This window comes from Lysobacter korlensis (genome assembly GCF_042434515.1).
The window spans coordinates 115,033-168,540 of sequence record NZ_JBHLTG010000007.1; the positions used below are offsets into that span (position 1 = coordinate 115,033).

63 protein-coding genes (1 of these 63 only partly in view) are annotated in these 53,508 nt (G+C 69.1%); 37 read left to right on the forward strand and 26 right to left on the reverse strand.

From position 1 onward, the window contains the following. The 3 genes in view from ACFFGH_RS25335 to ACFFGH_RS25345 are tightly spaced (at most 55 nt apart) and all read left to right on the forward strand, a layout consistent with a single transcriptional unit that may run on beyond the window. Positions 1–1,504, forward strand: the 3' portion of a protein-coding gene (locus ACFFGH_RS25335) for a multicopper oxidase family protein (protein WP_386673536.1). Its footprint begins 431 nt before the window's first position; the window shows 1,504 of its 1,935 coding nt (coding positions 432–1,935); its start codon lies off the left edge, out of view; its stop codon occupies positions 1,502–1,504. A gap of 55 nt (positions 1,505–1,559) precedes the next feature. Continuing rightward, positions 1,560–2,057, forward strand: a complete 498-nt coding sequence (locus tag ACFFGH_RS25340; RefSeq protein WP_386673538.1) for an SRPBCC domain-containing protein — start codon at positions 1,560–1,562, stop codon at positions 2,055–2,057. 5 nt (positions 2,058–2,062) lie between these two features. After that, positions 2,063–2,761 (forward strand): ion transporter, encoded by a 699-nt coding sequence (locus ACFFGH_RS25345; protein ID WP_386673540.1) that lies wholly within the window; start codon positions 2,063–2,065, stop codon positions 2,759–2,761. Here ACFFGH_RS25345 and ACFFGH_RS25350 read toward each other — a convergent pair. Continuing rightward, entirely contained in the window at positions 2,755–3,810 is a 1,056-nt protein-coding gene (locus ACFFGH_RS25350) for an LOG family protein (protein ID WP_386673541.1), read from the reverse strand. The genes ACFFGH_RS25345 and ACFFGH_RS25350 overlap by 7 nt on opposite strands. An 84-nt stretch (positions 3,811–3,894) precedes the next feature. Next, positions 3,895–4,185, reverse strand: a complete 291-nt coding sequence (locus ACFFGH_RS25355; protein ID WP_386673543.1) for a hypothetical protein — start codon at positions 4,183–4,185, stop codon at positions 3,895–3,897. A 177-nt stretch (positions 4,186–4,362) separates the two neighbouring features. Between ACFFGH_RS25355 and ACFFGH_RS25360 the strand changes: the two genes are divergently transcribed. Beyond that, on the forward strand, positions 4,363–4,842 hold the full coding sequence (locus ACFFGH_RS25360; protein ID WP_386673545.1) for a MarR family winged helix-turn-helix transcriptional regulator: 480 nt from the start codon (positions 4,363–4,365) through the stop codon (positions 4,840–4,842). A 24-nt stretch (positions 4,843–4,866) separates the two neighbouring features. Here the strand turns inward: ACFFGH_RS25360 and ACFFGH_RS25365 are convergent, their stop codons facing one another. Further along, positions 4,867–5,373 carry a DUF2231 domain-containing protein gene (locus ACFFGH_RS25365; protein WP_386673547.1) on the reverse strand — a complete coding sequence of 169 codons (507 nt, stop codon included), beginning with the start codon at positions 5,371–5,373 and terminating at the stop codon, positions 4,867–4,869. Positions 5,374–5,544: 171 nt separating this feature from the next. Next, on the reverse strand, positions 5,545–6,450 hold the full coding sequence (locus ACFFGH_RS25370) for an alpha/beta fold hydrolase (protein ID WP_386673549.1): 906 nt from the start codon (positions 6,448–6,450) through the stop codon (positions 5,545–5,547). A gap of 50 nt (positions 6,451–6,500) precedes the next feature. On the opposite strand from ACFFGH_RS25370, the gene ACFFGH_RS25375 reads away from it, so the two are divergent. The 9 genes from ACFFGH_RS25375 to ACFFGH_RS25415 all read left to right on the forward strand — a co-directional run bounded on the left by ACFFGH_RS25375 (position 6,501) and on the right by ACFFGH_RS25415 (position 17,470). Then, positions 6,501–7,088 (forward strand): TetR/AcrR family transcriptional regulator, encoded by a 588-nt coding sequence (locus ACFFGH_RS25375; RefSeq protein WP_386673550.1) that lies wholly within the window; start codon positions 6,501–6,503, stop codon positions 7,086–7,088. A gap of 108 nt (positions 7,089–7,196) precedes the next feature. Beyond that, a complete protein-coding gene (locus tag ACFFGH_RS25380; protein ID WP_386673552.1) occupies positions 7,197–8,270 on the forward strand; it encodes a Gfo/Idh/MocA family protein in 1,074 nt (357 codons plus the stop codon). Positions 8,271–8,396: 126 nt separating this feature from the next. After that, entirely contained in the window at positions 8,397–9,350 is a 954-nt protein-coding gene (locus ACFFGH_RS25385) for a siderophore-interacting protein (RefSeq protein ID WP_386673554.1), read from the forward strand. Between the two features lie 85 nt (positions 9,351–9,435). Next, on the forward strand, positions 9,436–10,398 hold the full coding sequence (locus ACFFGH_RS25390) for a FecCD family ABC transporter permease (RefSeq protein ID WP_386673556.1): 963 nt from the start codon (positions 9,436–9,438) through the stop codon (positions 10,396–10,398). Continuing rightward, positions 10,395–11,441 carry a FecCD family ABC transporter permease gene (locus tag ACFFGH_RS25395; RefSeq protein ID WP_386673558.1) on the forward strand — a complete coding sequence of 349 codons (1,047 nt, stop codon included), beginning with the start codon at positions 10,395–10,397 and terminating at the stop codon, positions 11,439–11,441. Before ACFFGH_RS25390 ends, ACFFGH_RS25395 begins: the two co-directional genes overlap by 4 nt. Next, complete coding sequence (locus ACFFGH_RS25400) at positions 11,441–12,292, forward strand: ABC transporter ATP-binding protein (protein WP_386673560.1); 852 nt, start codon at positions 11,441–11,443, stop codon at positions 12,290–12,292. The genes ACFFGH_RS25395 and ACFFGH_RS25400 overlap by 1 nt, the downstream gene beginning before the upstream one ends. A gap of 53 nt (positions 12,293–12,345) precedes the next feature. Then, entirely contained in the window at positions 12,346–13,383 is a 1,038-nt protein-coding gene (locus ACFFGH_RS25405; protein ID WP_386673562.1) for an iron-siderophore ABC transporter substrate-binding protein, read from the forward strand. Between the two features lie 230 nt (positions 13,384–13,613). After that, positions 13,614–15,347: an ABC transporter ATP-binding protein gene (locus ACFFGH_RS25410; protein ID WP_386673564.1), complete on the forward strand. Its 1,734-nt coding sequence runs from the start codon at positions 13,614–13,616 to the stop codon at positions 15,345–15,347. After that, on the forward strand, positions 15,344–17,470 hold the full coding sequence (locus ACFFGH_RS25415; protein WP_386673566.1) for an ABC transporter ATP-binding protein: 2,127 nt from the start codon (positions 15,344–15,346) through the stop codon (positions 17,468–17,470). The genes ACFFGH_RS25410 and ACFFGH_RS25415 overlap by 4 nt, the downstream gene beginning before the upstream one ends. Before the next feature lie 22 nt (positions 17,471–17,492). On the opposite strand, the gene ACFFGH_RS25420 is transcribed toward ACFFGH_RS25415, so the two are convergent. The 3 genes from ACFFGH_RS25420 to ACFFGH_RS25430 form a co-directional block, all read right to left on the reverse strand. After that, positions 17,493–18,131 carry a hypothetical protein gene (locus tag ACFFGH_RS25420; RefSeq protein ID WP_386673568.1) on the reverse strand — a complete coding sequence of 213 codons (639 nt, stop codon included), beginning with the start codon at positions 18,129–18,131 and terminating at the stop codon, positions 17,493–17,495. After that, the gene (locus ACFFGH_RS25425) at positions 18,128–18,352 is read right to left on the reverse strand and encodes a hypothetical protein (protein ID WP_386673570.1); all 225 of its coding nucleotides are present in this window, start codon (positions 18,350–18,352) and stop codon (positions 18,128–18,130) included. The genes ACFFGH_RS25420 and ACFFGH_RS25425 overlap by 4 nt, the downstream gene beginning before the upstream one ends. A gap of 65 nt (positions 18,353–18,417) precedes the next feature. Next, positions 18,418–18,675, reverse strand: a complete 258-nt coding sequence (locus ACFFGH_RS25430) for a DUF6458 family protein (RefSeq protein ID WP_386673572.1) — start codon at positions 18,673–18,675, stop codon at positions 18,418–18,420. A 296-nt stretch (positions 18,676–18,971) separates the two neighbouring features. Here ACFFGH_RS25430 and ACFFGH_RS25435 point away from each other — a divergent pair, with 296 nt between their 5' ends. Further along, on the forward strand, positions 18,972–19,139 hold the full coding sequence (locus ACFFGH_RS25435) for a hypothetical protein (protein WP_386673574.1): 168 nt from the start codon (positions 18,972–18,974) through the stop codon (positions 19,137–19,139). An 85-nt stretch (positions 19,140–19,224) separates the two neighbouring features. Here ACFFGH_RS25435 and ACFFGH_RS25440 read toward each other — a convergent pair whose 3' ends face one another. Continuing rightward, positions 19,225–19,863, reverse strand: coding sequence for a hypothetical protein (locus tag ACFFGH_RS25440; RefSeq protein ID WP_386673576.1), 639 nt, complete (start codon positions 19,861–19,863; stop codon positions 19,225–19,227). 222 nt (positions 19,864–20,085) lie between these two features. Then, a complete protein-coding gene (locus ACFFGH_RS25445) occupies positions 20,086–20,742 on the reverse strand; it encodes a hypothetical protein (protein ID WP_386673578.1) in 657 nt (218 codons plus the stop codon). Positions 20,743–20,969: 227 nt separating this feature from the next. On the opposite strand from ACFFGH_RS25445, the gene ACFFGH_RS25450 reads away from it, so the two are divergent. Continuing rightward, positions 20,970–22,169 (forward strand): S8 family peptidase, encoded by a 1,200-nt coding sequence (locus tag ACFFGH_RS25450; protein WP_386673580.1) that lies wholly within the window; start codon positions 20,970–20,972, stop codon positions 22,167–22,169. A 200-nt stretch (positions 22,170–22,369) separates the two neighbouring features. Next, positions 22,370–22,939, forward strand: a complete 570-nt coding sequence (locus ACFFGH_RS25455) for a dihydrofolate reductase family protein (protein WP_386673582.1) — start codon at positions 22,370–22,372, stop codon at positions 22,937–22,939. A 74-nt stretch (positions 22,940–23,013) separates the two neighbouring features. Here the strand turns inward: ACFFGH_RS25455 and ACFFGH_RS25460 are convergent, their stop codons facing one another. Genes ACFFGH_RS25460 through ACFFGH_RS25475 form a run of 4 tightly spaced genes read right to left on the reverse strand, consistent with a single transcriptional unit; the run spans position 23,014 to position 26,817 of the window. Continuing rightward, positions 23,014–23,742, reverse strand: coding sequence for a DUF72 domain-containing protein (locus ACFFGH_RS25460; RefSeq protein ID WP_386673584.1), 729 nt, complete (start codon positions 23,740–23,742; stop codon positions 23,014–23,016). A gap of 56 nt (positions 23,743–23,798) precedes the next feature. Continuing rightward, on the reverse strand, positions 23,799–24,731 hold the full coding sequence (locus ACFFGH_RS25465; RefSeq protein WP_386673586.1) for a type II secretion system F family protein: 933 nt from the start codon (positions 24,729–24,731) through the stop codon (positions 23,799–23,801). Continuing rightward, entirely contained in the window at positions 24,728–25,591 is an 864-nt protein-coding gene (locus ACFFGH_RS25470) for a type II secretion system F family protein (RefSeq protein WP_386673588.1), read from the reverse strand. The genes ACFFGH_RS25465 and ACFFGH_RS25470 overlap by 4 nt, the downstream gene beginning before the upstream one ends. Further along, a complete protein-coding gene (locus ACFFGH_RS25475; protein ID WP_386673590.1) occupies positions 25,588–26,817 on the reverse strand; it encodes a TadA family conjugal transfer-associated ATPase in 1,230 nt (409 codons plus the stop codon). Before ACFFGH_RS25475 ends, ACFFGH_RS25470 begins: the two co-directional genes overlap by 4 nt. Before the next feature lie 171 nt (positions 26,818–26,988). Between ACFFGH_RS25475 and ACFFGH_RS25480 the strand changes: the two genes are divergently transcribed. Both ACFFGH_RS25480 and ACFFGH_RS25485 read left to right on the forward strand, forming a co-directional pair. Continuing rightward, positions 26,989–27,369, forward strand: a complete 381-nt coding sequence (locus tag ACFFGH_RS25480) for a hypothetical protein (protein ID WP_386673592.1) — start codon at positions 26,989–26,991, stop codon at positions 27,367–27,369. A 3-nt stretch (positions 27,370–27,372) separates the two neighbouring features. Further along, a complete protein-coding gene (locus ACFFGH_RS25485) occupies positions 27,373–28,050 on the forward strand; it encodes a hypothetical protein (protein WP_386673593.1) in 678 nt (225 codons plus the stop codon). A 467-nt stretch (positions 28,051–28,517) separates the two neighbouring features. On the opposite strand, the gene ACFFGH_RS25490 is transcribed toward ACFFGH_RS25485, so the two are convergent. After that, positions 28,518–28,925 carry a hypothetical protein gene (locus ACFFGH_RS25490; RefSeq protein WP_386673595.1) on the reverse strand — a complete coding sequence of 136 codons (408 nt, stop codon included), beginning with the start codon at positions 28,923–28,925 and terminating at the stop codon, positions 28,518–28,520. An 83-nt stretch (positions 28,926–29,008) separates the two neighbouring features. After that, positions 29,009–29,473 (reverse strand): Lrp/AsnC family transcriptional regulator, encoded by a 465-nt coding sequence (locus tag ACFFGH_RS25495; RefSeq protein WP_386673597.1) that lies wholly within the window; start codon positions 29,471–29,473, stop codon positions 29,009–29,011. A gap of 156 nt (positions 29,474–29,629) precedes the next feature. On the opposite strand from ACFFGH_RS25495, the gene ald reads away from it, so the two are divergent. Both ald and srmL read left to right on the forward strand, forming a co-directional pair. Beyond that, entirely contained in the window at positions 29,630–30,745 is a 1,116-nt protein-coding gene (gene ald, locus ACFFGH_RS25500) for an alanine dehydrogenase (RefSeq protein ID WP_386673599.1), read from the forward strand. Between the two features lie 180 nt (positions 30,746–30,925). After that, positions 30,926–32,050, forward strand: coding sequence for a PheS-related mystery ligase SrmL (gene srmL, locus ACFFGH_RS25505; protein WP_386673600.1), 1,125 nt, complete (start codon positions 30,926–30,928; stop codon positions 32,048–32,050). 51 nt (positions 32,051–32,101) lie between these two features. Here the strand turns inward: srmL and ACFFGH_RS25510 are convergent, their stop codons facing one another. Further along, complete coding sequence (locus ACFFGH_RS25510; protein WP_386673602.1) at positions 32,102–32,659, reverse strand: TetR/AcrR family transcriptional regulator; 558 nt, start codon at positions 32,657–32,659, stop codon at positions 32,102–32,104. Positions 32,660–32,732: 73 nt separating this feature from the next. Between ACFFGH_RS25510 and ACFFGH_RS25515 the strand changes: the two genes are divergently transcribed. Both ACFFGH_RS25515 and ACFFGH_RS25520 read left to right on the forward strand, forming a co-directional pair. Beyond that, on the forward strand, positions 32,733–33,251 hold the full coding sequence (locus tag ACFFGH_RS25515) for a DoxX family protein (RefSeq protein ID WP_386673604.1): 519 nt from the start codon (positions 32,733–32,735) through the stop codon (positions 33,249–33,251). A 70-nt stretch (positions 33,252–33,321) separates the two neighbouring features. Next, positions 33,322–33,840, forward strand: a complete 519-nt coding sequence (locus ACFFGH_RS25520) for a hypothetical protein (RefSeq protein WP_386673606.1) — start codon at positions 33,322–33,324, stop codon at positions 33,838–33,840. A gap of 7 nt (positions 33,841–33,847) precedes the next feature. Here the strand turns inward: ACFFGH_RS25520 and ACFFGH_RS25525 are convergent, their stop codons facing one another. Next, positions 33,848–34,534: a hypothetical protein gene (locus ACFFGH_RS25525; protein WP_386673607.1), complete on the reverse strand. Its 687-nt coding sequence runs from the start codon at positions 34,532–34,534 to the stop codon at positions 33,848–33,850. Positions 34,535–34,610: 76 nt separating this feature from the next. Then, complete coding sequence (locus tag ACFFGH_RS25530; RefSeq protein ID WP_386673609.1) at positions 34,611–35,519, reverse strand: diacylglycerol/lipid kinase family protein; 909 nt, start codon at positions 35,517–35,519, stop codon at positions 34,611–34,613. 173 nt (positions 35,520–35,692) lie between these two features. Between ACFFGH_RS25530 and ACFFGH_RS25535 the strand changes: the two genes are divergently transcribed. From ACFFGH_RS25535 to ACFFGH_RS25545, 3 genes are read left to right on the forward strand one after another with little or no spacing between them, the layout of a single operon-like run. After that, positions 35,693–36,046, forward strand: a complete 354-nt coding sequence (locus tag ACFFGH_RS25535; RefSeq protein WP_386673611.1) for an ArsR/SmtB family transcription factor — start codon at positions 35,693–35,695, stop codon at positions 36,044–36,046. Next, complete coding sequence (locus ACFFGH_RS25540; RefSeq protein ID WP_386673613.1) at positions 36,043–36,549, forward strand: SRPBCC family protein; 507 nt, start codon at positions 36,043–36,045, stop codon at positions 36,547–36,549. Before ACFFGH_RS25535 ends, ACFFGH_RS25540 begins: the two co-directional genes overlap by 4 nt. Positions 36,550–36,569: 20 nt before the next feature. Continuing rightward, positions 36,570–37,355: an alpha/beta fold hydrolase gene (locus ACFFGH_RS25545; RefSeq protein ID WP_386673615.1), complete on the forward strand. Its 786-nt coding sequence runs from the start codon at positions 36,570–36,572 to the stop codon at positions 37,353–37,355. Positions 37,356–37,378: 23 nt separating this feature from the next. Here the strand turns inward: ACFFGH_RS25545 and ACFFGH_RS25550 are convergent, their stop codons facing one another. From ACFFGH_RS25550 to ACFFGH_RS25560, 3 genes are all read right to left on the reverse strand, one after another. After that, positions 37,379–37,819 carry a YdeI/OmpD-associated family protein gene (locus ACFFGH_RS25550; protein ID WP_386673617.1) on the reverse strand — a complete coding sequence of 147 codons (441 nt, stop codon included), beginning with the start codon at positions 37,817–37,819 and terminating at the stop codon, positions 37,379–37,381. A gap of 115 nt (positions 37,820–37,934) precedes the next feature. Next, positions 37,935–40,370, reverse strand: coding sequence for a copper-translocating P-type ATPase (locus ACFFGH_RS25555; protein WP_386673619.1), 2,436 nt, complete (start codon positions 40,368–40,370; stop codon positions 37,935–37,937). Between the two features lie 3 nt (positions 40,371–40,373). Further along, on the reverse strand, positions 40,374–40,655 hold the full coding sequence (locus ACFFGH_RS25560; protein WP_386673621.1) for a metal-sensitive transcriptional regulator: 282 nt from the start codon (positions 40,653–40,655) through the stop codon (positions 40,374–40,376). Between the two features lie 60 nt (positions 40,656–40,715). Between ACFFGH_RS25560 and ACFFGH_RS25565 the strand changes: the two genes are divergently transcribed. From ACFFGH_RS25565 to ACFFGH_RS25585, 5 genes are all read left to right on the forward strand, one after another. Beyond that, positions 40,716–41,354, forward strand: a complete 639-nt coding sequence (locus tag ACFFGH_RS25565; protein WP_386673623.1) for an MBL fold metallo-hydrolase — start codon at positions 40,716–40,718, stop codon at positions 41,352–41,354. An 88-nt stretch (positions 41,355–41,442) separates the two neighbouring features. Continuing rightward, on the forward strand, positions 41,443–42,546 hold the full coding sequence (locus tag ACFFGH_RS25570; RefSeq protein ID WP_386673625.1) for a phospholipase D-like domain-containing protein: 1,104 nt from the start codon (positions 41,443–41,445) through the stop codon (positions 42,544–42,546). A gap of 158 nt (positions 42,547–42,704) precedes the next feature. Next, on the forward strand, positions 42,705–43,217 hold the full coding sequence (locus ACFFGH_RS25575; RefSeq protein WP_386673627.1) for an alternate-type signal peptide domain-containing protein: 513 nt from the start codon (positions 42,705–42,707) through the stop codon (positions 43,215–43,217). Between the two features lie 69 nt (positions 43,218–43,286). Further along, positions 43,287–43,913 (forward strand): hypothetical protein, encoded by a 627-nt coding sequence (locus tag ACFFGH_RS25580; RefSeq protein ID WP_386673629.1) that lies wholly within the window; start codon positions 43,287–43,289, stop codon positions 43,911–43,913. After that, on the forward strand, positions 43,910–44,494 hold the full coding sequence (locus tag ACFFGH_RS25585) for a signal peptidase I (protein WP_386673631.1): 585 nt from the start codon (positions 43,910–43,912) through the stop codon (positions 44,492–44,494). The genes ACFFGH_RS25580 and ACFFGH_RS25585 overlap by 4 nt, the downstream gene beginning before the upstream one ends. 23 nt (positions 44,495–44,517) lie before the next feature. Here ACFFGH_RS25585 and gtfA read toward each other — a convergent pair whose 3' ends face one another. The 3 genes from gtfA to ACFFGH_RS25600 all read right to left on the reverse strand — a co-directional run bounded on the left by gtfA (position 44,518) and on the right by ACFFGH_RS25600 (position 47,166). After that, a complete protein-coding gene (gene gtfA, locus ACFFGH_RS25590; RefSeq protein ID WP_386673633.1) occupies positions 44,518–45,975 on the reverse strand; it encodes a sucrose phosphorylase in 1,458 nt (485 codons plus the stop codon). A 140-nt stretch (positions 45,976–46,115) separates the two neighbouring features. After that, positions 46,116–46,367 carry a hypothetical protein gene (locus ACFFGH_RS25595; RefSeq protein WP_386673635.1) on the reverse strand — a complete coding sequence of 84 codons (252 nt, stop codon included), beginning with the start codon at positions 46,365–46,367 and terminating at the stop codon, positions 46,116–46,118. Between the two features lie 163 nt (positions 46,368–46,530). Further along, a complete protein-coding gene (locus tag ACFFGH_RS25600; protein ID WP_386673636.1) occupies positions 46,531–47,166 on the reverse strand; it encodes an SGNH/GDSL hydrolase family protein in 636 nt (211 codons plus the stop codon). 332 nt (positions 47,167–47,498) lie between these two features. On the opposite strand from ACFFGH_RS25600, the gene ACFFGH_RS25605 reads away from it, so the two are divergent. From ACFFGH_RS25605 to ACFFGH_RS25635, 7 genes are all read left to right on the forward strand, one after another. Further along, a complete protein-coding gene (locus ACFFGH_RS25605) occupies positions 47,499–47,987 on the forward strand; it encodes a hypothetical protein (protein ID WP_386673637.1) in 489 nt (162 codons plus the stop codon). 225 nt (positions 47,988–48,212) lie between these two features. Then, positions 48,213–48,941 carry an alpha/beta fold hydrolase gene (locus ACFFGH_RS25610; protein ID WP_386673639.1) on the forward strand — a complete coding sequence of 243 codons (729 nt, stop codon included), beginning with the start codon at positions 48,213–48,215 and terminating at the stop codon, positions 48,939–48,941. Next, complete coding sequence (locus ACFFGH_RS25615) at positions 48,938–49,270, forward strand: hypothetical protein (RefSeq protein ID WP_386673640.1); 333 nt, start codon at positions 48,938–48,940, stop codon at positions 49,268–49,270. Before ACFFGH_RS25610 ends, ACFFGH_RS25615 begins: the two co-directional genes overlap by 4 nt. Positions 49,271–49,333: 63 nt before the next feature. Beyond that, positions 49,334–49,624: a DUF1330 domain-containing protein gene (locus ACFFGH_RS25620; RefSeq protein ID WP_386673642.1), complete on the forward strand. Its 291-nt coding sequence runs from the start codon at positions 49,334–49,336 to the stop codon at positions 49,622–49,624. 412 nt (positions 49,625–50,036) lie between these two features. After that, the gene (locus tag ACFFGH_RS25625) at positions 50,037–50,546 is read left to right on the forward strand and encodes a hypothetical protein (RefSeq protein WP_386673644.1); all 510 of its coding nucleotides are present in this window, start codon (positions 50,037–50,039) and stop codon (positions 50,544–50,546) included. Positions 50,547–50,652: 106 nt separating this feature from the next. After that, positions 50,653–51,309 carry a dihydrofolate reductase family protein gene (locus ACFFGH_RS25630; protein ID WP_386673646.1) on the forward strand — a complete coding sequence of 219 codons (657 nt, stop codon included), beginning with the start codon at positions 50,653–50,655 and terminating at the stop codon, positions 51,307–51,309. A gap of 255 nt (positions 51,310–51,564) precedes the next feature. After that, positions 51,565–51,954: a hypothetical protein gene (locus ACFFGH_RS25635; protein ID WP_386673648.1), complete on the forward strand. Its 390-nt coding sequence runs from the start codon at positions 51,565–51,567 to the stop codon at positions 51,952–51,954. Between the two features lie 79 nt (positions 51,955–52,033). Here the strand turns inward: ACFFGH_RS25635 and ACFFGH_RS25640 are convergent, their stop codons facing one another. Next, the gene (locus ACFFGH_RS25640) at positions 52,034–52,654 is read right to left on the reverse strand and encodes a LysE family translocator (protein WP_386673650.1); all 621 of its coding nucleotides are present in this window, start codon (positions 52,652–52,654) and stop codon (positions 52,034–52,036) included. Positions 52,655–52,708: 54 nt separating this feature from the next. Then, a complete protein-coding gene (locus tag ACFFGH_RS25645) occupies positions 52,709–53,422 on the reverse strand; it encodes a DUF2867 domain-containing protein (protein ID WP_386673652.1) in 714 nt (237 codons plus the stop codon). Positions 53,423–53,508 lie beyond the last annotated feature (86 nt).

Genomic DNA, 53,508 nt, shown 5'->3' on the forward strand with positions numbered 1-53,508 from the left:
GGCCCTCGCCGTCCTCACCACCGCGCTCGCCGCCGCACTCTTCGCGCGACGCGGTCGCAGGCAGATCGCCGGACTGGTGGCGTTCAGCGCTCTGGTCGCCTGCACCGGGGTCGGCTACGCGTGGCTGACGGACACGGCGGACCCGTCATCGCTGACGACGCCGCACCAGCACCCCTCGAACGCCCGCCCCGCCCTCGCCTCAGCCGACGCTGTGTCCGTCGAAGAGCTCCGGACCCCGCCAGACGCGGATGGGCCGGTCGCCTCCTTCGACCTGACGGCCGGCACCGAGCGGCTGACACTCGCCTCCGGCGCATCCGTCGATGCCTGGGCGTTCGGATCGGTCCCCGGTCCAGAGCTGCGGGTCACCGAGGGGGACCTGGTGAAGGTGACCCTGCACAACGCCGACATCGCGGAGGGGGTCACGATCCACTGGCACGGGGTGGATCTGCCGAACGGCGACGACGGTGTGGCGGGAGTGACCCAGAACGCGGTCCGCCCGGGCGACTCGTTCCAGTACCGCTTCGTCGCGGAGGACCCGGGCACGTACTGGTATCACACACATCAGCACTCGGCCGAGGGCGTGAAGCGGGGCCTCTACGGCACGCTCGTCGTGCTGCCGAAGTCCGGAATCGCCGAGCAGGTCGACCTCACCCTGCCGGTGCACACGCTCGGTCGCCGGGTGCTCCTCGGCGAAACCGACGAGGGGCGCACGGTGCGCGTGGAGGCCGGGCAGTCCGTGCGACTTCGCCTGCTCAACACCGACCAGGTCCCGCGGCGCTTCCGCATCGCGGGCACCGACTTCCGCGTCGTCGCTGCGGACGCGCGAGACCTCACCGCGCCGACGCCGGTGGAGTCGGCCGCGCTGCGCATCCCGGCCGGTGGCCGCCTCGACATCGCATTCACGATGCCCGACACCGGGGTGCTCGTCACCACGGACGCCTCGTCCAGTGCATCCCTCACCTTGACCGCCGGCGAAGGCGCCGCGACACCGCAGGTCGATCCGGACGCACCGGATCTCGACCTGCTCCACTACGGCAGGCACGCCGGCACGCCGGCCGTGCCCGACGGTCCCCTGATCGAATCGACCATGGTGCTCGACCGGCTGCCTCGGTTCCTCTCCGGCATCCCGCGAGAGGCGTACACCGTCAACGGGCGGGTGTTCCCGCACATCCCCAGCCTCGACGTGCGGGAAGGGGACACCGTTCGGCTGACGGTGGTGAACCGCGGCTGGGAGACCCACCCCATGCACATCCACGGCCACCACGTGCTGGTGCTCTCCCGGAACGGGGTGGCGGCCACCGGTTCACCCCTCCGGCTGGACACGTTCGACGTGCAGCCCGGCGAGGTGTGGGAGGTGCTGCTCTCCGCCGACAACCCGGGCATCTGGATGGACCACTGCCACAATCTGGACCACGCGGTCGAGGGAATGATGATGGCGCTGCGCTACGAGGGCGTGACCAGCCCGTTCGAGCAAGGCGGACCGCACGACAACCACCCAGAATGACCCGGGAAGGGCCGGGGCGACACATTCGAGGCCAGAACTGCGAGACGATGAACCCATGACCTCCCCCACTCCGACCGGAACGATCGGCGACGGCCCGCGCGGCCAGGAGCTGCAGCTCATCCGCCGCTTCCCCGACCCGATCGACGATGTGTGGGCCGCCATGACGGAGTCCGATCAGCTGGAACGCTGGATCGGCCGCTGGGAAGGCGACCCTCGCAGCGGCCGCGTGACGTTCTTCATGACGGCGGAAGGCGACGTCCCGCCGGAGGAGTACCGGATCGTGGAATGCGCTCCCCCGCACCGGTTCTCCGGCTCCACCCGTGTCGGGCAGGACACCTGGCGGCTGCGGTTCGAGCTCACCCACGACGACGGCGTCACGACACTGCTCTTCGCCCAGCTGCTCGGAGGTGACGACATCGGCAGCATCGGTCCGGGCTGGGAGTACTACCTCGACCGGCTGTCCCGCGTGCTGGACGACGCGGACGCCGCCGACATCGACTGGGACGACTACTACCCCGCCATGCGGGAGTACTACACGGAGCTGTCCGGCTGAGCGGGATGACACCGGCGTCCGAGCATTCAGAGACGGAGCTCCGGCGCCTGGATGCGGCCGAGGCCCTCGCGAAGCGGCTCGACCGCCCGATGGGCGTGCTCGGGCTGCTGTTCCTGTTCGTCATCCTCGGGCAGCTGCTGGCCAAAGAGCAGCCGCTCGTGTCGATCCTCACGGTCCTCGGCTGGCTGTTCTGGGCGGTCTTCGCTGCGGAGTTCTTCCTGCGCGCGTACATCGCCGGCTTCGGGCGGCGGTTCTGGAAGCGCAACTGGTGGCAGCTCGTGTTCCTGCTGGTGCCGTTCCTGCGCTTCTTCCGTGCCCTGCAGGCGCTCCGGGTGCTGCGGGTCACCCGGCTGGCGCGACTGGGCGGCATCTTCTCCGCCGGTGTTCGCGGCACCCGGTCCGCGGGGCGTCTGCTCACCAGCCGCATCGCCTGGCTCGGCGCGGTGACCGCCGTGGTCATCCTGGCTTCCAGCCAGCTGCTCTATGCCGCGGGCTCGCACGACCGCTACTCCGAAGCCCTCTACGAAGCGGCGGTGACGACCATCACCGGCGACGGCATCACCTCGCAGACTCCATTCGCGCAGTTCGTCCATGTGCTGCTGGCCATCTACTCGGTGGTGATCTTCGCCACCCTGGCGGGCTCGATCGGCGCGTTCTTCCTGCGCCGGGAGGCGAGCGAGGCACCGCAGAATGCACCTCAGTAGTTCCCCGGCTGCAGCGCTGCCGCAGGCAGGCACTTCTCGAGCGCGGAGTGCGCGGGCGTCGCGTCCTCGATGAACCGGATCGCCTGCTCGATGTCGTCGGTCAGCTTCACGATCTCCTCGTAGCGATCGCCGAAGAGATTCGAGAGCACCGGCACCACGGGCAGGGTCGCACTCCAGTAGTCGATGCCGAGCAGCACCATCGGGCTGTGGCGGTTGCCGTATGACTCGTAGAAGTTCTGAGCCGCGTCCTGGAAGATCTCCTGCACGGTTCCGGCGCTGCCCGGCGCGTAGACGATGCCGTGCGTGGCGATGGCGAGGAGCCCGTCCTCGCGGATGCTGTTCTGGAACAGCTTGCCGATGTCGGTCGCCAGCGGGGTCGACGGCTCGTGTCCGTAGTGCCATGTCGGCACGGAGAGGGTCCTGCCTGGATCCTTGCCGGACGAGTACACCTCGAACACCGGCGTGAACCACTTGTGCGCCGCCCTCGCGAGCTTCATGTCGGCGTGGCCGTCCTCATCGAGGATCTCGCCGAGGCCTACTGGCATCCCGGGGACCACCGCCAGAGCGCGGATCGCTTCCTCCAGCCGATCCTCCTTCTCGCCCACGAGGAACGCACCCAGATGACTCGCCTCCATGGCCCCGGGTCCGCCGCCGGTGGTGACGAGGAAGTCCCGGGCGGCGAGCTCTCGCGCGAGCCGCGCCACCGTCGCATACACCGGATCGTCCCGGCGGAGCTGGTGCCCGCCCATCACGGCGACCACCTTGCGGTCCTCGATCACCCTCGCCGTGAGCTGGGTCGTGGACGTGTCGTGCAAGGACCGGAGCATCGCCGTGTACGAATCGGAGACCGTGGCGCCGCCGTGCGCCTGGAACTCGGCGTAGATCCGGAAGTCCGCCGTCTCCACCCAGGAATCGGGCCGAGCGGGATCGAACCCCTCGTACAGTTCCTCCGCGCGGTAGACGTTCCGCCGCACGGGCTCGAACTGCAGGCCTGCGGGCCTGATCGGGTGCCGCGTCTTCCTGGAGCCCGCTTCGGATGCCGCCGTCATGACAGGAACGTATCGAGCGGATGGGCCGATGGCCACCCCTCGGCCGTCCGCCTGTGCTTCAGCAGGAAGCGAGCGACGTGGCGGTCAGTACCCGCCGCCCTGGCAGCAGGAGTCGTAGCAGCGTTCGGTGCGCTGGACATCGCGGCAGGCCTGCAGGGCTGCCTCAGCGTTCACGAAGGGGCCGAGGCGCGGGTGCGCCGGCCCGTGCGGGTAGCAATACGTACCGGTCTCCTCGGCTCGGATGACCGCGACCGCGAGCGCGGCCGGTGACCCCTCGACGACGACGAGGTGCTCGGCGGGGTCGCCGGTCCCGACGAGCACCAGCGGCTCATGTGCGTTCAGCGCGAGCGTGTTCCGTTCGAGCTCCAGCGTCATGGTGTTCTCCCCGGGGTGAGTGGCGACGGAAGTGAACGCTACGCCGTTTATCTTGATTGTCAAATTACTTGATCTCTGATCTACTCGACTTGACAAATACTCGATTCGCGATTTAGTGACTCATCGAGTTAGCTTGGCAGGGCCGCGGTCGTCGCGGTGCAGAAAGGAGAGGCACGGATGCCGGGCGAGCACGCGGACACGGCCACAGTGGGCACCGAGGCGACTCGGGCGCTGGCACACGAGAGCGCCCTGGCCCTCACTGCCGCGTTCCGCACCATCGACAGCTTCCGACGCTTCATCGCCGCCCACCACGACATCGGCACCAACGAGGTGCGGGCACTCAGTCGCATCTCCGAGGGCGAGCACGTCACCCCGAAGGCGCTCGCCGACTCGTTGGAGCTGACCACCGGATCCGTCACATCGCTGATCGACCGCCTGGAGAGCGCGGGACTTGTGGTCCGCACGCCGCATCCGCAGGACCGCCGCAGCCTGCAGCTCGAGCTCACACCGGAGGGCACCAGCAAGATGAACGCGGTCTACGACGCGTTCGAGATGCAGGTGCAGGAGGCAGTGAACGCGGTCCCGGAATCGCACGTGCGAGCCGCGAACGAATACCTCGCCGTCGTCGCACGAACGGTGCGCTCCCGCGGCGCCTGACCGCTCCGGGCCGACCCGGCCAGGTCAGCGGTGCGCCTGCGCCTGCGTCTCCTCGTCGGCCACGCGGACACCGTGGCGGTAGGTGAGTTCGCCGCCGAGGAACCCTGACGCCCCGACCGCCGCGAACCCGACGAGGGCCGCCACGAATCCTGCCACCGCGGGCCCCTCCTGCGGCCCGTTGAGCCGCAGCAGGAAGCTCACGGCGAAGAGCACGATGGCCGCGATGTTGAGCGCCATGTGCGTCAGGGCGACGCGCCGCGCCTTCGTGCCCCGGGTGAGGATCGACAGGTCCATGAGCCCGAACACCGCCGCGACGAGCGCCCCGATCACACCGATTCCGACGAGCCACTTCGCGCCGCGGACGAACGCCTCGGGGTCGCCGGAGAAGAAGCTCACCAGATCGAAGACGAGCGCGCCGGTCCAGGCGCCGATCGGCACGGTCACCAGCATCGCGTGGAATGGGTGCCCATACGGGCCCGCGAGCGGCGTCCTCGGCCGCTTCGCCCGCCGCAAGGCAGACAGGTCACTCATCTCGCACCTCCGGACGGCTCGCACCATCGCATGCCGCTTGAGATCAGCGTATTCCCGCCCGGGCCCGCGCCGCAGGCTCACTCCACGCCGCCCGGTTTCGCGGTCGAGACGCGTCCCGGAGCAGGGTGCAGTTGGCGATAGCAGTGTTGCCGCGCCCCTTTGGATGGCGACTCAGACGGCGCGGCGCGCGCCCGTCAAGAACTCACCGACGAGCCGGGCAACACCGTCCGGATCGGTCAGCCATGGTGCATGCCCCCCAGGAACGACGTGCATTTCGGCGCGTCGGAGGATTCGCGCCGCCTCCTCGCCGACCGACGGCGGCCCGAACGGGTCGCGATCGCCCCATATGAGCTGCACCGGCCGCTCGATGCGGCGAAGGGTCTCCGCGGTCAGCGCGGTCTGCGGCCGGGCACCCCGCAGCCGGATCGCAGCGTGCAGCAGCCTCGTCCAGGCGACGCCGAAGTGCGGCAGCCGCTCCATCGCGAGCGCGAGGTCGCGCAGTTCGTCGTTCCCGCGGAGATCGATGCCCGCGGATGCCAGCGTGCGCTCCAGCTGCCGTTCAGAGGGCCGTTGAAGTCGCAGCAGGAGCGGGCCGAGGCCGGCGACGGAGAGCAGTCGCATCGGCGGCGGCGCCGACGTTCCGAGCAGCAGCGCCGGGCAGCCGACGAGGATCAGGGACGAAACCCGCGAGGGGCGCTCCGCCGCCAGCCACAGCGTCCACAGCGCCCCCATGGAGTTGGCGACCACCACCGGCCGGTCAACCTCGAGGGAGTCGAACGCCGCCTCGAGGAAGTCGACGGCGGCGGCGCGCAGCGGCCGTTCGGGCGCCGGAAGCAGGTCGCCGAGGCCGAACCCCGGAAGTTCCAGCAGATGTGCCCGGATGCCCGGAACCGCGGCGACGAGCGGGGCCCAGCCCGCGGCCGGCATGCCGCCTCCCGGCACGAACACCACCGGCTGACCGTCCCCGCCGACGAGCGCGCGACCGGTTCCGCCCGCGACCGCGAAGCGTCGCTCCTCGAGCTCGAGCCCGTACCGGCCAAGCAGCCGGCGTTCCGCCGACTCGAATTCTCCACCCACGCCGACTCCTTTACACCGTGTCAACCTGACGCTACGACTATGTTTACACCGTGTCAACCGAAACGCATCCGCCATCCACACGGGAACGGATCCTCCGCGCTGCATGGGCCGCGATCGAGAGCCGGGGAGCCGAGACCCGCCTCTCCGACATCGCCGACGAGGCCGGCGTCTCGAGGCAGGCGGTGTATCTCCACTTCCGCGACCGGCCGGGGCTGCTGCTCGCCCTCGTCGAGTTCATGGATGGCGAGCTCGGCGTCGGAGCGATGGCCGCCCACGTGTTCGCCGCGGAAAGCGGCACGGAGATGCTCGAGCGTGCGGTGGCGCTGAACGCGACTCTCTCCCCCAGCATCGATGGAGTGGCACGCGTGCTGGAAGCGGCCCAGTCGACGGACGAGGCGATGGCCGCGGCATGGCGCAGCCGCATGGACAAGCGGCGCGCAGGGCACCGCGCGATTGTGCAGCGGATCGCGGACGAGGGCCGGCTGGCGCCGGGGTGGACCGCGGAGGAGGCGGCCGACCTCGTCTCCGTCACCCTGCTGCCGTCGGCGTGGCGGGAGCTGACGCAGCATCTCGGCTGGAGCGCGGAGCAGTATCGGGAGCGGACCGCCCAGTTCTTGCGCGGCGCGTTCGTCCGCTGAGGCCCCCGGCGGCGTGAGCGGGCGGTCGAGGCGATCACGGGACCTGGCGTAGGTTGTTTCCGAGCGATGTGCGGTCGCTCCCGCAGCACACGACGAAGTGGAAGCGCGATGCGCCTGTACCTGATCGGAGCGGGGGCGATCGCCCACACCCACGCGGAAGCCGCAGCGAAACTCCGGGAGCCGGTCGAGCTTCGCGTCGCCGATCCCAGCGATGCCGCGCGAACGGCGTTCCTGGCCGCGCATCCGTCCGCGCGTGCCTTCAGGACAGCTGAGGAGATGCTCGCCTCGGAGCCGGCCGCGCCCGGCGACATCGCCGTGGTGGCCACTCCCCCGGCATTCCACTCCGGACCGGCGCGGGCCGCCGCACGCAGCGGCCGCAATGTGCTCTGCGAGAAGCCGCTCGCCATGTCCGTGGCAGAGGCGGAAGAGATGCTCCGTGTCGCGACCGAGCACGGCATGCTGCTCGGGTCGTGCAGCACCCGCTTCCGCGGTCTGCCGCACACGGAGGCGGTGAAACGGGTGCTGGCGAGCGGCGCGCTCGGTGATGTCTATTCGCTGACGTTCGTCACGAAGTGGCCGCGCAGCCGCGCCGGCATCGAATACCAGCCCGCGAGCCGCTGGTTCCTCGACTCCTCGCAGAGCGGCGGCGGGGTGGTCATGGACTGGGGACCATACGACATGTCGACGCTCTTCGACATCCTGCGGCCCACCGCGGTGGAGGTCACCGACGCCTGGATCGCCCAGCCGAAGACCGGCGCCGACCCTACCGACATCGTCTTCGACACGGAGAGCCACGCGGGCGCAACGCTCCGCTTCGGCACCGCCGACGGGATCGTCCACGTCGCTTTCGAGCGCGCGAGCGCCACGCACGGCGAGGAGTTCGCGCGCGCCGAGCTCTCCGGCACCCTCGGATCCCTGCGCTGGACGCCGTTCGACTCCCAGCAGCCGGTGCACCTCCGCACCGATCGCGACGGCGAACCCCACGAGGAGGTCGTCGAACCTCCGGAACGGGACGACCTCACGATCTTCGACCGGCCGCTGCTGCACTTCGTCGCGGCGGTGGCGGGCGAGCCATCCCTGGCCAGTCTCGGTCGCGATGCGGTCACCGAGTTCCGCTGCCTGCGCGCGATTTACGAGGTCGCCGCCACCGGTCGTCCCGCACGGGTCGAGGTGGGCGGATGACCGCCCGATCTCGATTGGGACCCCGGCTCGCGCGTGCCGCGGCACATCGTCATGCTCGGATTCGAGGTCGCAATGATCCGGATCCGGGCTTGACGGGTCGGAAGTTAGGCATGCCATACTTAGGCAATGCTTACCTTCCCAATCGCCCCGCCGGTCCGTGACGCGAGGCCCGCGTACCGGCCGTTCCGGGCGGTTGTGGCAAAGGTCATCCGGCTCACCCCCCACTTCACCCGCGTGACCTTCACCGGTGATGACCTGCACTGTTTCGGCACCGACCGGCGCGATCAGCGCGTGAAGATCGTGTTCCCGATCCCCGGCGTGGGCATCAGCGACTTCGGCTGCGACTCCGCCGAGGTGCTCGCCGCGGGCACTTGGTACGCCAAGTGGCGCGAACTGCCGGACGGGCTGCGCAACCCGTTCCGCACGTACACGATCCGCGACGTCCGACCTGAGGAACGCGAGGTGGATGTCGACTTCGTCGCGCACGGCGACGGAGGGCCGGCCGCGCACTGGCTCCTGTCGGCCGAGCCGGGCGACGAGGTGGTGCTGGTCGGGCCGGACGTCAACAGCATCAACTCCGCGGTCGGCATCGACTGGCATCCGGGCGACGCCCGCGACGTGCTGCTCGCCGGCGACGAGACCGCCGCCCCGGCGATCTGCGCGATCGTCGAGTCCTTGCCGGAGACGGTGAGCGCGCGGGCCTTCATCGAGGTGCCGAGCGCCGATGACGTGCTGCCCATCGCCCGCAACGCGGAGTCGATCACCTGGCTGCCGCGAGACGGTGCGCACCACGGTGCCCGCCTCGAGCCGACCGTCACCCGCTGGGTGAGGGAGAACCCGGACTCCTGGTGGTCGGCGCACGTCGACGTGATCCAGCCGGTTCCCGACACCGATGTCGACTCCGAGCTGATCTGGGACAGCCCAGAGGACGCACCCGGGTCGCCGTTCTACGCATGGCTGGCGGGAGAGGCCGCCGTCATCAAACGTCTCCGCCGGCTGCTCGTGACGCAGACCGGCATCGACCGGCGCCGGGTGGCCTTCATGGGGTACTGGCGGCTCGGCAGGCCTGAGGCGCAGTGACCCGGTGATCCTCTCCGCTCCGGTCTCCACGACGGGAGGAACGAGAGCCACTCGCAGACCGCGCGCGCTTCCACTCGCCGGCCTGGTGCTCCTCCTCGTCCTCGTCGTGCTGGCAAGCCTGGCAATCGGCGCTCGCGACATCTCCCCCGCCGGCGTCTTCGAGGCGCTGTTCGCTCCCGATGTCTCAGTCGCGGACCACGTCGTCGTGCAGGAGCTGCGCATCCCGCGGACCGTCCTCGGCGTGCTCGCCGGGGCGGCGTTCGGCATCGCCGGGGCCCTCATCCAGGGCATCACGCGGAACCCGCTGGCGGACCCCGGACTGCTCGGCGTCAATGCCGGCGCGTCACTGTTCGTGGTGATCGGCATCACGTGGTTCGGCGCGGCCACGGCGCTCGGGTTCATCTGGTTCGCGCTGGCGGGCGCCGCCACCGCGGCGGTCGCCGTGTACGCGGTGGGGTCGATAGGTCGGGAGGGCGCCACCCCGGTGAAGCTGGCCCTCACCGGCGCCGCGCTCACCGCCGCTCTCACATCGCTGCTCACCATCCTGCTCCTCGCGGATCTCGAGACCCTGGACCGGTTCCGCTTCTGGACCGTCGGGTCCCTCGTCGGCCGGGGTCTCGAGACCGCCGCCGCGCTGGCGCCGTTCCTGCTCGTCGGGGCGGTGCTCGCCGCGGTGGGCGCCAAGACGCTGAACGCGCTCGCGCTCGGCGATGACCTCGCCCGCGGGCTGGGGCAGAACATTCCGATTGCGCGGGCGGTCACCGGAGCGGCGGTCGTGCTGCTCTGCGGCGCCGGCACGGCGCTCGCAGGCCCGGTCGTGTTCGTCGGGCTGGTCGTGCCGCACGCCGCACGCTGGATCGCCGGACCGGATTACCGCTGGATCCTCGCCTACTCCGCCCTGCTCGGTCCGGTGCTGATGCTGGTCGCCGACGTTCTGGGCCGCCTCGTCCTCCGCCCCGGGGAGCTCGAGGTCGGCATCGTGGTCGCGTTCCTCGGCGCTCCCCTGCTCATCGCGCTCGTGCGCCGCACGAAGCTGGCCGCCCTGTGACCGCCGCGTCAGCACTGTCCACGCCGCTCCGGGCCACGCGTGCGGCGCGCCGCCGGCACTCGACCGGCGTGCACGCCGCACTCGGCGTCCTGGTGCTCGCCCTCGCGGCCCTGGGGATGTCGCTCGGCGACTACACGATCGCGGTGCCGGACCTGGTCGCGGCACTGCTCGGCCAGGGCAGTGGCGGCGATGAGTTCGTGGTCACCAGACTCCGGCTCCCGCGGGTGCTGCTCGGGGCGCTGGTCGGCGCCGCGCTGGCCGTGTCGGGCGCCACCTTCCAGGCGGTGCTGCGGAACCCGATCGCGAGCCCCGACATCATCGGCGTGACGACGGGCGCCAGCGCCGCGGCAGTAGCCGGGCTCCTGCTCTTCGGTCTCAGCGGGGCGGCACTCTCGGCCGTGGCGTTCCTCGGTGCGCTCGTCGTCGCTCTCGCCATCTACCTGCTCGCGCGACGCGGCGGGGTGACCGGCTACCGGTTCGCGCTCATCGGCATCGCCTTCGCCTTCGTCGCCACGTCGGTGCTCAACTACCTGCTCAGCCGTGGTGACGTGCAGGATGCGCAGGCGGCGCTGGTCTGGCTCGTCGGCAGTCTCGCCGGCACCGGTTGGGACGATGTCGCGCTGGTCGCGGTCGCCCTCGTCGTGCTGCTCCCCGCCGCGCTCCTGCTCGCCCGGCCGCTCAGCATCCTTCAGCTCGGCGACGACACCGCCACCTCCCTCGGGATTCGATCCGAGCGGTTGCGACTGGCCTTGCTCGTCGTCGCCGTCGCACTGGCAGCCACGGCGACCGCGGCGACCGGGCCGGTCGCGTTCGTCGCGTTCCTCGCCGCCCCGATCGCGAGGCGCCTGGTGTCCGCCGACCGCGCCGTGCTCGGCGTCGCCGCCCTGGTCGGTGGCGCCATGGTGCTCGGCGCCGATCTGGTGGGACAGCATCTGCTCGGCGCCGGGTCGCAGATCCCGGCCGGCATCATCACCGGCGCGGTCGGCGCACCTGGGCTGCTGTGGCTGCTCGCCAGCACGAACCGTCGCGGAAGGGGCGTCTGATGGCCGCGGAGAACCGGACACCGAACCGGCCACAGTCGCACGAACTCCGGGCGGACGGACTCGCGCTCGGCTACGACGGCGCCAGCATCGTGGAAGGCCTCGACCTCACCTTGGCGACCGGCCGGGTCACCGTCATCGTCGGCGCCAACGCCAGCGGCAAGTCGACCCTGCTGCGCGGGCTCGCCCGGCTGCTGCGGCCACGCGACGGCCGGGTGCTGCTCGACGGCACGGACCTGGCGAAGCTGCCCTCCAAGGAGGTGGCCGCCGTGCTCGGCCTGCTCCCCCAGCAGCCGATCGCCCCGGACGGCATCACCGTGGGCGAGCTGGTCGGACGCGGCAGGTACCCCCACCAGGGCTGGTTCCGGCAGTGGACCTCCCAGGACGATGCGATCGTGGCGGAAGCGCTCGCCGCGACGGACACGCAGGACCTCGCCCACCGGCGTGTCGAGGATCTCTCCGGAGGGCAGCGGCAGCGGGTCTGGATCGCCATGGTGCTGGCCCAGGACCCGGAGCTGCTGCTCCTCGACGAGCCGACGACGTTCCTCGACGTGACGCACCAGATCGAGGTGCTCGACCTGCTCACCGGTCTCAACCGCACCCGCGGAACGACGATCGCGATGGTGCTCCACGACCTGAACCTCGCGGCCAGGTACGCCGACGAGCTCATCGTGATGTCCGCCGGCCGCATCCTCGCCCAAGGCCCGCCGGCACAGGTGATCACCGAGCACTGCGTCGCCGAGGCCTTCGGCCTGACCGCCCGGATCATTCCGGACCCGGTGAGCGGCTCGCCGATGGTGGTGCCGATCGGCCGGTTCCACGCCGCACCGCTCCCGGCCCACACCCCCCACTGACCCATTCCTTCCACTCAACACAGCGAACAAAACCCACCACCTTGAGGAGATCCGTGTCCACCTTCCGAACGAACACAGCGATCCGCACGAGCGCATCGGCGCTCGTGCTGAGCGCCGCCGTGCTGCTCGCCGGCTGCGCCGGCACGTCCCAGTCCGCAGAGGGCGGCGAGCAGGCCGCCTCCGGCGACTTCCCGGTCACGATCGAGCACGCGTTCGGCGAGACCACGATCGAGGAGGAGCCGACCAGGGTCGCCACGTGGGGGTGGGCGAGTGCCGATGCGGCGATCGCGCTCGGCGTGGTTCCGGTCGCCATCCCGGTGCAGAGCTACGGCGGCGACGAGAACGGCCTGCTTCCCTGGATCGCGGAGGAGCTCGAGACGCAGGGCGCCGAGATGCCGACGATGCTGGCGGAGGGTGAGGAGCCGCCGTACGAGCAGCTCGCCGAGGCCGCGCCAGACGTCATCCTCGCCCCGTACTCCGGCGTCACGCAGGAGCAGTACGACCTGCTGAAGGAGATCGCGCCGACGGTCGCCTATCCCGAGACCGCCTGGTCGACGCCGTGGCGGGACGTGATCGACATCGTCGCCGAGTCGCTCGGCAAGTCGGATGAGGCGGCTCTGCTGCTGGAGGACATCGACGCGCAGATCGCCGAGCAGGCGGAGGCGCACCCGGAGTTCGAGGGGAAGTCCATCGCGATGGTCGCCGACTCGGCGGGCACCTTCTACGTCTACGAGAAGACCGACCCGCGCGCCGAGTTCGCGCTCGACCTGGGGTTCGAGAGCGCGCCGGCGGTGGACGAGCTGTCCACGGGCGAGTCGACGTTCTACTACACGCTCAGCTACGAGAACCTCGATCAGCTGGAGAGTGACGTGCTGGTGAGCTTCGCCGCGACCGAGGAAGAGCAGCAGGCGTTCCTCGAGTCGGGCGCCGCGAGTGTGATGCCGCAGGTGCAGTCCGGCGCGGTGGCCACCCTGACCGGTCCGGAACTGGTCGCCGCGGTCTCGCCGCCCACGGCGCTGTCGCTCACCTGGGGGCTCGACACCTTCGTGACGGAGCTGTCGGAGGCGGCACTGGCGGCGGACGCCGGCTGAGCCCTCGCGCCCGCAATTCCTCGGCGGGGTCGGATCGGCGATGCGCCGCTCCGGCTCCGCCGATTCGCGTTCCGGGAGGAATTCGCGCAGGGCGAAACGGCGGCGCCCCCGAGTGTCGCCGGGTCGGCGTAGTGTGGGGTGCCGCCGCCGCTGAACGGGGTGCGACCCACGCCGCACGCCGTCATCCCGCGCCCCTTTCTCACGCTCCACGATCACGACCAGGAAGCCTCATGCTCGGACGACTGCTCCTGACCTACCTCAAGCCGCACCGCGGGCTCCTGATCGGCGTGCTGGGATTCCAGTTCATCTCGGTGCTGGCCTCGCTGTACCTGCCCAGCCTCAACGCGGACATCATCGACAACGGCGTCGCCCGCGGTGACACCGGCTACATCTGGTCCACCGGCGTGCTGATGCTCGGCATCTCGCTCGGCCAGATCGTCGCCGCCGTCATCGCCACCTACCTCGCCGCGAAGGCGGCGATGCGGGTCGGCCGCGAGATCCGCAACGACGTCTTCGAGAAGGTCAGCGGGTTCTCCGAGCGCGAGGTCTCGCAGTTCGGCGCCGGCTCGCTCATCACCCGCAACACCAACGACGTGCAGCAGGTGCAGATGCTCGCGATGATGGGCGCCACCATGCTGGTCACCGCCCCGCTGCTGGCCGTCGGCGGCATCATCATGGCGCTGCGTGAGGATGTGGGGCTCAGTTGGCTCATCGCCGTCGCGGTCCCAATCCTGCTGCTGGTCGCGCTTCTCATCGTCGGGCGGATGGTGCCCCTCTTCCGGCAGTTCCAGGAGAAGCTCGACAACGTCAACCGCATCATGCGCGAGCAGCTCACCGGCATCCGCGTCGTCCGGGCCTTCGTGCGGGAGCCGATCGAGGAGGAGCGGTTCCGCGCGGCGAACACCGACATCATGATCGTCGGCCGCAAGGTCGGCTCGCTCTTCGTTCTGCTGTTCCCGGTGTTCATGCTGGTGCTCAACGTGACCGTGGTCGGCGTGATCTGGTTCGGCGGGATCGCGGTCGATCGCGGTGAGGTACAGATCGGCAGCCTCTTCGCGTTCATGGCGTACGTGATGCAGATCCTCATGGGCGTGCTCATGGCGAGCTTCATGACCGTGATGATCCCGCGCGCGGCGGTGAGCGCCGACCGGATCGGCGAGGTGCTCGCGAGCCAGTCGACGCTGCTGCCGCCGGCTGAGCCGGTGTACCAGTTCAAGACCCGCGGCACCGTGGAGTTCCGGAACGCCACGTTCAGCTACCCCGGGGCCGAGCATCCTGTGCTGGACGGGGTGAGCTTCCGTGCCGAGCCCGGCGAGACGGTCGCCATCATCGGCTCGACCGGCGCGGGCAAGACCACGCTGGTCTCCCTCATCCCCCGCCTGTTCGACGTGACCGACGGATCGGTGCTCGTCGGCGGCGTCGATGTGCGCGACGCCGACCTGCCGACCCTGTGGTCGACGATCGGGCTGGTGCCGCAGCGGCCGTTCCTCTTCAACGGCACGGTCGGCTCGAACCTCCGCTTCGGCAAGGCTGACGCCACCGACGAGGAGCTGTGGCATGCGCTCGAGATCGCGCAGGCCGCCGACTTCGTCCGCGAGATGCCGGAGCAGCTGGACTCCCCGATCGCGCAGGGCGGAACCAACGTCTCCGGCGGCCAGCGGCAGCGGCTCGCCATCGCCCGCGCCATCGTGCACGAGCCCGACATCCTCGTCTTCGACGATTCCTTCTCGGCGCTGGACCTGCGGACGGATGCCAGACTGCGGCAGGCGCTTTGGCGTGAGCTGCGACACACCACGAAGATCGTCGTCGCGCAGCGTGTGTCGACCATCACGGATGCGGACCGCATCATCGTGCTGGAGGACGGCCACGCAGTGGGCATCGGCACCCACGATCGGCTGCTCGAGACGAGCGCCACCTATCGCGAGATCGTCGAATCCCAGCTCGGAGTGGAGGCACAGGCATGAGCGACCGCACCCGGCGCAAGCAGGCGGCAGAGCAGGCGGGCGCCGTCACAACCACGACCGACCCACGCCAGTCCGACGCGGAACGGGAGGAGGAGCTGAAGGCGGAGCAGGCGCGGGCCTCCGCCGACGACTGGAGCAGCCTTCCCCAGGGCAAGCCGGAGAACTTCGGGCAGAGCTTCCGCCGGCTGCTGGGCCTGCTGAAGCCCCACGCGATGGGCCTCGTCCTCGTCTCCATCCTCGGCGCGATCGGCGTCCTCTTCACCGTGCTCGCCCCGCGGGTGCTGGGTGAGGCGACGAACATCATCTTCGAGGGCTTCGTCTCGTCGCAGTTGCCAGCCGGCACCTCGCAGGAGCAGGTCGTCGCGGGGCTCCGGGAGTCCGGGCAGGAGGACCTCGCGAACATCGTCGCCGCGATGACGAACCTCGTCCCAGGGTCCGGCGTGGACTTCATCCGCCTCGGCCAGGTGCTCATGGTGGTGCTCGGCCTTTACGTCGCCGCGTCGTTCCTGTCGTGGGTGCAGGGCTACGTCATCAACGTGATCATGGTCCGCGCGATGTGGCGGCTGCGCGAGTCGGTCGAGGAGAAGATCCACCGGCTTCCGCTGGCCTACTTCGACAAGGTGCAGCGCGGCGAGCTCATCTCCCGGGTGACGAACGACATCGACAACATCACCCAGACGATGCAGCAGTCACTCTCCGGCGCGTTGACCAACATCCTCACCGTGGTGGGCGTGCTGGTCATGATGTTCTCGATCTCCTGGCAGCTCACCATCGTCGCGCTCATCTCGCTCCCGCTGATGGGTGTCATCTTCGGGATCATCGGACCCAAGTCGCAGCAGGCGTTCGGAACCCAGTGGAAGAAGGTCGGGCGGCTCAACGCGCGGGTCGAGGAGTCCTTCTCGGGGCATGCGCTGGTGAAGGTGTTCGGCCGGGAGGCGGAGGCCCGGGCCGAGTTCGCCAAGGAGAACGAGGAGCTCTACGAGGCCGCGTTCAAGGCACAGTTCCTCTCCGGCATGATCATGCCCGGAATGATGTTCATCGGAAACCTCACCTACGTCGGCATCGCCGTGCTCGGCGGACTCATGGTGGCCGGCGGTCAGCTGCGGCTCGGCGACGTGCAGGCGTTCATCCAGTACTCGCAGCAGTTCACCCAGCCGCTCTCGCAGCTCGGCGGCATGGCGGCGGTCGTGCAGTCCGGCACCGCCTCCGCGGAGCGGGTGTTCCGGCTGCTCGACGAGGACGAGCAGGAGCCCGACCCCGTGGAGGCGCCGGAGCCCGAGGACGGCGCCGGCACCATCGCGTTCGAGAACGTCTCGTTCTCGTACTCCCCGGATCGTCCACTCATCCGGGACCTGTCGTTCACCGTCGAGCCGGGGCAGACGGTGGCGATCGTCGGCCCGACCGGCGCGGGCAAGACCACACTGGTGAACCTGATCATGCGGTTCTACGAGCTCGACGGCGGCCGCATCCTGCTCGACGGGCAGGACACCGCCGAGCTGACGCGGCGCGACCTGCGCTCCCGCACCGGCATGGTGCTGCAGGACCCGTGGCTGTTCGCCGGGACGATCCGGGAGAACATCCGCTACGGTCGCCAGACCGCGACCGACGAGGAGATCATCGCCGCCGCGAAGGCGACATACGTCGACCGGTTCGTCCACTCGCTGCCGGACGGCTACGACACCCTGCTGGACGAGGACGCCGCGAACGTCTCCGCGGGCGAGAAGCAGCTGATCACGATCGCACGGGCGTTCGTGGCGCAGCCGTCGGTGCTCATCCTCGATGAGGCGACTTCATCGGTGGACACCCGCACCGAGCTGCTGCTGCAGCACGCGATGGCCGCGCTCCGCGAGGGGCGCACCTCATTCGTGATCGCACACCGGCTGTCCACCATCCGCGACGCGGATCTCATCCTGGTCATGGAGCACGGCTCCATCGTGGAACAGGGCACGCATGACGGGCTCATCGTGCGGGAGGGCGCCTACTGGCGGCTCTACAACGCACAGTTCGAGCACGCGGCCGCGGACCCGGAGGAGCCGCTGACGGCACCGGAGCGGACCGGCGTCTCGGGCGAGTCACTATCGGAGCGGTTGTCGGAGCAGCTGGAGGACTCTCTGGAGTCCTGAAGCGGGGAGGCCGGGAGCGGGCTCAGTCGTCGTCGTCGTCCTCGGACTGCTCGTCTTCGGCCTGCTCCTCGGCCTGTTTCTTCGCCGCTTCCTCTTCCTTCTTCGCGGCTTCCTCCGCCTTCTTCCGCGCCTCTTCCTCGGCTTTGCGCTGTTCCTCCGCAGCCTTCCGGGCCGCTTCCTGGTCCTTCTTCTGCTGCTCGGCTGCCTTCTTCGCAGCCTCCTTCTCCGCCTTCTGCTGCTCCTCGGACTCGGTAGCGCCCTCGCCGCTGTCGGCACCGGAAGACCCGGTTCCGCCCGGGGAGGCCGGCGGTTCCGGCTTCTCCTGCTCGAGCTGGTCGAGCCGCTTCTGAAGCTCGGCCAGCTCGGCCTGCGAGAGCGCCTTCTCCAGATCGGCGCGAACCAGGGCGATGCTCGACAGGATGCTGGCGAGCCGCGCCTGTGAGACGAGCGATTTCGCCGCAGCGTCGTAGGCCGCTGCCTCGAGCTCCTGCAGGCGCAGCAGGGCGGTGAGCGCGTCGCCGTCCGCGGCTGCCTCCGTGACGGTGAGCACGCGATCCTGCAGTGCAGCGGCCACCGTGGCGGAATAGTCCGGCGGTTGCTGCGACGCGCACCCTCCGAGCATGGCCCCGGCGAGCGCGAGCGCGATCAGCCGGCGGTTCATGCTCCTCGACGCAGCGAATATCCTGCGCTGACGACCCCGCACCCGTGGGCGAGGAAGCCGTTCCATTCGTACTCCACGGGAATTCCATCGCTGCCTTGCATGACCACGATGGTATTCGGGCTGTCGGACTCCGCCATCGCGTACCGGTCGACGCCATCGAACTCGCCACCGTGCAGCCGCGCGATGTAGACGTCTCCGGTTGCGAGAGTGATGGTGCTCATAGGGCCCTCCTCGGGCGCGACGGTCGGTGCGGGCGCTGTTCGCGTCCGCACCGGCCGCCTCGAGATCAGACGAGGGGACCGTCCGAGCTGGCGGAACGTTGGGTGACGCGCTCACCGGACGCCGGATCGGCGGCCGTGCGAGTGGTCGCGACCGCGCTCCGGCGACGGAAGAGGAACACCAGCCCGATCAGCACGGTGACCACCCCGCCGGCCATCAGCAGGTAGCCGACGAGCTGCAGATCGATCCAGCCCGCCTCGACGTTGAGTGCGAAAGCCAGGATGGCACCCACGACGAACATGAAAATTCCGGCTCCGATACTCATTCTCGGCTCCATTCGGGTCAGCGCAGGGCCACATTCGGTGGGGTAAGGCGAGGCCCAGCATTGGTACCGAGCGATTTTGCATAGTTAGCTGAGTATTCGCTGGATTCGGGCCGAAGGTCGTGGCCGAATTTCTTCCGTGTCCCCCGAATCCCGAGGCATTCCTGTAAGCGTCTCTTGAATCCTTGTGGCCGCCGCTCGTTCCCACCATGCTGAACCTGGGCGCTACACAAGCGTCCACTGAATAAAACATGGAAGCCGGCGCTGGTCGCCAAAGACGTCAAAGGAACTGGTACCCCATGAACAACACTCTTCTCATCATCATTGCGGTGGTCGCCCTGATCCTGCTCCTGCTCGGCGGGTTCAACCAGGCCCTGCAGTTCTTGCTGTGGGTGGGCATCATCCTGCTGGTCGTCGCGATCATCCTCTTCATCGTCCGCGCAATGGGCGGCCGACGAGGAGTCTGAGCGCACACGCACGAGAAGGCCCCCGCGACCGGTACCGGTCTCGGGGGCTTCTTCGTGATCAGTTGACGTCAGCTGCGCGGACGGATCAGTCGTCGTCCCCGTCGTCCTCATCGTCATCGTCATCGTCTGAGTGGCGGTCCGAGTCGTTCTCCTGCAGCGCACGCTTGGCGGCCCGCTCGCGCGCCTCCGCTTCCTCTTCGAGCCGCTCGGCCTCTTCCTCGGCGCGCTCCTGCGCCTCCTCGGCCTCGTCCTCGAGCCGCTCGGCCTCTTCCTCCGCCAGCTCCTCGAGCCGCTCGGCCTCCTCCTCCGCGTCCTCGGCCAGGCGGCGCTGCTCATCGCGTGCGGCGGCGTGGTCGTCACCGGAGTCGTCATGATCCGCACCCTGGTGACCCGAATCGTCGTCGCGCTCGGACCCATCCGCGTCGGCGTCGTCGCGCGAGTCGGAGTCGTCGTCGGACGAGTTCTCGGACTCCTCGTCGAGGATGTCGTGCCCGACGTGGTCTTCAGGCGTGCCGTCGCCGCGGAGGTCACCCCGGACCTCGACGGAGTCGTCCGAGCTGTCGTCCCCCGTCGGAAGCGCGGTGGCCACCACCGTGTCGAACGCCTCCTGAGCGACCGGCGGCAGGACGTGCGCCGCGCCGGCGCCCACGACGCCGACCGTGGCTGCGGTGGCGCCGACACCGATCTTCGCGGCCAAGCCAAGGCCGACAAACCAACTCAACATGCTGTGCAGCTCCCCCGTGTCGCGAACGCTGCCGCCCCCGGCGAATCGTCCGCACTGCTCCCCCGTGCGCCGACGGCCCTCGTTCCGCAAATTCCTGGCGCAGGAACTGAGTCGTTCCTTGCGGGGACACTATCGGCGCTGCGTGAGGCCGCAAATCCCCCATGCTGGGGGCGCTCGGTAACGGTTCGGCAACGACTCGAGTCGTTGCCGAACCGTCAGGAACTAGCTCTCGAGGTCGCGGAGTGCTGACCGCACCTGCACGACGTCCTCGCCGTGGACCGCATCGAAGTAGTCCTGCACCGATCCGTCGTCGTAGATCACCTGCACGAAGAGGTAGCCGTTCTCGGGCCAGGAGGCGAGCGCCTCGACGAACTCGTCGTTGTTCACCTTCTCCTGCAGGTCTGCGAGCTCGGCCTCCGTCAACGAGCCGGCGTTGGCCGGGTCGGTGAACGGGTCGACCACCTTCATCGGGTCGTAGAGCGCGAGCATGATCGGCGGCTGCGTCACGGTGAACTTCGTTCCGTCCCAGGTGCCCTGCACCGCGTACGTGCCCCAGGTGACCCCGGATGCCGATTCGGAGCCATCCACCGCGGTCCAGTCCCAGCCGACGATCTCCGGTCCACTGCACTGCGGCGGGTAAGACTCCATCACCGCACCGAGGCAGAACATCGGCTCCTCACCGTCGACCTGGAGTACGGTGCCCTGCCCGAGGACCTCGCCGGGCGCTGCGGGATTGGAGGCTGGAACGGCAGGAGGGGCGTCGCCACCGGCGGCGTCAGCGGCGGGCGCGGCGCTGCCCGCGCATCCGCTGAGTGCAAGAACGAGCGCGCCGCCGACCATGGCGGCGCCGAGTGCTGTGAATGCTCGTGAACGGTTCATGAGATGAGTGTGCGCCCGCCGCCACCCCAGCCACCACCCAACGTTTGCGACGTTTTGATCGTCGCTCAGCTGCCGGTAGGGGCGGCAAGGACCTTCGCCCCTGACTCTCCGGCGTGGCCACCCCTAATCTCGTGGGGACGGTCCACGGTGGTGCCTGAGTCCTTCACGCTCATTGGACGGCATCGGCGCGGGGCACCGGGCATACGGCGCGAGAGAAGGGGACCACCATGGAGAAGTACATCGTCCTGAAGGACCTGGAGCGCGGCGCTGTCGGCGATCCCTTCGGCAACGCAAGCTTCGGACCCGGCGTCCGCGCGATCAGCGGCCCCCCGGAGCCGCGGATCGAGGTGCTGCAGCTCGACCACCATGATCGCGCCGAGCTGCTCCGCGACCAGACGGTTGTCGCTCTCGCGCCCGCGATGCCGACACGCCTGATCGAACCGGTCGCCGTCGCACCGGCAGCCGACGCGCCCGCCACCTGGGGCGTGGCAGCCGTCGGCGCGGACACGTCGCCGTTCACCGGCCAGGGGACGGTGGTCGCCGTGCTGGACACCGGCATCGACGCGACGCACCCGGCGTTCCAGGGTGTCGACATCGTGCAGCGCGACTTCACCGGTGAAGGCGACGGTGACGGGAACGGGCACGGCACGCACTGTGCGGGGACGGTGTTCGGCCGCGACGTCGACGGCCAGCGGATCGGCGTGGCACCTGGCGTGCCGAAGGCGCTGATCGCCAAGGTGCTGGGCGCGGAGGGCGGGGGCGACTCCGAGATGCTCCTCAGCGCGATCCAGTGGGCGTTGGACAACGGGGCGAATGTGATCTCGATGTCGCTCGGCTTCGACTTCCCCGGCTTGGTCGATGAGAGCGTGCAGGCGGGATGGCCGCCTGCGCTCGCCACCTCGCGTGCACTGGAGCTGTTCCGGGGGAATCTGCGCCTCTTCGACGCGGTGATGTCGCTGGCGCGGGCCCGCGAGGCATTCGGCGGCGGTGCAGTCGTCGTCGCTGCCGCCGGCAATGAGAGCCAGCGGAATGTGAACCCGAATTTCGAGATCGCGACGTCGCTCCCGGCGGCAGCCGACGGCGTGGTCTCAGTCGGGGCGCTCGGCAGGAGCGGGGACCGTCTCGACATCGCACCGTTCTCGAACACCTTCCCGATGATCGCCGCGCCCGGCGTGGGCATCCTCTCCGCCGAGGCGGGTGGCGGACTCAGGGCGATGAGCGGAACGAGCATGGCGACCCCGCACGTCGCGGGTCTCTCCGCGCTCTGGTGGGAGCAAATTCGCGCCTCCGGGCTGCCGTTGCAGCTGATCGTGCAGACCGTGGTGGCGAAGCTGCGAGCGACAGCCCGCGTGGACACGCTTGTCGACGGCCTGGACGCCGCCGACCGCGGGGCAGGGCTGGCGGTGGCGCCGGACGGGTCTTCGTGACCGAATGTCCCGATTCGAACGCGACCAGCCGCCGGTGACCGCGGCTTGAGGAGGTCGCCGAATCGCTCGCGCGCTCGGTCGGCGGTCTCGTTCGACCCACGACGGCGTCGAGTGGGTGGGATCGGGGAGAAATGACGCCGACAGTACTCTGAGTGCCGTCCGGTGAAAACGCGCTGCGCGCATCAGGGGAGAGCCACGGAATGAGACCACTTCGATACTCGATCAACGTCACACTCGACGGCTGCTGCCATCACGAAGCAGGGCTCCCACCCGACGAGGAGTCGATGCGTTTCTGGACGGCGGAGATGGAACGAGCCGATGCCCTGCTCTTCGGCCGGGTGACCTACGAGATGATGGAGTCGGCTTGGCGGCAGCCTGCCACGGGCACGTGGCCCGACTGGATGGGTGAGTGGCAGATCCCGTTCGCCGAGACCATCGACCGGGCGAAGAAGTACGTCGTGTCGAGCACGCTGAGCGGGGTCGATTGGAATGCCGAGCTGGTGCAGGGCGACTTGGGGCGCGCGGTTCAGCGGCTCAAGCAGGAGCCGGGCGAGGGCCTGTTCGTGGGTGGGGTGACGCTCCCCCTGGCGTTGGCGGACCTGGGACTGATCGACGAGTACGTGTTCGTTGTGCAGCCGGTCCTTGCCGGACACGGGCCGGCGTTGCTCGCCGGTCTGCGCGAGCGCATCCGGCTCGAGCTCGTGGATCGCCATGAGTTCCGGTCGGGGGCGGTTGCTCAGCGATACCGGCCAGCGCGAGTAACGGATTGACGTGATTCGTCCTGGCACGTCGGCCGCTGCCTCGCGACGGACCGGCGGTCCTCGCGCCTGATTCGGCGACGCGGCTATCCGCCCAGCAAAGCCCGGAGCGTGAAGGCGTTGCGGACGGCGTTGCCGCCACCGTCGTTGTTGAAGTAGACGAACGTCTCCCTGCCCGAGTGCCGCCATTCCCGGACCCGGTCGGCCCACCAGCCGAGGTCGGCGTCCGAATAGGAGCCTCCGTAGAGGTGGTCATGGTCGGGACCGTGCATCCGCAGATACACGAAGGGCGCCGTGGCGCGGAGGATGCAGGGCAGGCGTGCTCCGCTCGTGATGCAGTACGCAGCTGCGTGGTGCTCGAGCAGTGCGAACACGTCGTCGGTGTGCCAGCTGTCGTGCCGGAACTCCACCGCGACTCGGATCCAGTCCGGCAACCGGTCGAGGAAGTAGGCCAGGCGTGCGTCGTCCCGCTGCATCGTCGGCGGCAGCTGCACGAGCAGCACGGCCCTCCGGTCGCCCAGCTCGTGCCAGCAATCGGCGATGCGGTCGATCCACACCTCCGGCGCGTACAGCTTCTTGGCGTGCGTGAGCCCGCGCGGCGCCTTCACCGAGAGGAGGAAGCCCTCGGGCAGCCGGCGGCGCCAGCTCGCGAACGATGCGGTCTTCGGCCAGCGATAGAAGCTCGCGTTCAGCTCCACGGTGCGGAAGTTGCCGACGTACCAGGCGAGCCGATCGCGCGGCGCCACCCCCGGCGGGTAGAGCACGTTCTCCCAGTGGTCGTAGCTCCACCCCGACGTGCCGATGTGGGCACTCATGCGCTGCGCTCGCCCTTCCTGCCGTGACCTGGACGGTCAACGCTAGCCGTGCCGCACTATGAGCCGAGCTGCAGTACCAGCAGACCGGGCCAGATCGCGAAGACCACGGTCATCGGCAGGATGAGGAACACCAGCGGCACGAGCATGGCGACCTCCTTGCGGCCGGCGAGCTCGAGCAGGCGGCGCCTGTGCTCGTCACGCGCGTCCTGCGCCTGCGCCCGCAGCACTTCGGCGAGCGGGCTGCCGCGCTCGAGGGCGCCGGTCAGCTGGTCCACGAACCGGCGCAGCGGCGGCAGATCCAGATCCTCCGCGAACGAGCGGAGGACGTCCGCGAGCGGCTCCCCCATCGACGTGCGCGTTCCCACATCGCGGAACTCGCCGGCGAGCTCCCCTCCCGCCACGCGCGAGACGCGCAGCAGCGAATTCGTGATGCCCTCGCCGGCCGCGAGACTGAGCGCGAGGAACTCGAGCACCTCGGGCAGCTCCTCCGTCATCCGTGCCGTCCGTGCTGCCGCACGGCGCTGCAGCAAGCGCTCCGCGAGCACCGCGCCGACCGTGCCGCAGACGACGGCGAGGGCGACCACGGCGGCCACCGATGCGCCGCCCGGAAGCAGGAACGCCGTCGCCGCCCCGAGCGCCGCGCCCGCCGCCAGCCACAGCAGCTGACGGGAGCGGTGCGCGTCCACACCGATCGGGGTGCCCGCCTGCCGCAGCAGCACCCGGACCCGCGCATCGCTGGTGAGCAGCGTGCCGGAGACTCTCCGCAACGCTTCGGCGAGGGGTGACACGAGAACGGCCAGCACGGGATGCGGCCCGCTCGGTCGGCTGCGGGTGAGAAGGCGCGCGTGGTCCGACACGTCGACGAGGTACGGGGCGATGCGGTCCGCCAGTCTCGGGCGACGGAACCTCGGCGCCGCGGCGATCAGGCACCACAGCCCGACGCCGAACGACAGTCCGGCGACGATCCCCCATGCGGCCAGGACGGTCATCCACCCCACCGCCGCTGGTCCGGCAGCCGCCCGATGCGGATCATGATGCGGTACGCGAGCAGGGTGACGACGACGCCGACGGCGAGCAGTGAGAGGCCGCTCGGCGACTGGTACGCCGCCGCAGCCTCGGGTCGCGTGGACAGCAGCATGAGCACGACCCATGGCGCCGCCACACCGATGCGAGCCGCGTTGACGATCCAGGACTGCCGCGCCTCGACCTCCGCGCGCAGCGCCTGCTCCTGCCGGAGCAGCGCGGAGAGGGAGCGGAGCACGCTCGGCAACTCCGTGCCGCCGACCTCGCGGGTCATCCGCAGCGTCTCCAGGATGCGGTCCGCGATCGGGTCTGCGAGTCGCGCCTTGAGGTCGTCCAGCGCGACGCCGAACAGGCCCGTGGACTCGTAGTCGCGGGCGAAGTCGCGGAAGTGCCCGCGGAATTGTGTCGGTCCGGTATCGGCGAGCGCCGACAGGCTCTCAGGCAGGCCGAGGCCCGCCCGTGTGGCGCCCACGAGATGGTCGACGACGTCTGGCCATGCGAGGCGGTTCATCCGCTGGCGGCTGCGGATCCGCCAGCCGACGACGACGTTCGGGAACAGCGTCGCGAAGGCGGCCACGACCACGGCGAGTGCGGGCAGCGCCGTTCCCGCGAACGTGACCGCGCCTGCCGCGATGCCGACGATCACGGACACCAGCACGAACACCGCAGGGGTCGTCTGGCTGAGCCCCGCGCCGGCCAGCCGGCCCTGCAACCGGGAGGTCCTGCGGGTCCGAGCAGGCTGCGCGCGTCCGTCTCGTGGCCAGAGCAGCGGGGATGCGAGCAGCAGCACACCAACGCCGCCCAGGAGGCCGAGCGCGACGGTCATCCGTCGTCCCGCAGCACCAGGGCAGGGTCGAGGCCCGCGGCGTCGAACTTCTCGCGCCGGGGCGGGAGCGCGCCGGTCGCGCGGAGGAGCCCGTCGACGCGGGTGAAGAGCCGCTGCACCGGAATCGCCGACCCGACCACCGCACCGGTCGGCGCTGAGATCTCACTCACCCGCCGCATCCCGTGCCGGTCGAGCTCGCAGTGCACGATCAGGTCGATGCTGGAGGCGACCGTGGGCAGCACGAATGATGAGTCGATGTTGCGGCCGGCGAGCAGCGGCAGGGTCGTCAGCTTCGAGAGGGCGTCCTGGGCACTGTTGGCGTGGATGCTGCACATGCCGGGCAGGCCGCTGTTGAGCGCGATGAGCAGGTCGAGCGACTCCGCTTCGCGCACCTCGCCGACGACCAGCCGGTCGGGGCGCATCCGCAGCGCCTCCTTGATGAGGCGGCGGAGCGTCACCTCGCCGGTGCCCTCGAGGCTGGGCTGGCGGCACTGCATGCCCACCACGTCCGGCGCCGGCACGCTGAGCTCGAAGGTCTCCTCCACCGTGACGATGCGCTGGCTGGGGCGCGACGCCGCGAGCAGCGCGTTCAGCATGGTGGTCTTGCCGGTCTGGGTGGCGCCGGAGACGAGGATGTTGACGCCGGCCAGCACACTCATCCGCAGGAACTCCGCCCCGGGATTGCTGAGGGAGCCCAGCTCGACCAGCCGCCGCAGGTCCCGGATGCGCTGCGTGAACTTGCGGACGTTCACGCTCCAGTGCCGGCGGGTGATATCCGGGATCACGACGTGCAGCCGCGAGCCGTCCGGCAGTGACGCGTCGACGAACGGTGAGGAGAGGTCCACCCGGCGCCCGGTGGTCTGCAGCATCCGCTCCACGAGCTCCCGCACCTGACTCTCCGTCAGCCGGACTCCGGTCAGCTCGGGCACGCCCTCCCGAGCGACGAACACGCGGTCGGGGGCGTTGATCCAGATCTCCTCCACGGTGTCGTCGTCGAAGTACGGCTGGAGCGGTCCGTATCCGGTGAGCGCGGCGAGCACCTGCCGCGCCGCGTCACGCTCGTCGGCGAGCATCGGCAGCGAACCGCCGAGCGCCCGCTCGCTGTAGCGCTGGATCTCATCGAGCACGTACCGCTCCGCGACTCCTCCGCCACCGCGAAGGTCGGCGCCGTCCGCGCGGATCCGCGCCCGCACGCGTTCGGTGATCGTCACCACAGCGGAACTCATGTCGCCATTGTGGAAGCCGGATGCGGGTCGCGACGCCGGTTACTCACAGGCCGACGGCTCCAGCGGGCGTGTCGCAACACACGTCCGCTCCCTTCACCGATAGCTTGCGGGCTCAACGTTGTAGCGATGTCGGCGACGAATCGCGGTTCTGTGATGACGAGGATGTGCCACATGGCTTCGGGAACCCTTTGGCGTACATGGAAGCCGTACGCGGCGATCGCCGTCGCAGCGGCGGCCGGGTTCTGGTGGTGGAACGATCAATCCGCGTTCGCAACGCTGAAGGATGGTTCATACGCCTGCACGCTTGTCGACATCGGTGCGGACGGCAAGTACACGCTGGTGACGGATTCGACCGGGGCCCGCCCCGAAGGCGCCGCCGAGGTGCAGGATGGCGAGGTCGTGCGCATCTCCGCCTCCGGCGGGCCGCTCGCGCTCGATGGCGTGACCATTCAGCCACGCGGCACAACCCACTTCCGGGTGATCGAAGGCCACGCCGGGGCCCTCGCAGATCCGATGGGAACAGCCATCGCCTGCACACTCGCGGACGGTTGACCGGTGCCGGGCGCTAGTGCGCTGAGTCGTATCGCGACAGCCTCGATCGCCGTCGCCTTGTCAATTGCGATTCTCACCGGCTGCGCCTCGTCGTATCGAAGCCCCGGAGCCGAAACGGACGCTCCTTCTTGCGCAACGGTCTTCGACGACTCACTGACTCTGGCGCGTGGCAACGTCGGCACGAACGACTTGAACTCGAATATCGACTGGCTCAGCCGCAACTGCTCCGCCGAATACGACACGCTCATCGATTACGTGTCGACCCGAGCGTCGGCGGAAGGGGCGTTCGGACCACAGACCTGCGCCTTCTTGGCGCAGCACGTCTCACCCGACGCTCTCACGCTGCTGCGCACCGATCGTGTCTGCACCGATGATGCATCGCCGAGCGACGAGGGAGCCAGCGGGAGCATCGAGTGGGATGCTGCCATCAACTACATCGGCCAGACAGGTCATGTGTGCGGGCCGCTCACGAGCATGCGGCACTCCGAAGACGACGTCTTTTTGAATCTCGGGCTCGACTATCCGCATCCCGGACGATTCACCATCGTTCTGTGGGACGTGGGTGGTGTCGAGCAGCTTCCCGCGGGAACGCGGCTGTGCGCATCTGGCCCAATCACCTCCTACGAGGGTACGGCGCAGATCGAGTTGAGGTCGATCGAGGCAGTGGAGGTCTACGGGTGAGCGACCAAAGTCAAAGAAGGTCTCGGTAGGTTTCGGTGACCCCAACTACGGTTCATTCTGTCCCTTTGGGGCGAAGTGATCAGCAACTCCGGCATAGACCGGCACTTGCGGGGAACCGACGGGATCGAGATCGGTGACGGTTCCCCGAGCGGCCACCACATCGTGATGAGCGCGCTGAGTTCCGAAACGGTCATGATCCTGTTGAGCTCAAAGCCGACAGACGTCGGCGGTTGGGTCCTGGAGTAGGCCACCCCGGCCTCCCCTTACAGGCAAAAGGTCGTGGGGGTGATGAATACCGCCCAGTCTGCCCTGGTCGTCGGCATCCCAGCGATGGTCCGCGCGGTCCCTGACGGCACGGTGAGTGTCTATGTGCTGACCGCGTGAGCGTCGAACCAGCAGAGCTCTCCTTGATCGGCACATCCGTCCTCGCGCGCCACGGTAGCGGAAAAATGCCGATCAATCGTATGTCAGATTTTGGGTTTTGACGGGTCGACGCGCCGGCCGGTGGACTGCAGCATCCGCTCCACGAGCTCCCGCACCTGACTCTCCGTCAGCCGGACTCCGGTCAGCTCGGGCACGCCCTCCCGAGCGACGAACACGCGGTCGGGGGCGTTGATCCAGATCTCCTCTACGGTGTCGTCGTCGAAGTACGGCTGGAGCGGTCCGTATCCGGTGAGCGCGGCGAGCACCTGCCGCGCCGCGTCACGCTCGTCGGCGAGCATCGGCAGCGAACCGCCGAGCGCCCGCTCGCTGTAGCGCTGGATCTCATCGAGCACGTACCGCTCCGCGATGCCGGCACCGCCGCGGAGGTCTGCGCCGTCCGCGCGGATGCGCTCGCGCACCCGCTCGGTGATCGTCGTCACGGCGGAGCTCATGCCGCCATTGTGAAGAGTCGGGTTCCGCAGTGCCGTGAGTTCTTCACAGGTCGGCGGTTCAGCGCCCGCCGCGCATGACCTGGTCAGAAAGACGCCGCGACCCCGTTGCGGTGGTAATTGAAGACGACGCTGGTCCGGGTGGAGGCGACGCTGGGGTGCCCGGAAAGGTGGTCGACGACGAACTTCCGGAGCGCCCCTGTGTCAGCCACGCCGATGTGAACGATGAAGTCGTCGCCGCCGCCCAGGAAGAACAGCTGGAGCACCTCCGGGAGCGAGCGGGCGTCCTCCGAGAACGCGTTGATGCTCGTGTGCCTGGCCCCTGGCCGGAGGGTGACCCCCACCAACGCCTGAATGGCGATTCCCACCTGTTCCTGGTCGATGCTCGCCAAGAACCCGGTGATGACACCGCGCTCCACCAGACCGCGGACCCGAAGGTGCGTCGTCGACGGTGCGACGTCGAGCTTGGCGGCGAGCTGGCTGTTCGAGATCCGCCCCTGTGTCTTCAGCACGTCGAGGATCCGCAGGTCGAGCGCGTCGGTCACCGTCACTGAAGATCCTCCACTCGCCGCGGGCTCCACTGCGCAAAGCGTCGTCGTACGTGCGGCAGTATCTCCGATGCTTGCAGATTATTCGGCATCGTGGCAAGAGCTCGGTCTTTTCTCCATAGTTGACATCACTCAACAACGATGTAGATGGAGCCGGGCATGCGAGTTGGAATTCCGACCGAGGTCAAGAACAGCGAGCACAGGGTGGCGATCACTCCCGCCGGGGTCGACATGCTGACCAGGCGGGGTCACACGGTGATCGTGCAATCCGGCGCGGGAGCAGGCTCGCGCATCAGTGACGACGAGTATCGGTCGGCGGGAGCCGGCATCGTGCCGACAGCCATCGACGTCTGGGACAGTGCCGAGTTGCTCCTCAAGGTCAAGGAGCCGGTCGAATCGGAGTACTCCCTCCTGCGCTCCGGCCAGGTGCTCTTCACCTACTTGCACCTCGCCGCATCGCGCGCCTGCACCGAGGCGCTCCTCCACGCCGGCACCACCGCGATCGCGTACGAGACGGTTCAGCTCGCGGACCGCAGCCTGCCGCTGCTCGCCCCGATGAGCGAGGTGGCCGGCCGGCTGTCCGTGCAGGTCGGGGCATACCACCTCATGCGCGCGTCCGGCGGCAGGGGCGTGCTGCTCGGCGGGGTGCCCGGGGTTCGCCGCGCGAAGGTCGTCGTGATCGGCGGCGGCGTCGCCGGGGAGCACGCCGCCCGGAACGCCGTCGGGCTTGGCGCCGACGTGACCGTGATCGACCTCTCGCTGCAGCGCCTTCGACAGCTGGAGGCACAGTTTGGCACCAGCATCTCGACGCGCCACTCCTCCCACCATGAGATCGCGGCCCAGGTCGAGGCCGCCGACCTCGTGATCGGCTCCGTGCTGATCCCAGGGGCGGCCGCCCCCAAGCTGGTCACGGACGACATGGTGGCCTCGATGAAGCCTGGAGCCGTGCTCGTCGATATCGCCATCGATCAGGGCGGATGCTTCGAGGGATCGCGGCCCACCACCCATGAGAACCCCACGTTCGCAGTGCACAACGCCGTCTACTACTGCGTGGCGAACATGCCCGGAGCGGTCCCCGAGTCGTCCACGCGTGCACTCACCAACGCGACGCTGCCATACGTGCTGAACCTCGCAGACCTCGGCTGGAGAGCGGCGGTCGCCGCGGATGCGGCCCTCGCGCGCGGGCTCAACACGCACGACGGAAAGGTGATGAACCAAGATGTCGCATCGACCCTCGGGCTGCGGCACTCCGAGATCGACGCGGTCGCGGCATGACATCGTCGGCCACGATCGCGACCGGTGACACGCTGGTGAGGCTAGAATCCCCCCATGCGCGTGCTGCGATTTTCTGGCCCTCGACCGGTACCCGGTCGTGAGGGCCTTCTCGTCTGCACGTAGGTCCAACGGCGGAACGGTCGAGGGGTTCTCCCGACCGCTTCCGAACGAAGGACCACCATGCCCACATACCTTTCCAACGCACAACTTCTCGCAGCCCTCGAGACGAGGGATCTGTCCGATCCCGCACAGGGCGCCCATGCGATTCAACTGATCCTCGATGCGGTCGCCGCCCGATTGACGGCGACCTGGCGCATCCCTGCCACCGTGATCCGCGACAGCCCACTGGTCGCGGTGACCGACAACTACGACCGGCTCGGGTTCGACACGGCAGCCGTAGCGCGCGACCAGCGCTACTCCCACTACGTCAGCCCCACGGTGATGCTCAGGTCTCACACCTCTGCATCGATCCCGGCCGCTCTGGAGCGGGTCGACAACGAAGCGTCGGCCGACATGCTGCTGGTCGTTCCCGGGATCGTGCATCGGCGCGACGCCATCGACCGCACGCACGTGGGCACGCCCCACCAGCTGGACCTGTGGAGGATCACATCGGTGTCCCGGATGACCCGATCAGACCTCCAGGAGATGATCGGGCTGGTCGTGGATTCGGTGCTGCCCGGTGCGAACTGGCGGGCGGTGCCGGCGGTGCATCCGTATACCGCCGACGGCAGGCAGGTCGACGTCGAGGTCGGTGGGGAATGGCTCGAGCTGGCGGAATGCGGCCTCGTCCCCGAGTGGCTGCTGCGGCAGTCCGGGCTCGATCCCGAGCGCTGGTCCGGGTTGGCCCTCGGCATGGGACTGGACCGAGCACTCATGCTGCGGAAGGGCATTGCCGACATCCGGCTCCTTCGCTCACGCGACCCCCGCGCCGCCGCCCAACTCCAGGACTTGTCCGCATGGAAGCCGATCTCCTCGATGCCTCCGGTGCGGCGAGACATCTCGATCGTCGTGGATCGCGATGAGGACGACGAGACACTCGGCGATCGGGCGCGGGCAGCGCTCGGCGACCGGTGCGATGACCTCGAGTCGGTGGTCGTCCTCGCGACCACCCAATACGGTGAGCTCCCGCCCGCAGCGCGGGAGCGCCTCCGGCTCCGGGAGGATCAGGCGAACGTCCTGGTGCGCCTCACCCTTCGGCCGCTTTCGCGCACCCTCACCGACCGAGAGGCGAACGACCTGCGGAACGCCGTGTATCTCGCACTCCACCGCGGCGAGATCCAGGAGCTGATCTCGGCCGGTCCCTGACGGCTTGAGGGGCGGTGAGCGGGCGATGCGCCGGCTCACCGCCACCCTCCGTCACGGCGCCGACACCTCGCGGAAGAGCATCCGCCCGAGCCGGCGAGTCATCTCCTCCGCTGGTTGCTCCACCTCGAGGTACCCGGTGATCTGCAGGGTGGCGAACCCGTGCACCAGCGCGAACGCCGCCAGCGTTGCCGCCCGGGGATCCTGTGCCGCCGGCACATCCCGTATCCGCCCGATCCCCGCTTGCAACGGTCTGCCCGCCTCCGCCCGTGCCTCCGCGAGGGCGGGGTCCCGGCCGTCCACCGATCTGGGATCGAACATGAGGGAATACAGCCCGGGATTCCCGGTCGCGAACTTCACGTACTCGACGGCCACTTCCAGGAAATCGTCCCCCGCCTCCGCGAGCGCCTCGGCGAGCAACCGGAACCCGTACGCCGCGAGCGCGGTGAGCAATCCGCGCTTGTCCTTGAAGTGATGCGCAGCGGCCGCATGGGAGACGTCGGTCCGCCGCGCAACCTCCCGGAGCGAGATCGTCGACGGCGCCTCCTCGAGGAGCGCTCGCGCGGTCGTCAGGAGCTGCTGGTCGAGATTGCCACGATGATACGGTTTCACACCCCCATCTTGACAGTGGTCAGATCACCTGTCTATCCTGAAGCATCTTGACACTGGATAGATTGGAGTTCTGATGCTTCCCCTGATCGTTCTGATCAGCGTGACGCTCGCCTCGTACCTGGCTTCGGCGGTCTTCTCCCGGCGCAGCGTGGACCCCGGCACCCGCTTCGCGCGTGCGACGGCCTACGGGCTCGCGGCGATGTTCCTCTTCGCCTCGGTCGGCCATTTCGCGGAGCCGCTCCGCTCGGGGCTGGAGGCGATCGTCCCACCGTTCGTGCCGTTCCCCGCGCTGGTCGTCGCGGCGTCTGGAGTTTTCGAGATCGCTCTGGCGGGCGCGCTGCTCTGGGCACGCAGCCGGCGGTGGGCCGCGATCGTCGCCTTCCTGTACCTGATCGCCGTCTTCCCGGCCAACGTCCTCGCTGCGACCACCGTCGACCACCCGGCGGCGCCCGACACCCCATTGGTGCTCCGCACCGTCATCCAGCTGGTGTTCCTCGCCGCGAGCGGCTTCGTCGCCCTCAGGACGAGCGGCAAAGTGCGGTTGGGTCGTCGGTCAGCCGAGCGGCAGCTCGCGACGGTCAGCCCGGAGTGACTGCCCGGGAACGCTGACTATTCACAGGGAGCCATGGCGGGCACCCCTCGCCAAACCGAAGAATCGATCCGTGGTCGACCTGTCGGGAGCTGATGCCGCGATCGCCCACGACCTCAACACACGCCTCCGCGCGCTCCGGAGCTGGGCGCCGGTCGTGGGCGGGCGAGCGCCGTACTGGTACGGGCAGATGCTCACCGGCCTCGTCCTCACCCTCGGGGACGGGAGCGTTCGCCTGCTCACTGGCGCGTACGTCACCGATGAGGCGAAGTTCGCCGCGCGTCTGATCGTGTTCACGGATGAGCTCCTGGTGCGGGCGAACATCAACGGCCGGCTCCGGCAGGACGTTGCGAACGTCGACATCTCCGCCATCCGCCGCACCGCGCTGCAGAAGTTCGGCGTCTACGGCACGACGAGTGTGTTCGAGGACAGCGCGTACACCTACTGGCCGGGGTCGGTGTCCGTGCGGCTGCGGTACGAGGGCGAGTCGAAAGACGTAGACCTGCCGCTCGACATGCCGGCCGGGGAGGCGTCCAAGGAGGAGCTGCGGGCCCTCGTCGCGACCCTGCCGGCGGACCTGCTCAGGGACTAGCCGCCGATCACGGCCCGAAGTTGGGGGTCGGCGCGAGGATCCGTGCGAGCGTCTCCCCCGACTCGTCGGTGAACAGCCGGACGGAGAGGGTGCATCCGCTCTCCGGGCAGATCGGGTCGTCGAAGTCCAGCGGCACGGCGTCGACCTGAACGACCTGCCCGGTCTCCGAGTTCACTGGTTCCGCATCGGGTGCTGCAAGTGCCTCTGCGGCGGGCGTCCCAACGGCGAAGCCATCGGCGGTCTCGACCGTGATGCCGTTCACCTCCGTTGTGGTGACGTCGACGAGGTGATTCGGGGTGTGCGGCGGGGTGGGCTCGCGCTCGTCGTCGAGGATCGCGAAGCCATCCCAGTTCCGCTCGATACCGGGTGGCGCGTGAGTGTCGCCGTCGAAGGCGGTGTCAACGGGTGGTGCACCGAACAGTTCGGTGAAACCGGCGATGAGCTCGGACGTGTTCTGGAAGTAGTCGTAGGCAGCGAGCTCCGATCCGTCGGCTGCCAGCACGAGGATCTCTTCCGCACCGACGATGATCCGCTCCGCCTCGGGCTCCGACTGCTCTGTGGGCGTGGGGGTCGGTGTGGGAGTCGGCTCCTCCGCCGTCGGGGTCGGCGGGGCGGCCGAGGGGGTACCCGGAGATGCACAACCGACAGCGCCCACGCCGAGCGCCACCATTGCCGTCAGAACCGACCTCTTCACGACCATTCTCCTTCACCGTCGCCGCACCCATATTGTCGACGCGACACGACGCCGGCGGAAGCCCCCGTTTCCTCGATCAGGCGAGGACGCGCAGCGCCCCGGGGACGCATTCGATGTCCACCGGCAACGGACCGAAGCGCTCCCCGTCGCCGTATGCGACCATCCCATCCGCTTCGATGCCGATGCGGCGGCCGCGCACGATGGAGACGCGCGGATCGGTGATGTGCTCGCCCCGGAAGACGCGGGGGAAGATCCTGAGGAACTGGATGCGGGACAGCGGCCGCACGACGAGCGCGTCGAGGAGTCCGTCGTCGAGCACCGCGTCCGGGGTCACCCGCATCCCGCCGCCGAAGGAGACGTTGTTGCCGACGCAGGCGAGCAAGGCGCGCTCCTGCATCTCGACGCCGTCCACGGTGATGCGGTAGACGACCGGCCGCAGGCGGGCGAGCTCCAGGAGCAACGCGATCGTGTACCGGGCACGACCGCGGGGCCTCCGCATCCGGTTGGCGCGCTCGGTCACCACCGAGTCGAAGCCTGCGGAGAGCACGCAGGCGAACCAGCGGACGCCTGCCGCGGAGGTGACGCGGCCGGCGTCGATGACCCGCGGCTCCCGCGTGAGCGCCCGCTCGACCACGCGCACCGCCTCCGCGGTGTCGCCGATCGGGATGCCGAGCCCGCGCGCCATGTCGTTTCCGGTGCCGGACGGGATGATGCCGAGCGGTGTGGCCGTCTCAGCCACGAGATTCACGCCGAGGTTCACCATGCCGTCGCCGCCCACCACGACCAGCGCATCCGGCCCGTCGGCGAGCGCCCGCGTGGCCGCGTCGACGAGGCTCGGGAAGTCCGATTCACTGAGGGAGACGACCTCGTGCCCGAGCCGGCGGAGCTCGGCAACGGCGGCAGGGCCCACCTCCCGGCCCTTGCCGAAGGATGCGGTCGGGTTGATCGCGACGACGAGCCGCTTGGTCGCCGTCGACGTGGTCACCAGCCGATTATGGCGGCTCCGCCACCCGCGAGTCGCCGGACGTCACCCGAGTCGGGGGCGTTTCGCCGCAGATCACCGGACCTCGTGAATTCAGTCAGCGCTTCGGCGCTGCGGGCGCCGCCGGTGCGCCTGCAGCACTTGACCCGGCGGCATTCCGCGCGTATTTTCCTCACATGGAAATTTCCGCGATCGGAAATCGCGAGGATCCGGATCCGCTCGGCCCCCTCTTCGTCGCGCTGGCCGACCCGACCCGTCGACGGATCATCGAGCGTCTCCGGGACCGCGAGCAGACGGTGTCCGAGCTCGCGCACGGACTCGATATCGGAGCCCCATCGGTTTCGAAGCACCTGACCGTGCTGGAACACGCGGGACTGGTCTCCCGGCAGCGCGAGGCGCAGTGGCGCCGCTGCCGGCTCGAGGCGATCGCATTCGAACGACTGCAGCAGTGGCTCGATCACTACGCGCAGCTGTGGCCCGGCAGCCTGGATCGCCTCGAAACCCACCTCCGGTCAAAGGAGGCACGGTGACGCACGCCACCTCCATCTCGCGGACGGACCAGGGCCTCATCCTCACCCGCCGGTTGCCCGCCTCCACTGACACCGTCTTCGCCGCCCTCTCGAACGCCGACGACCTGATGAGCTGGTGGGGACCGCCCGAGTGCCCGATGGTGACGTGCACGCTGGATTTCCGCCCCGGCGGGGTCTGGCACTACCAGCTCCGCTGCCTCCGAACCGGCCGGGAGATCTGGGCACGTTCTGTCTACCGCGAGATCGACCCGCCGCGCCGGCTGCGCTACTTCGAGACGGCATCTGGTCCCGACGGACGCATCACCCACGACCGGCCGGCCGCCGACGTGACCGTCGGGCTCGAACCGGACGGCTCGGACACCACACTCACCGTGACCATCCGGTACTCCTCCGTGCTGGAGCGAGACCGTGCCCTCGCGATGGGCATCGAGCGAGGCTTCTCCGCAGCGCTGGATCTCCTGGTCGATCTGCTCCGTTCACGAAGCCATTCCCGAACCGACTGAGAGGGGGCACCATGCCCACCGTGACATCCCGCGACGGCACCGCCATCGCATTCGAAACCGCAGGAACCGGGTCTCCCGTCATCCTGGTGGACGGTGCGATGTGCTTCCGCGGCTTCGGCCCGATGCGGGCGATCGCAGAACAGCTCCGGTCCGATCACACCGTGCTTCTCTACGATCGACGCGGGCGCGGCGAGAGCGGGGACACGCCACCGTATGCGCTCGCACGCGAAGTGGAGGATGTCGCCGCGCTCGTCGCCCGGGTCGGCGGGCCGGTGCAGATCTTCGGCATGTCATCGGGTGGTGCGGTCGCGCTCCACACCGCCACCGCGCTCGGCAACTCCGTCTCGCACGTCGCCGTGTTCGACGTCCCATTCATGCCTGCGCCCGCCCTGCCGGCTGCAGCTGCCTACACCGAAGAGCTGACGACCGCGCTCGCGACCGACGATCGCGACGCTGCCGTCGCGGCGTTCCTTCGTCGCGTCGGCACACCTGAGCCGGCGATAAAGCATATCCGCACCTCCGCCGGGTGGCCCGCAATGACCGCGATCGCCCCGACCCTTCGGTACGACGACCTCCTGGTCGGGGGCGGCGTGCCCGCGAGCTTGGCCGGATCCCTCGATGTGCCGGTCCTCGGCCTCGCCGGTGGCGAAAGCCCGGGCTTCCTCCGGCACGGAAGCGAGAGAATCGCTGCCCTCGCGCCGCGCGGTCGATTCGAACTCATCGAAGGAGTCGGTCACGACGTCCCGGCTGAACGGCTGGCTCCCCGACTCCATGCGTTCTTCGGCGAGCAGGACGACGGCGAATGAGCCGGCGTCCGTCCGCTGCATGGTCAGCCGCGGAGTTTCGCCAGGGCGGCGTCGATTCGGCGTTGCCGGGTGTCGGCCGCCTTCGCGCCGGTGATGGCGTCGACGTGCGCGCGCCTGTGGCTCGGCGCGAGCCGCTCGAACGCCGCCTTGGCCACGGCGTCTTGTTCCAGCGCCGCCGCGAAGTCGTCGGGAACCTCGATCGTGCGCGGCTCGGCGTCGAGGGTGAGCTCCACGTCCACGCGCTCGCCACCGGCGACCCCGGCCGCGGTGCGACGCTCTGCACTCAATGACAGCATCGGGCGCCCGCCCATCGAGCCGACCGTGGTGCGGTACTCGAAGGACTGGTTGAGCACCACCTTCACTGCCGGCTTGCGGCCGCCGCCGAGCCCTTCGAGCACCTCCTCGGGCACCGGAATGCCGGTGGCCGTTCTGCCGGCCTGCTCGATGGTTGCGATGAATCGCATCGCGCCTCCTGGTGCTCCGTGCCGAGTGTTCCCGTTCCGGCTTAGTGCACCCGTTCCGCCGGGCGCAATAGGCCGGAACGGGAACTATCGCGGCACGTCTCCGATAGAGGCGCGATCAGGCGCCGAGCTTCACCCGTCGCAGCAGCTGCGCGTTCACCGCCACCACGATGGTGGAGAGCGACATGAACACCGCGCCGAGCGCCGGTGAGAGCAGCATGCCGGCGCCGGCCAGCACGCCCGCGGCGAGCGGGATGCCGATCGCGTTGTAGCCGGTCGCCCAGAACAGGTTCTGCAGCATCTTGCGGTAGGTGGCCTTCGAGAGGGTGAACGCATCGACGACGGCCCGCGGATCGCTCGCCGCCAGCACGATGCCCGCGGACTCGATCGCCACATCCGTGCCGGCGCCGATCGCGATGCCGACGTCGGCCTGGGCGAGCGCCGGGGCGTCGTTGACGCCGTCCCCGACCATCGCCACCTTGGTGCCGCCCGCCTGCAGCCGCTTCACGACATCCGCCTTCTGATCCGGCAGCACCTCGGCGAACACCTCGGTGATGCCGAGCCTGCCTGCCACCCAGTTGGCCACCTCGCGCGAGTCGCCGGTGAGCATCGCCACCCGCACGCCCGAGCGCTTCAGCCGTTCGACCGCCTCGGCGGACTCCGGGCGGACCACATCGGCGAGCGCCACCATCGCGAGCACCCGTTCGCCCTCGAACACGTAGACCACGGTGTGCCCGGCGGTCGCGGACTCGCGGGTCGCGAGCACCAGCTCTGACGGGATCTGGAGGCCGCGTTCGGTCGCGAGCCGGCTGCTGCCGACGGCGATCCTCCGCCCGTCGACCATGGCCTCCGCCCCACGGCCGCCGTGCGCCGCGAACTCCTTCACCCTGGCGAGCTTCAGGCCACGCTCGCGGGCGGACGTCACGATGGCCTTGCCGATCGGATGCTCGGAGCGGTTCTCGACCGCGGCGGCGAGACGAAGCACCTCCGACTCGTCCTCCCCCTCGACCGCGACGATCGACGCGACACCCTGCCGCCCCTCGGTCAGCGTGCCGGTCTTGTCGAACAGCACGACGTCGATCCGGCGGGCCGTCTCGATCGCGGCGCGGTCCCGCACCAGCAGCCCTCTCCGGGCGCCCAGCGCTGTGGAGATCTGTGCCACCAGCGGGATTGCGAGGCCAAGGGCGTGCGGGCAGGCGATGACCAGCACGGTCACCATCCGCTCGAGGGTGAACGCCGGGTCGTCGGGGCGCAGCACCGTCCACGCGATGGCGGTGATCACCGCGGCGGCGAGGGCGACATAGAAGAGGAGCGCGGCCGCCCGGTCGGCGAGCAGCTGGGCGCCGGACTTGCTGGCTTGCGCATCCGCGACGAGCTTCATCACTCCGGCGAGCGCCGTCTCCTCGCCGGTTCGGGTGACCCGGATGGTGAGCGACCCCGAGCCGTTGACGCTGCCGGCGATCACGGGGTCCCCATCGGCTTTCGTGACGGCGCGGGACTCCCCCGTCAGCAGGGCCTCGTTGACGTCGGACCTGCCCTCGACGACCTGCCCGTCGGCCGGGATCGCGGCGCCAGGGCGGACGATCACGGAGTCGCCCGGCTTCAGGGACGAGACCGGCACGGTCTGAATGTGGTCACCGTGCACGAGCTCCGCCTCGTCCGGCAGCAGCTTCGCCAGTTCGCCGAGCGCGTCCTGCGCGCCCATCACGGCGGACATCTCGATCCAGTGGCCCAGCAGCATGATGGTGATCAGCGTCGCGAGCTCCCACCAGAAGTCCATGCCGGGCAGGCCGAGGGTGACGGCGAGGCTGTAGCCGAAGGCCACGACGATCGCGAGCGAGATCAGCGTCATCATCCCTGGCTGCTTCGCGCGCAGCTCGTGCATGGCACCCTGCAGGAACACCAGGCCGCCATAGAAGAACAGGGCGATGCCGAAGATCGCGGGGAGCCACTCACTGCCGGGGAACCTGGGGCCGTCGAGGCCCAGGATGTCCTGCAGCCCCGTCGAGAAGACCAGGGTCGGGAAGGTCAGCAGGAGGCTCAGCCAGAATTTGCGCTTGAACTGCGCGGGGTCGTGGTGCGAGTGGTCCCCGTGGCCGGCGTGCTCGCCGTGCCCCGCGTGCGCGCCATGGTCATGCGCGCCGTGGTCATGGGCATGGTGCGCCGCATCACCGTGCTCCTCGTGGGCGTGCTCAGGCTCGCCGCCGTGCCGCTCCGGCTCGTGGGCGTGCTCGAGCCCGTGTTGGGCGTGGCCGTGTTCCGCGTGTTCGTGTTCCTTGTGGTCGTGCTCGTCGTGCTCGTGCTGGTCGTGCGGTGCAGCGCCGTGCTGGCGCTGCCGCCGGTTGACGTGCACGTTGGACTCTCGACGGTGGTGAGCGTGGTGATCTGAGCCGTGCTCGTCGTGGCGCTCCGCTTCGCCTGAGTCGTGGGCCTCGTGTCCGGAACGATCATGCAGAGCATGGCCGTGCGCGGCCGCCTCGACGACGTCCTGCTCGGCCGCTTCGGGTGCGACGAGCTCCGGGTCGGTCCCAGCAGAATCAGCCGGCTTGGGCATCCGTCACTCTCCTCGGTTGTTCTTCAGCTCGAAGATGTTCAGCAGCTCGGCGACAGCGGCATCCTGCCGCTCGCCGCCCTCCTCGAACATCTCGCTCACGTGGGTGCGCAGGTGGTTCTCCACAACGAGCTTGTTCAGGCTCCGCAGGGACTTCTGAATCGCGAGGGACTGCGTGATGACGTCGACGCAGTAGTCCTCGTTCTCGATCATCTTCTCGAGGCCCCGCATCTGCCCCTCGATGATGCGGGCACGGTGGAGCGCGCGCTTCTTGATGTCTGGAATCACACCCGGAAGTATACCCCTGGGGGGTATCTTTCGCAAGAGGGCCGCGATACCCTGCGGAGCATGAGAGTCACCAAGCACGAGCACTCCTGCCTCGTCGTGGAAGTCGCCGGGACGCAGCTCGTCATCGATCCCGGCTCGTTCACGACCCCGCTCATCGACGTGCCCAACGTCGCGGCCATCGTGATCACGCACGAGCATCCGGACCACTGGACGCCGGAGCATCTGCAGCGCATCCTCGAGCGGACTCCCGACGCACGGCTGTTCGGCCCGCCCGGTGTTGCGCGCGCAGCACCCCCCGACTTCGCGTTCACCGAGTCGGCGGCGGGCGCCTCGACGACCGTCGGACCGTTCTCGCTGCGCTTCTTCGGCTCCCAGCACGCCGTCATCCACTCGTCCGTTCCCGTCGTCGACAACGTGGGTGTGATGGTCAACGACGAGCTCTTCTACCCGGGCGACGCGTTTACGGTGCCGCCAGTCCCGGTTCCGACGCTTGCCGTGCCGTCCGGCGCCCCGTGGATGAAGATCTCCGAGGTCATGGACTACGTGGCCGAGGTGAAGCCCGCTCGCGCGTTCCCGGTGCACGAGATGGGCTACTCGGTGATCGGCAAGAACATGGCGTACGGCCGGATCCAGGCGATGGTGGAGCAGGGCGGCGGCGAGTTCTTCTGGCTCGACCCGACCCAGTGGCTCGACATCTGATCCGACCCGGTCGGCTCCCAGCGAGGCTGGGACCATTCGCCTCTGTCGATCCGGTCGCTGACCCGGCACCATGCACTCGGAGGCGGCAATGCCAATCTCGCGTGACGGTGTCGAACTGCACCTGGGCCCGTCGCGGCTGGGTGGCCCCGACGACCTCGAGGCGGCGATCCTCGAGTTCATCCTCGGCGCCCGGCACAGCCTCGCAATCGCCGTGCAGGAGCTGGACTCCCCCGCGATCGCCGAGGCAATCATCGGAGCCAGAAGGTCGGGCGTCCGGGTCCGCGCCATCCTCGAGGGCGACTATCTCGGCGAGCACCGGCCAAGACAGGACCCATGGGAGCTGAAGGGTGCGCACGAAGAGAATCGGCGCATCCAGGCAGCGCTGCAGCGGGCGGACGTCGACCTGATCACCGACCTCAACCCGAACATCTTCCACCAGAAGTTCATAGTCCGAGACAAGGGCAGGCCGACGGCAGCGGTGTTGACCGGCTCCACCAACTTCACCCGCATCGACACCGGCGCGATGCCCCAATCGGGAGCCCGGGGGATTCGGGCCGGCAACCTCAACCACGTGCTCGTTCTGCACGGTGACCGGGCCGCCGCCCAGTATCAGGCCGAGTTCTCACGGATGCGCTCGGGCACCTTCGGCGCACTCCACGAGCGGGTCGAGCCTCGCCCGCGCGAGTTCCGGCTGGGTCATCTCCGCGTGAAGCCGCTCTTCGCTCCCCGGCACGGCCCGGAGATGGAGATCATGAAGCAGATGCTCAAGGCGAAGTCGAGCATCGAGTTCGCGATGTTCACCTTCGCGACCTCATCGGGCATCGACGACACGATGGCACGGCTGAAGCCGCTGCTGCCCCGGCTCCGCGGTGTGCTCGACCGAGATCAGGGCGCACAGAAATGGGCCGCGACCGGCACGCTGAAGGCCGCCGGCGTCGAGCTGTTCCAGAATCGCAAGGGCACCGGCGTGCGGAAGCTGCACCACAAGCTGATGGTGATCGACCGGCGCCTGGTGATCGCCGGCAGCTTCAACTACACCGAGCCGGCGACGACCCTCAACGACGAGAACATCATCGTGCTCGGCGACCTCGAGGGGACCGATCCTTCCGCGGAGGCGGCCGAGCGGCAGTTCGCCGAGTACGCACTCGCGGAGATCGAGCGGATCATCCGCGATCTCGGCGAGCCCGTATAGAGCCCCCCCCCTTCGGGGCTCCCCCGGATTGGGTCCACGGCACCGCTTGTCCCCCGTATTGCGGACACGGCAGGCTTGGTCGCGGGGAACCTGTATTCGCCTCGATGCTCTACCCGAGAGCTCGAGGCTCCCCAAGACCCGAACTAAGGAATACCGCTTTGAAGACCCTCCTCAGCGGCGCGATCGTCTGCGCCACCGGCCTCGTGCTGCTCCTCGGCGGAGGAAGCACCTTCGCGCTCTGGAACGACACTGAGACCGTCGTCCCGGCGAAGACCATCACCGCCGGCGATCTCTCCGTCATCCCGAACGCCGACGGCGTCTGGCGTGAGTCCGATGGGACGCTCATCGATCCCATCACGTACCGGATCGTGCCCGGCTCGACGATCGAATTCACCCGCACCCTCACGGTGTCAGTCGTCGGCGACGGACTCCAGGCCGTACTCGGGCACTCCTCGCTCACAGGGACCGGCATCCTCGCTCCGCTGGTGACGACGAACCTGTCGGCCACCTCTCCATCGGCCGTCGTCGACGGGTCGACCCTCCGGTTCAATGCCGGCACGGCGACGGTCGACGTGAAGCTGACCGTCCACTTCCCGGCGAGCGCCACCGCCGGTCAGCGCGGCACCCTCGATCTCGGGCAGGTCACGTTCACGCTCACCCAGCTCGTCTGAGCCGTCTGGGCGGCGCCCGAAGCCGCACCATCAATCACCATCGCGAACCCGAATCGAGATGAGCACGTCATGTTGCACCGTTCCAGTCGTCCGCCGCGCCCTTCCGCGGCCCATGCTCCCGCAGCACGCCTGAAGACGCCTGTCTGGCTGGTCGTCGCCACGATCGCGCTCTGCGCGGTGGGACCGGGGACCTCCGCCAATTGGAGCCGCGCCGCCGCGCTCGACAGCCCGGTGATCACCGCCGGCGCAGCGACCGCGGAGCTCACGGGGTTCTCCGATCTGACGCACGTCTTCGCGCGGAACAACGCCAGCCAGACCGCGTACGTGCAGCTCCGGAACACCGGGGACGTCGCGGCTGACTTAAGCACCGCCGTCACGCTCGGCGCCGGCAGCTCGCAGGTCCTGACCTCCGTCGTGGACGTGACGGTCTGGAACGTGACCAGCCAGTCCCAGTGCACCCGGAACGCCAATCCGGTCGCCCCCTGGACCGGCCGGTGGACCGGCACACCGTCGATGACAGGCCGGCTGGAGCCGGGCGCGATCGTCGCCTACTGCATCCGGACGGAGATCGAACGCAAGGATCTTCCGAGCACGGCGATGTCGATCACCCCGTCGCTCACGGCCACCTTGGACGTGCCCGGCACCGGCTGGCGGAGCACCGCCACGGCGACGGCAACGCAATCGGTGGCGCGGTGACCCGCGGTGGGCGCGACGCCCATTCCGCCGGCTCGCGGCGCACCGAGGTTCAGGTGTGGCCGTCGGTACGACGGGGCATCGTGCTGGGCATGGCGTTGCTGCTCGGCGGTATCGCCGCCCTCATCGGAGTCGTGCCCGCCGCAACGGGTGCCACTGCGCTCACCGTGCTGACCGGGTCGATGGCGCCGGCGCTGCCTGCGGGGAGCGTGGTCGTCGTGCGACCCGCGGTGGCGGAGGAGGTCCGAGTGGGCGACGTGATCACATACCATCCCCGACCCGGCGAGCCGGCGGTCGTCACGCATCGGGTGCTCGGGGTGATCTCCGGGTCGGACGGACGGGTCGCCTTTCTCACCAAGGGCGACGCCAACGCCGCAGCAGACCCGGTTCCGGTCGTCGAGGAACAGGTGGCCGGAGTGGCGTGGTATTCCGTGCCGTTCGTCGGCACGCTCCGCGTCGCGCTCGACCCGCACCTGGCATGGTTGCGCCCGGTCCTTGGGGCGGCGCTGGTGATTGCGGGCGCCCTGCTGATGGCTCGGCGCAGGCTGAGCAGGACCACGGTGCGGGTTCAGCCGACCGGGTGACACGACCCGCGGGCAGCGGCAGGTCAGGACTCCGTGCGGGCGGGCCGCGACATCGGCGGCATGCCGGTTGCGTCGATCCGGAAGGTGCGGGAGGCGACGTCGACCGCCAGCACAGCGGAGTCGGCACCGTTCCGCCACGACAGCTCGAGGGCCGAACCGGTCAGCACCCGGAACGCGAACTCGCCGGCGAATGCCGGATGCGCGCTCCGCAGCCGGACGAGCTCCAGAACCCCCCGCGTCACCTCGCTGGCCATCGCAGTCTCGATCTCGCCGGCGGTGTAGAAGTGCCGGTTGACGTCGCGCCCCTGGCCGGTGCGGGCGAAGAGCTCCGTGTCGTCGAGGCCGCCCAGCAGGCCGACGTAGTAGACCTGCGGCTCGCCCGGCAGGAAGAACTGCACGGCCCGGGCCAGCAGATACGTGTCCACCTCGCCGCCGAGGACGCTGAAGTAGGTGGCGTTGATCTGGTGCGGCAGGCTCATCCAGGCGGGGATCACGGACGCGAGCTGGGAGTGCCCGCTCGTCGCCTCCGCCGCACGATCGAAGATCGCCGCCATCTCGCTGTGGTCGATCAGGCCCGCCGTTTCCCCGGCAGGTCCGGCGTCGATGATGCCGATCCCATCGTGGGTGTCGAGCACCGTCACCGCGTTGACGGGCCGGATGTCGAACCAGTGCGCGAGCCGATCGACCGTGCCGGTGCCGAGCGAATGGAGCATCAGCGGCGCAAGGGCGAAGTCGTAGACCAGGTCCACGAGCGGGGCGATGGCGAGCTGCTGGGAGTAGTGTGCGTGCACCTCGACCAGCACTCGCATGCCGGACTGCCGGACGAGGTCAGCGACGTCCCGCACGAAGGCGAGCGTGTGCTCGGTCATGAAGCTGTCGCTGCCCGGCGTCTTCACGGCATAGCCGACCGCGTCGAGGCGGACCGTGGTCACGCCGCCGTCCCGAAGAGCGGTGAGCACCCCGCGGAGGTAGTCCCAGGCCGCCGGGTGGCTCACATCGAGGTCGACCTGCGTGGGCATGAAGGTGGTCCAGACGAGGCGTCGTCGCCCATCGCCGCCGCGGTACGGCGTGAACGGCAGCCCTGGACGTGGTCGGTAGAAGGCGGTGATCTCCGCCTCGCGCCCGCCGTCCGGGAACACGCGATCGTAGGTGAGGAACATCCCGTCGTAGGGGCTCTGCTCACCGCGCGCGAGCCAGTCGGTGAACTCGGCCGACGAAGCGGAGACGTGATTGACGATCAGATCGGCCGTCACCTCGCGATTGCCCGCGAGCCGGCGGACGTCATCCCAGGAGCCGAGCCGCGGGTCGACCGCGGTGTGGTCGACGGGATCGAATCCGGTGTCCGCACCGTCGTAGGGCACGAAGAAGGGGAGGATGTGCACGCCCGCGAAATGACGGAACGGACCGTCGAGCAGCTGACGCAGCCCTGCCATCCCGCCGCCGAACCGGTCGGCGTAGGTCAGCAGTGAGACGCCGGTCATGCGGCGCCGCCGGCGCCGTGGCACCACGACCGCGCGCTCAGCGTCTCGGGCGCGGATCCAGCGGCACACGTCATCGTCGACTGTCTTTCCACGTGGTCAGTGTAACGACGGCGCCGGAGCGGCGTCCGGCCGTCCGGGGATCACCGCGAGGTGATGTTGATCATCAGCGGGATGAGCAACGCGGCCGCGGTGACGAGTGCGAAGACGAGGATCGCCAGCACGACGAACCAGGTGCGACGGCGGCCCGGTTCCCCCGGTCCGCCGCCCCACATCAGATCGCGCTGGATGCGCTGGTGCGCCTGCCCGACCATCGCCGCGATCTCCGGATCGGAGAGGTCGAGCTCACCCCGGCCCTCGCGCTCCTCGATCGCCTGCGCCTCGGCAAGGGTCATCCGCAGGCGGTTCCTGCGGCGTCCGCTGGCTCCGGCGGCATCCACGTCGCTTCCCCTCGTGATCAGCGCGAATCGGAGGACGGCCTCGGCGGCCTAGGAGAACGATACGTCGCCGGCTGCCGGACCGCCTCGGTAGGTCCGGCACTCGAAGCGACCGCTCGGGCTATGCCCCCTCAACCGCCTGCCGCATGTAGAGCTCCATCCGGTCGGCGACGGCGCCGGACACTGCCCGAACAGGATGCACCCGGTCCGCGCTCGCTCCAACGGCCCACGCCATCGTTCCGAGCCGGTAGCTCGACCAGGGGTCCACCATCATCCAGCCCCGCCTCGCGGCGAACTCGGCGAGATACTGGTTCATCTGGAACGCCCTGCTCCGCCGGTCGATGCCGTTGCTGTTCGTCACATCGGACGGCGGCAGGTACGAGACCACGACCCGCGGCGCGCCGACCTTGGCGACGATCTTGACGAGGTTCGAGGCAACCGTGTTCGGGGTGACGCCCAGCCGAACGTCATTGGTGCCGAGCATGATGACCAGCACGTCAGCGGTCACCGGTTCGATCTGCTCGAACACCTGGGCCGACGTGTAGCCGCTCTTCGCGTAGCCGCCGGCGCGGATCAGCGCCGGATCGTCCAGCTGGTGCAGCCAGGAGGTGCTGACGGCAGTGAGGCTGTCGCCTGCGAAGGCGAAGCTGATCGTGCTGTCCGCCGCGTCCGCCTGAGGCGGAGCGACGAGGATGCCGACGCCGAAGGCGGCGGCGAGGGCCGCGGCGGCAGCGAAGGATCTGACGCGCTTGGGCATGCGCTGTTCCTTACCGTGCGCCCGGGACGCAACTCGATGTTCGGGTCATCGGTTCTGCGGCGCCCTATCGGAGTCGGCCGAAGACGGCTCCGGTGTCGCCACCGCAGACAGGTGCACTCCCGGGCCCGCCAGGGTGGGTGGAACTGGCGGAGAATGCGCCCTGTCGTTCGGACACTAGCAACGCGGATCGAGCGCCGGAACGCCCCATCCGGGGGGTGCGTGGTGCTGCGACGACTCGCATTCACGCTTCAATGGAGATTCCAGGACGACGCCGCCTGGATCCCCGAACACGCTCAAGGCGCCCGACACCGCAATTGCCCACCGGAGGACCCATGAATCTCGCTCTGCCCTTCTCCGAAGCGATCTCGCTGGCGACAGCCGAGAAGCCGCTGCCTGCGGTTCTCCGGTCGGTGGACTGCCGAGGCGAGACGCTCCATGCCGAGATCGATCTGGAGGCGATCCCCATCGGCTCATTCGCCCTGCGGCTCGCGGCCGCGGCGGCCGGAACGGTGACCGTCACGGCGCGACTTGCCGGGTACACCGACGGTGTCGCGACGTTCGTCGTCACCGCTCACGCCTGGAACCTGCCGGCCCACAAGCTGCTGCCGTTCCTGCTCGAACCGGTCAACAAGGCGATCCGCGACAGCGGACTCCCGGACGGGCTCATCCGAATCGAGCGAGGCGACGACGATCCGCTCGTGCTGATCGACGTGCAGCAGGCGGTCGAGACGAAGGCGAGCGGGGTGACCGTCACGAGTCTGCAGCTGCTGGATGCGGTTCTTCACGCCGAGGCGACGATCGGCACGGTCACGCTGCACTGACGCACCGAGTCCAGGGCGGGCCGAGCTCCATCGGCTCCGGTTCATCCGGCGTTCATCTCCGACGGCTCATTCGGCTCTATCGCGGGCCGGAGAACGAGCGGACAATCGGATGCGCGACCTGAGGTCTCCATCAGGCCTGAGGCCCGTTCGAGCAACACCCAACCGACTGGACGTGTGTGCGGTCCGCTGTGCACCAGCTCAGTCCGAACTGAAGTGGAACACGCGATGAACAGTTCAGCCAAGCCGATCGCGGTGCTGGTGCACGGTGCGTACGCCGACTCCTCCAGTTTCGACGACGTCATCGTCGGATTGCAGGCCCGCGGCTACCGCGCGTTTGCGATCGCCAACCCGCTGCGAAGCGTGGCAGCCGACTCGGACTACACGAAGCGGGTCCTCGCGAAGCTCGACGGGCCGCTCGTCCTGGTGGGGCACTCATGGGGCGGCATGGTGATCTCCCAAGCAGCGGTCGGCAATCCGAATGTCACCGCCCTGGTCTACCTGGCGGGATTCGCCCCGGAGTCGGGCGAGAGCGCCGCCGATCTCTCGGGCAGGTTCCCGGGCAGCAGCCTGGCCGAGACTCTGGTGGCCCATCCGCTCGCGGACGGATCGAACGACACCTACATCGCTCCGGAGAAGTACCATCAGCAGTTCGCCGGCGACCTGAGCGAGGAGAAGGCCGCCGTGATGGCCGTGACCCAACGGCCCATCACCGATCGTGCACTTGGCGAGCCGGCGTCCGGCGACACCCAGGCCTGGACGAATCTGCCCTCGTACTTCCTGTTCGGCGACCAGGACCGGAACATCCCCGTGGCGGCGCATCGCTTCATGGCCGAGCGGGCGGGCGCCAAGCGGGTGGAGGAAGTTGCCGGCGCATCGCACGTGGTCGGAATGTCGCACCCCGACCTCGCTGTGTCGGTGATCGTCGACGCACTCGAGGCCGGCGACCGGGGATGACGGACCAAGCCGACGACCTGCGACGCAGCGCCTACGACGCGCTGACCCGGACGCTCCTGCGGGATGAGCACCTCGACGTCGAAGTCGCGCGGGGAGGCCTGCACGTACGCGGCAGGCTGTTCGCGTTCCTCGACGGAGCGGAGCTCGTGGTGCGGCTGCCTGAAGCCCGCGCCGCGGAGTTGCAGGAGCGGGAGGTCGCCACCACCTTCGACGTCGTGGAACACACGAATCGCAACTGGGTGCGGGTGAGTGACTGGCACCTGTGGCCGGAGATGGCTCGTGAGGCACACCAGTACGTCGGCCACCCTCCACTCGGCGGGGAATCCTGACCGACCGATCATCGAGCTGGGCTGCAGGGATCACTCGTCTCGAAACAACGTCGAAGGGACGCCATGGCTCTCACCCTCCACGTTCGGCTGTGGGCGGTTCCCGGTCGCGAAGAGCAGCTGATCGAGTACGAGGACGCGGTGCTTGCGATGCTCCCCCGCCACGGGGGACGAGTGCTCGGCCGAATGCGGACCGAGACCGTGGCCGACGCCCCGCTGGAGATCCAGATCATCGAGATCCGGGATTTCCAGTCGCTGCAGAACTACCTGCGGGACCCCGGCCGCCAGGCGTTGTCGTGGCTCCGCGACACGGCGATCGCTCGTTCCGAGATGCTTGAGGTGACGCGGGTGCTCTGAGCCCCAGCGTCGGCAGACCGACATGCTCGCCCGCCGCGATCATGCCCCGCGCCGATCGATCCGGTTGACCTTGACGCTCGGTCACGCACTAGCATGCGACCGTGAACACGAGTTCAGGAGGAGACTCCTGCACCCGCTCATCGGGGACCGGGGAACCGCGCCGATGAGTCCTGCGGATGCACCGGGCACCCCCGCGAGCGGCTCACCACCCGTGGCGCGCGGAGGCGGCTTCGACGCACTTCCCTTCGGGCATCGCAGGTCCGACTCACCACTTGTGGAACGGGTGTGGCGGACACGGAGCGACGCGCCCGGCCGAATGATGTCGGTGGCGCGGTCACGCTGGGACCTCGTGATGTGGTCTTCGAGAGGAAGAACCTATGCGGGCCTTCAAGGGCCTGAGACGGCTGCCAGGGTGGCCCTGGTTCCGCCCGACAGTTCCTTCCTCGGCATCCGCTTCGCGCTCGGAGTGGTCCTGCGCACGCACCCGCCGACGTCGCTGATCGACCGTTTCGCCCCCCTCCCGGTGAGCCCGGCGGGGCAGCTGCGTTTCGTCGGGGAACGCGAGATCCCGGCATTCGACGATGCCGAACTGCTGGTACGCGACCTTCTGGCGGACAAGTTGCTGCACTGGGACCCGTCCTGGGTCGACGATCTCGGATCGTTCTCCGATCGCAGCAGGCAGCGCCGGCACCTCGCACGCGTCGGGCTGACGCGGGGCGCCGCAGCCCGCATCGAGCAGGTGAACCGAGCGGCGGCGCGCATCCGAGCGGGGCATCGGCCCGCGGACGTCGCGCACGACCTCGGCTACTTCGATCAGCCGCATCTCGCGCATGCGCTCAAGCGATACATCGGCAAGACGGCAACCGAAGTCGCGACACAGTCGGGCGACCCCCTCTCGTTCCTCCCCGACGACGGAGAGTAGGAAATCGCTCCTCCCTGTCGCGGATGGCGCTCCCGTACAAGACGAACGACACCCGGGTGGCTAGCGTCGTCAATCGCCGGCGCCCGTCGGCAGAGAGAGGATCGCAATGCTGCTCAGCGTCAACACGTTCGTCAGTCTCGACATGGTCATGCAAGGACCCGGCTCGCCTGACGAAGACGAACGACACGGGTTCGATCGAGGCGGCTGGCTCGTCCCCCACACCAGCGACGAGTCGAACGCAGTGGTCGACGGCTGGTACCGGCAGGCCGACGCGATCCTTCTCGGCCGGACCACGTTCGAGATGATGCGAGAGTACTGGTCAGAGGTCACGAATCCCGACGACCTCGTTGCGACCGCGCTGAACAATTGGCAGAAGTACGTCGTCAGCACCACGATGACCGACGAGGAAGCGGCCTGGGGACCGACGACCGTCCTTCGCGGGGACCCGATCGACGCCGTCCGCACATTGAAGCAGGAGCGCGGTCGAGAGCTGCAGGTGCACGGAAGCTGGCAGCTGGCTCGCACGCTGCACGACGCAGGCCTGGTGGACATCTACCGGCTCCTGATCGCCCCGGTCTACGTCGGCGACGGCAAGCGACTGTTCGCGGATGGCGGTGTTCCTGCGACGTTCTCCGCGTCACCTGACGAGTCGATCATCCTGCCGAACGGCGTCGTGTCGCTGGTGCTGCGCCCGCGACGCACGGGAGAGGTCGAGGTTGGGGCCTACCACGTGGCGGAGGGCGTGCGGGGCGAGAGCGTGTGACGGCGATCGGTGGCACCTCCGCAGTCATGACTTTCGGCACACGCGCGGTCGGTGTGCGCCTGACACCCTTGGCGCATGCCAGCGACTGTTGCACGGATCAAGCCGTTCCGTTACTTGATCCTCTACCCCGCATCGACCCACAAGTGGGAGCGCGCATGGCGGAACCGGAACCGCCTCGCCGGGTCAGGGGCGGACACCCCCCTCGGCAGCGGGACGATTCGCCTTGAAGCGCGACCGCATGGAAGACGCCACCGGATGAACACGGGGGCCGGGAGCCTTCTGGTGCTCTACGGGGCCGCGCACACCGTCGGCGCCTTCGCGGTGGAGGGCGCGGCACAGCATGCAGGAACGTGGGTAACCGGAAAGCTCTGGGGTGAGGAACTCGCCAACATGAGCCCCGCCATGAGTGCCTACTGGCTCACGGTGAACAGCTTCGGTCCGCAGCTCATCCTGATGGGCGTGACGGTGCTGTGGCTCGCACGGCGCGGAATCACCCCTCCGCGGTTCATCGCATGGACGATGCTGATCTGGACGGCCGTCGATGCCGCGCTCTCCGGGCCGGGAATCGGACAGGGGGTCATCCCGCTGGTCGCCGCTGGCCTGCTGCTGGCTGCGGCACACCGCGCGGAGGATCGTGAACGCTGACCTCGGCAACTGACCGCGCGAGTGACCGCGCGGTGATGCGGAGGTCGCTTCGTCTCATGCCGGCAGCGGCCGGCTCCGGTCAGCGAGCATCCATACGGCAAGGCCTCCGAGGACCGCTCCCATGACGCACCTCTGCGCTGCGAGCCAGCGTGGGTGAGCTCCGAGCATCCCTCGAAACGCAGCCGAGAGGGCCACGATCACGGCGTAGACGCCAAGCGCGACCGCCGTCTGCAGGCCGCCCAGTATGAGGCTCTGCAGTGCGACCGGCCCGTGTTCGAGGTCGATGGGGCAGGATCGAGACGTAGAGGATCGCGATCTTCGGATTCAGCAGGTTCGTCACCATGCCCATCGCGAAGAGCCGTGCCGGACGGTCCACTCGGAGCTCCCCGGCCATGGCGGGTTCGACCCCGTTTCGCCTCGGCCTGACCGCCTGCCAGGCGAGGTAGAGGAGGAACGCCGCACCCATGATCCTGAGCACGGTATACCCGACGGGCACAGCCGCGAAGACGGCCGCCAGTCCTGCCGTCGCCGCGATCAGATGCAGCACGTACCCTGCGCCGACGCCCGCAAGGGAGATGAAGCCGGCGCGGCGGCCCTGCGTCATCGTCCTCGACACCAGGTAGAGCATGTTGGGGCCCGGCGTGAGCACCAGCGTCAAGGCGACGACGACGACGTTGATGATGGATGACTCAGCAACCACGACGACCGCCCCTTCCGGTTGCGGCTTGCAGCCGCACGAGTGCGGCGACGTTCGTCACGCCGGGTCTCTGTTGGCTGACTCGGTTCCAATCGCCCGGTCGCGCCACGCGCGTTCCCACCTCCGGCGCAGTGCCGGGTAGACGATCAGGTAGCGGAACGGCTTGATCGCCGTCAGGTATGCCCGGCCGAACCATCCGTTCGGCTTCACCAGGACGGCCATCCGCAATTCGTACTCGCCGCCGCCGGTGCCCACCCAGCCCAGGTGGCAGACGCCGTGGACGGTCCTGTTCGCGAGCTCGATGACACACTCGTCGGGCAGCTCGTACACCATGGTGAACGGGGTGTTCGGCACCGTCTCGCCGGCGCGGTTCTGGCGCAGGTCGTGCGGCACCCGGTCGCACAGAGACTGGACTCGTCCGACGACGCCCTGCTCCGGGCGGTCCCAGCCGAGAAGCGCTCCGAGCTTCCACCGAACGGCGAAGAGGAAGCGGACCACCGGAGGATTTCCGTTGAGCCCGCCGGAGGTTCGCAGGGCATCGAGGATCGCGGGGAAGTCGTCTGGCCCCGCGCCGGGTGTGCGGTACGCCCACACGTCCTCGAGCTCGAATTCAGGCGCGATCTCGTGGATCCGCCACGGGCGGGTGGTGTGCTCGGTGTCTGGGAGTCGCATCAGGCTCTCCGCACGTTCGCGACGGACGGTCGTGCAGCGGTCGCTGGCATGCGCCAAGGGTGTCAGGCGTGCACCGACCGCGCGTGTGCCGAAAGTCATGAGCACCGCCTGGGGCGATCCACAACGGTGGCCGACGAATCATGACGATCGGCACATGCACCCGAGCGGGGCCATCTCTACTGTCG

Excerpts from the sequence above, each read along its gene's own strand:
- ACFFGH_RS25400 (WP_386673560.1), top strand. The coding sequence starts at position 11,441 with ATGGCCGCGGAGAACCGGACACCGAACCGGCCACAGTCGCACGAACTC.
- ACFFGH_RS25605 (WP_386673637.1), top strand. The coding sequence starts at position 47,499 with ATGAATCTCGCTCTGCCCTTCTCCGAAGCGATCTCGCTGGCGACAGCC.
- ACFFGH_RS25645 (WP_386673652.1), bottom strand. The coding sequence starts at position 53,422 with ATGACTTTCGGCACACGCGCGGTCGGTGCACGCCTGACACCCTTGGCG.
- ACFFGH_RS25415 (WP_386673566.1), top strand. The coding sequence starts at position 15,344 with ATGAGCGACCGCACCCGGCGCAAGCAGGCGGCAGAGCAGGCGGGCGCC.
- ACFFGH_RS25480 (WP_386673592.1), top strand. The coding sequence starts at position 26,989 with ATGGCTTCGGGAACCCTTTGGCGTACATGGAAGCCGTACGCGGCGATC.
- ACFFGH_RS25570 (WP_386673625.1), top strand. The coding sequence starts at position 41,443 with ATGCCAATCTCGCGTGACGGTGTCGAACTGCACCTGGGCCCGTCGCGG.
- ACFFGH_RS25385 (WP_386673554.1), top strand. The coding sequence starts at position 8,397 with ATGCTTACCTTCCCAATCGCCCCGCCGGTCCGTGACGCGAGGCCCGCG.
- ACFFGH_RS25515 (WP_386673604.1), top strand. The coding sequence starts at position 32,733 with ATGCTTCCCCTGATCGTTCTGATCAGCGTGACGCTCGCCTCGTACCTG.
- ACFFGH_RS25365 (WP_386673547.1), bottom strand. The coding sequence starts at position 5,373 with ATGAGTGACCTGTCTGCCTTGCGGCGGGCGAAGCGGCCGAGGACGCCG.
- ACFFGH_RS25445 (WP_386673578.1), bottom strand. The coding sequence starts at position 20,742 with ATGAACCGTTCACGAGCATTCACAGCACTCGGCGCCGCCATGGTCGGC.
- ACFFGH_RS25340 (WP_386673538.1), top strand. The coding sequence starts at position 1,560 with ATGACCTCCCCCACTCCGACCGGAACGATCGGCGACGGCCCGCGCGGC.
- ACFFGH_RS25595 (WP_386673635.1), bottom strand. The coding sequence starts at position 46,367 with ATGACCCTTGCCGAGGCGCAGGCGATCGAGGAGCGCGAGGGCCGGGGT.
- ACFFGH_RS25565 (WP_386673623.1), top strand. The coding sequence starts at position 40,716 with ATGAGAGTCACCAAGCACGAGCACTCCTGCCTCGTCGTGGAAGTCGCC.
- ACFFGH_RS25410 (WP_386673564.1), top strand. The coding sequence starts at position 13,614 with ATGCTCGGACGACTGCTCCTGACCTACCTCAAGCCGCACCGCGGGCTC.
- ald (WP_386673599.1), top strand. The coding sequence starts at position 29,630 with ATGCGAGTTGGAATTCCGACCGAGGTCAAGAACAGCGAGCACAGGGTG.
- ACFFGH_RS25475 (WP_386673590.1), bottom strand. The coding sequence starts at position 26,817 with ATGAGTTCCGCTGTGGTGACGATCACCGAACGCGTGCGGGCGCGGATC.
- ACFFGH_RS25535 (WP_386673611.1), top strand. The coding sequence starts at position 35,693 with ATGGAAATTTCCGCGATCGGAAATCGCGAGGATCCGGATCCGCTCGGC.
- ACFFGH_RS25360 (WP_386673545.1), top strand. The coding sequence starts at position 4,363 with ATGCCGGGCGAGCACGCGGACACGGCCACAGTGGGCACCGAGGCGACT.
- ACFFGH_RS25620 (WP_386673642.1), top strand. The coding sequence starts at position 49,334 with ATGGCTCTCACCCTCCACGTTCGGCTGTGGGCGGTTCCCGGTCGCGAA.
- ACFFGH_RS25355 (WP_386673543.1), bottom strand. The coding sequence starts at position 4,185 with ATGACGCTGGAGCTCGAACGGAACACGCTCGCGCTGAACGCACATGAG.
- ACFFGH_RS25420 (WP_386673568.1), bottom strand. The coding sequence starts at position 18,131 with ATGAACCGCCGGCTGATCGCGCTCGCGCTCGCCGGGGCCATGCTCGGA.
- ACFFGH_RS25615 (WP_386673640.1), top strand. The coding sequence starts at position 48,938 with ATGACGGACCAAGCCGACGACCTGCGACGCAGCGCCTACGACGCGCTG.
- ACFFGH_RS25425 (WP_386673570.1), bottom strand. The coding sequence starts at position 18,352 with ATGAGCACCATCACTCTCGCAACCGGAGACGTCTACATCGCGCGGCTG.
- ACFFGH_RS25550 (WP_386673617.1), bottom strand. The coding sequence starts at position 37,819 with ATGCGATTCATCGCAACCATCGAGCAGGCCGGCAGAACGGCCACCGGC.
- ACFFGH_RS25470 (WP_386673588.1), bottom strand. The coding sequence starts at position 25,591 with ATGACCGTCGCGCTCGGCCTCCTGGGCGGCGTTGGTGTGCTGCTGCTC.
- ACFFGH_RS25490 (WP_386673595.1), bottom strand. The coding sequence starts at position 28,925 with ATGAGCTCCGCCGTGACGACGATCACCGAGCGGGTGCGCGAGCGCATC.
- ACFFGH_RS25610 (WP_386673639.1), top strand. The coding sequence starts at position 48,213 with ATGAACAGTTCAGCCAAGCCGATCGCGGTGCTGGTGCACGGTGCGTAC.
- ACFFGH_RS25635 (WP_386673648.1), top strand. The coding sequence starts at position 51,565 with ATGAACACGGGGGCCGGGAGCCTTCTGGTGCTCTACGGGGCCGCGCAC.
- ACFFGH_RS25630 (WP_386673646.1), top strand. The coding sequence starts at position 50,653 with ATGCTGCTCAGCGTCAACACGTTCGTCAGTCTCGACATGGTCATGCAA.
- ACFFGH_RS25430 (WP_386673572.1), bottom strand. The coding sequence starts at position 18,675 with ATGAGTATCGGAGCCGGAATTTTCATGTTCGTCGTGGGTGCCATCCTG.
- ACFFGH_RS25380 (WP_386673552.1), top strand. The coding sequence starts at position 7,197 with ATGCGCCTGTACCTGATCGGAGCGGGGGCGATCGCCCACACCCACGCG.
- ACFFGH_RS25465 (WP_386673586.1), bottom strand. The coding sequence starts at position 24,731 with ATGACCGTCCTGGCCGCATGGGGGATCGTCGCCGGACTGTCGTTCGGC.
- ACFFGH_RS25450 (WP_386673580.1), top strand. The coding sequence starts at position 20,970 with ATGGAGAAGTACATCGTCCTGAAGGACCTGGAGCGCGGCGCTGTCGGC.
- ACFFGH_RS25555 (WP_386673619.1), bottom strand. The coding sequence starts at position 40,370 with ATGCCCAAGCCGGCTGATTCTGCTGGGACCGACCCGGAGCTCGTCGCA.
- ACFFGH_RS25600 (WP_386673636.1), bottom strand. The coding sequence starts at position 47,166 with ATGCCCAAGCGCGTCAGATCCTTCGCTGCCGCCGCGGCCCTCGCCGCC.
- ACFFGH_RS25435 (WP_386673574.1), top strand. The coding sequence starts at position 18,972 with ATGAACAACACTCTTCTCATCATCATTGCGGTGGTCGCCCTGATCCTG.
- gtfA (WP_386673633.1), bottom strand. The coding sequence starts at position 45,975 with ATGACCGGCGTCTCACTGCTGACCTACGCCGACCGGTTCGGCGGCGGG.
- ACFFGH_RS25580 (WP_386673629.1), top strand. The coding sequence starts at position 43,287 with ATGTTGCACCGTTCCAGTCGTCCGCCGCGCCCTTCCGCGGCCCATGCT.
- ACFFGH_RS25350 (WP_386673541.1), bottom strand. The coding sequence starts at position 3,810 with ATGACGGCGGCATCCGAAGCGGGCTCCAGGAAGACGCGGCACCCGATC.
- srmL (WP_386673600.1), top strand. The coding sequence starts at position 30,926 with ATGCCCACATACCTTTCCAACGCACAACTTCTCGCAGCCCTCGAGACG.
- ACFFGH_RS25460 (WP_386673584.1), bottom strand. The coding sequence starts at position 23,742 with ATGAGTGCCCACATCGGCACGTCGGGGTGGAGCTACGACCACTGGGAG.
- ACFFGH_RS25440 (WP_386673576.1), bottom strand. The coding sequence starts at position 19,863 with ATGTTGAGTTGGTTTGTCGGCCTTGGCTTGGCCGCGAAGATCGGTGTC.
- ACFFGH_RS25345 (WP_386673540.1), top strand. The coding sequence starts at position 2,063 with ATGACACCGGCGTCCGAGCATTCAGAGACGGAGCTCCGGCGCCTGGAT.
- ACFFGH_RS25455 (WP_386673582.1), top strand. The coding sequence starts at position 22,370 with ATGAGACCACTTCGATACTCGATCAACGTCACACTCGACGGCTGCTGC.